Source organism: Pseudoalteromonas sp. SG41-1 (genome assembly GCF_014164575.1).
In the GTDB taxonomy this organism is placed as follows: Bacteria; Pseudomonadota; Gammaproteobacteria; order Enterobacterales; family Alteromonadaceae; genus Pseudoalteromonas; species Pseudoalteromonas rhizosphaerae.
In genome coordinates, this window is record NZ_JACJFL010000003.1 from 230,686 (window position 1) to 288,356 (window position 57,671).

Sequence of the window (57,671 nt, forward strand, 5' to 3'; positions counted from 1 at the left end):
CGATGAGCCACAGTATTCATATTTGGGCTGATGCAAATTTGAAGTTTGACATTACTAAGCAAGATAATGTCTTACCCTTGTCCTACCCAACGACAGCAAAAAGTTTATTGGCAAAAAATGATTTACTTGATATTGAAAGTTACGAGCAAGCACATAACGTAAAGGTTAATACACAAAATGTAGATTACACGGCTCCAACACCAATTGCTCGCTGTGAAGACTTTACTGCTGCGACAGTCGATATTTTAGTGTTTAGCTCTGCACCTGCGTTAACTAATTTTGCTAAACAGCACAAAAATTTAAATAAAACAGAGCAGTTTTTACAACCCGTTCACCATCAAGATGTACTATTTAGCTTGATTTACGGTTTACCTGCATACTACAAGCCAGCCTTAATGACAGAGCAAACATTGCCGGTGTGGCAAAGTAATCGTCGTAGTATTAGTGTCAGTGGCTTTGATGATTTTAACTATATCAATAATACAACAGCGGGTGATGCAGCAATTCGTATCATTAAAGCCGATGAAAACACTGCGCTTCGAGAGGGAGTCAATCAAGTATTAGCATTTAGTTTAGCCGATGTTGATCACGGTATTGTGAGTGCTTCATCTTTATACAGCACGGATAGAAAAGTAACCCGCACTGAAGGCTTGATCCAGCCAAGCGATTTAATTGCCACAAGCGTTGGCCAATATTTAAATTGTGCTGATATCGCAAAGCAAAGCATGCTAGGCGTTAATCTGTATAACAAAAAAGGCGATATGGGCGTTAATTATTCGCAAGGCGTATTTATTGCCTATAAGAAAGACCGTATTACATTAATTGATTCTGATGGTAATTATAAAAATATCTCTGCTGCTCAAGGCTTTTCAATAGAGCAAGGTTTAGATATTCCGTTTTTAGCACAAAGCATTAAAAAGCTAAAAACCTTTACCGAATAACTGCCACTGGCAATTTACCCAAGTTAGGTTATAGTTTTTGTATATGATTATGCCCTAACTAGGGAAGGCTAGCGTAATGAAACTGTGTACTCTTTTCGTTATTTTTATTAGTTTGCTATTTGTTGCTGATCAGGCGGCTTCCGCAGATCAATATTACAAGTGCGTAACCGACAGAGGTACTACTTTTAGCCAATTTCCCTGTGGCGGGCAGGCAACGCAACATAAAATAGCAGTGTCGCCCAACGTCACTCCGGCTACTGTAAATCATGTCAAAGCGCTTAATTCCCTTGAGCGTGAACAAATTATTCGTAATCTCAACGCTGAGATACGCAGCGTTAAATATAAACTCGCCATTTTGAGTCGCGACCGTGACCGCGCTGAATACGAGCAACTGCAACGGCTAAATCGTTTAATGAGTGATGATGATAAAAAAAAGCTTAGCAAAGAGATAAAAAAGCAGCTAAAAGTGATCAATAAAACGTTTGCCAAAAACACCAAAACGACCAACAAACAGCTCTCCGCACTCGAAAAAAAACTGAAACGTTATGAATAAACTATTGGGTTTTACCAATATTTAGCATACTCTTAACATGTGTAGAGCATATACTCTACAGGTCATTTTGGAGTACCCGTTCATGCAACCACAAAACATTGCCGAGCTAATTTTAAATGGCTTTAAAAAGCATTATAAATTATTTCAGCAGATCACCGCACAAGCACCTCTGGCATTTGCAAATAAAAACTGGACAAAAATGCACGACATTAGTCGCTTGCGGATCACTTATTACGATGATCGGGTTAACGAAACCACCCAGCAACTACAAAATCAGCAATTAGCCAATCAACTGGATGAATCACTCTGGCTGCAAACAAAACAAATCTACCAGCACTTTTTAACGTTTCATCCACAAGCAGAATTAGCCGAAACATTTTATAACTCTGTGTTTTGCCGCTTATTTCATCGACGTTATTTTAATAATGATTTTATTTTTGTAAAAGCCACCTTAGCAGATGCCCCTGCGCTTCCTGTAGAAGCAGAATACCGCAGCTACTTTCCTGTTGTAGACGGCTTAAAGCCCACTATCCGTAAAATAATTAATCAATTTGATTTTAAAGCCGATTTTGTTAATTTAGAGCGCGATATACGACTTTTAGTAAAGGCGTTTTATAAACAAGCACCCGACACCCATCACCGTGCGTGGCAAATGCGCTTTGACATATTACAAACGCCGTTTTATCGCAACAAAGCAGCCTATATTGTCGGCCGTGTGGTATCACAAAGTGGTGTGCAGCCATTTATTATTGCGGTGTTACATCATCAAGAGCAAGGTCTGTATCTCGATGCTTTACTGACTAACTCATCGCAAATGCGGGTTATTTTTGGCTTTGCTCGCGCTTATTTTATGGTTGAAACCCACGCTCCTTCCGCATTAGTTCGGTTTTTAAACCAACTAATGCCCAACAAAACCTTAGCAGAGCTTTACAATGCCATTGGCTTTCATAAACAAGGTAAAACCGAGTTCTATCGCGAGTTTTTAACCCATTTACAACGCTCCAGTGATGATTTTGTGATTGCCCCTGGCACACCGGGCATGGTGATGATGGTATTTACCCTACCTTCATTTGATTATGTATTTAAAATAATTAAAGACAAATTTGGTGAAAGTAAACCATTTGGCCGCGATACCGTTCTCAAACGCTACCAATTAGTTAAAAGCCATGATCGGGTTGGTCGTATGGCAGATACCATAGAGTATTCTAACGTCGTATTCCCTGTTGCGCGTTTTAACGCTACATTGCTTGCACAGCTTAAACAAACTATTGGTTCATCAATGATCATCGAAGGCGACTTACTGATCATCAAACATATGTATATTGAGCGACGCATGACGCCACTGAATTTATATTTAGAAAAAGCTAATACTGAAGATGCCGCTGTTGCCATTGCAGAATATGGCCAAGCACTCAAGGAAATGATCGCCGTTAATATTTTCCCAGGCGATATGTTACTTAAAAACTTTGGTGTCAGTAAACACAAACGCATTATTTTTTATGATTATGATGAAGTGCAATATTTAACAGACATGAACTTTAGGGCATTGCCTAAAGCAAAAAGTTATGATGACTACTTAACCAATGAGCAAAGTTACTCTGTGGCACCACAAGATGTATTTCCAGAGCAGTTATGCACTTTTGTAATGCCAAACCCGCAATACAAAGCAGTTTTCAGCCAAACACATCCAGAACTATTAGACGTCGCATTTTGGCAGCAAGCGCAACGAAATATAAAAGCAGGGGTCGTTAGCCATATCTACCCTTATCCAGCAGCGCAGCGTTTTATCCATCAATGGTAGACGAAAGGACACACAATGAATATCAGTAAAATAGATTTAAACTTACTCGTTTATCTCGACACCTTATTACGCGAATGTAATGTTACTCGCGCCGCAAACCAGCTTAGCATTACACAGCCGGCAATGAGTAATGGTTTAAAACGTTTACGTAACCTGTTTAACGATCCGATCTTAGTACGCACCAGTGATGGTATGGTGCCCACTGAACGAGCTATTGAATTGCAGCCGGTGATCCGTGGCATCTTAATGACATTAGAAGAAACGCTTGCACCAAACCGTGAATTTGAGGCCAGCCAAAGCAAACGGGTATTTAGGATTATGGCCAGTGACTATGCTGCCAGCACCTTAGCACCTAAGCTACTGAGTAAATTACACGATGAAGCGCCGGATACCACACTCGATATTCTCACTCCAAGTGATGTTACTTTTCATGATGTAGAAAACGGTAAAGTTGATATGGCAATAAATCGTTTCGAAAACCTACCGCAGTCGTTTCATCACAAACGTATTTGGAAAGATAGCTTTTGTTGTTTAGTAAAAGCTGACAACCCGATCATTGAAAATTTTAGCCTCGATAGTTATTTAAAAGCTCGGCATATTTGGGTAAGTAAAACAGGTTTTGGTGTCGGGGTTGGTATGGATCCTAAAGACGTACAAAAACTTGGCTGGGTTGATGAAGCGCTCGCCCACTTTGGTAAACACCGAAATATTGCCACATTCACCCGTAATTACCACGTTGCAATACATCTAGCGAAAGAGAAGAACCTGATTGCGACACTCCCTTCAAAAGCCGCTAATATTTATTTAGATGATCCCGGTTTGCAAATTCTGGAGCCTCCCTTCCCTATACCACCATTTGAGTTAGATATGATTTGGAGCCCATTACTTCACAGAGATGCCAGTCATATTTGGTTACGCCAAAAAGTAGCCGAAGTTGCAGATGAATTAAAGTAACGCTCTTACAAAAGCCCTGTAAAATTTACTTACTGGTATTTTCAAGTAAGCAAACATCAATTTAAAAGTCTTAATAATCATGATATTAAAATAATTTAAAAATGGAATGGCAATTGCTTTAAGTTACTTGAACTTTAATATTCATTTAACTTAAAGAGGTCAATATTATGAATGCCCAGCAAGGAAACGAAGTAAATCATATCACTGACATTATCCAAGTAATGAACAGCGGCATCGACTTTTATGAAAAGGCGCAGGAAAAAGTACAAGATCCAGCCATTGGTGCGCTATTTCAGCGTATGATAGACGCACGTAAAGTCAGCGTTGAAAACTTACAGCCTTACGCTATTAATCAGCAAGGTGAACGAGAAGATGGTTCGTCTTTTGCTGTTGAAGCTCGCCGAGCATATACCGCACTGATCACAAAATTTAGTGCCAACAACGACCAAATTTATGTCAAAGAGCTTGAAGAAGTGGAAGATAAAACACTTGAAGAAATTAAAGCTGCCATGAAAAAACCACAACCGCACGATTGTGAAGCCGCCCTCGCTAAAGTATTACTGACCATGCAAAGCTGTCATACGGAGATGAGCCGTATGCAGAAGCATTAACCACAATGCTTAAATGAGAGCCCAGCCACGCGCTGGGCTTTTTTATGCTCATAATTATAGTTAAATGATTTTTATAACAAAACAATGCAAATAATTAATAAAAATAGCATATTTATTTAACCACAGCATGATTTTAATCGTCTAGGCTTATTAATAGGTACCTACTATCCCGCTGTGGCGCCGCAGCATTTTATCAAAAATAACAAGGTTCCATTATGAGAAATAAACAACATGTAAACCCACAAAACGCTGACGTTGATATGACGCCGATGCTTGATATTGTATTTATACTTTTAATATTTTTTATTGTTACAACTTCATTTGTAAAACCTGTGGCAATAGAGCTGCAACGTCCTGTAGATAAACCCAGTATTGATAAACAAACTAAAAGTGCTCATTTTAGTATTGACCAAAGCAATGCGGTGTATTTTGCGGGGCGATTAATTGACTTAAACCAAGTTGCCACTAACCTTGCGATGTTTGCTGCGAAGTATAATATCGCCACAGTACAAATAGCTGCAGACGAAAACAGTACGCATCAAACTTTAATGACAGTAATGAATAATATCAAAGAGTATGATAACTACCCCATCGCACTCACATCACACTAAAAGCAAAAAAAGGGCCAGACGGCCCTTCAAAACTAAATAACGTAGGAGAAGTTATTTTTAGAATCGGTATTCAGCACCTACATAGTAGTAAGCACCGTTAAAACCAAATGGTGCTGAACGGCGTGAGTACTCAAATACACCGGTTGAACTGATAATAGTATTACCAGAAGCATCAACAATTGTGCCTGAGCGAGAATTACCTATGGTATTTTTATCAGGGTAAACGTCAAATAAATTGTTTGCACCAATATTTAGTGACAAGTTATCTGTGACAAAATAATTTACTTTTATATCGGTAAGAATTTCAGCGCCGTAAGTCTGGCGACCGCCATCTTCAACCGTGTATTCGCCATAACGATTGAGCGATAAGTTTACCGTCCAATCTTCAAGGCGATATAATGCACTTAAGTTTACTCTGTCTTGTGGTTGCCATTCTTCGATGATTGAGGTTTCTTGCGAAGAAAATACATCTTCGACAGGGATCGTTTCCAAACCACTGCCCGCAGGAGTAAATAAATCAACCACATCGGTTTCAGTAAAGTTAGCCGCTAGTGTAAAATCTAGGGTACCGCCTAAGCCTTCCGTGTTCCATGTCGCAACAAAATCCACACCTTGCGTTTCGGTATCTGCACCATTTAAGAAAAACTGCCCTGCACCTGCGCCAGAACTAACCAATGCAGCATCTAGCGTTGATGACAACCCTTTACCTAAACGGTTACTGATCACAATACGGTCGTCAATATCAATTGAATAATAATCAACGGTAACATTAATATTATCCGTCACGTTATACACAATACCTAAGCTCATGTTTTGTGACTTTTCTTCTTTAAGTTTTGGAATACCAATACTCTGTGCAAGCGTGCTGTCGTTTCTAAAAGTACCAACTTCTTCTGCAATTAGATCGCCATTAGGACCAACTACAAACTGGGTACTGATATTATTGAAATACAATTGCTGCATTGATGGCGCTCTAAAACCAGTACTCACCGCACCGCGCAGTGAAACGTCATCAGTCACCGACCAGTTACCCGCTAACTTAAAGTTAACCGTATCACCAAAGCCTTTGTAGTTATCGTAACGCAGTGCGCCAGAGATAATTACATCATCAATAATGTAAGTTTCAGCATCAAGGTAAAACGAAATCACATCACGTGATTCATCCACAGAAGATTCCGGCGATGAACCACCAAAACCTTGTGTACCACCTGCTGCATTTTCGCTGCCAATACCACCGCTCATACCATCGTAAATATTAACACCATTATTAGTATCATAATCACGGTAAGCGTATTCACTGCCTTCTAAAATACGATATTCATCGGTGCGAAGCTCGGCACCCATTGCCAGTGAAAAATTATCATAGTCTTGTGTAAAATCAAGATTGATTGTTTGCAGTGATAACTCCATGCCATACGCATACGCTTGGCGAGGAATAGTGGCACGAATATCATCAGCACTTAAACCTTGATCATAACGCAATAAATTAGCGTATGAACCATTGATAGTGTCACTAGTGGTGTAATCAATGCTGTTTTCACCATAGGTGTATGACAGGTCAAGACTAGAGCTATTATCAAACTCTTTTTTAAAGCCAAAGTTATACGAGATATCATCAATGGTGGTGTTAATCATTGGCAAAAAGCCCATCGGGATCACCGCATCACCATCTTGTAAAACTGGGTTGCCATCAGCATTGGCATTATGACGGAAGAACGCGGCTGATTCGTTATCTCGGGTTGAATAAGTAATAAAGCCATAGAGCTCACCACCAGCAAGTTCATAACCGGTATTCACCGTTAAAGCAAATTGTTGCGAGTCTGCATCACCAATTCTAAACGTATCACGTGGTGCAGTCAGCTCACGAGGGTCGCCCGCTAACAGCGTGCCATCATCAAGCTCTGTGCAACCATAAAACTGGCAAGAGCCATGTAAACCAGCACGATTTGTAGGTGCACGGTCGCGGTAGTTGATAGTGGTATTTAAATAACCATCCTCACCTAGCGCAAAGCCTTTATTAAAATCAACCGTAACGGTTTCGCCATCACCTTCAGAATACTGGCCATAGTTAACTGCGGCTTTACCGCCTTCATCAGCATCTTTTAATACGATGTTGATAACACCCGCAATCGCATCTGAACCATATTGTGCAGCCGCACCATCACGTAGCACTTCGATACGTTTAATTGCAGCAGCTGGGATCGCATTCATATCTGTACCTGCGGTACCACGACCTACAGATGTATTAATATGGATAATGCTGGCTTGGTGACGACGTTTACCATTGATAAGTACTAATGTTTGATCTGGCCCTAAGCCACGTAAAGTAGCAGGTCGTAGTGCATCAGTACCGTCACTGATCGATGAACTTGAAAAGTTAAAAGACGGTGCGATAGCTTGTAACATACGGCCGACTTCTGTTTGTCCGGTATTTTCTAGCGCTTCAGCACTTAAAATATCAACAGGTACGGGTAAGTCTTCGACCGAACGCCCTGCTACACGGCTACCAACGATGGCGATTTTTTCAATATTTTCTTGAGCGGCTTGTTCTTGTGCATTAGCAACTTGGCTATTGGTTGCCATTAAAAGTGGTATTACAGCAGCACTGACCCCTGAAAGCTTTCTCATGTTGTTATCATTCCTATTGATTTGTTTGAGTTTTATACTCAGTAAACCATTTTGATCAACAACCGCATCGAGTTCAGTATTTTTCAGCATTGTACTAAGCGCTTCTAACTGAGTGTAATAACCATACACTGATTGAGCTTGGTATTGTTTTGCTAAATCAAACGAAAAAACCACGGTTTGTTCTGTTTGTTTTGCAAACTCTATCAATGCTTGATCTGCTCGCTGCGCTTTTATATCAAATTGTACCATCTGTGGATTTGCAGCCTCAGCCTGAACTTTTAGGCTAAATACTAAAGGTGCTAATACAATTAACCCACAAATTGGATACGTTTGGTTACTGCGCAACTTATACAAACAGTTGAGAAAGAATAATCCGCTATGTAATCCTATTTTTTTATTAATTATTTTTTTACTTTTTATATTTACCATTGTAACTTCTGACACTTTAAATCAAAGAGCAAGCATAAAGCTTAGCTGTGATCACCGTGTTTTAGGCTTACGATATGTTCACCTAAACGTTCATGCTCAATGGCTAAATTGATGCGCAGGCTATCAAGTAAACCGATAATATCACCGGCTTTAAACACCCCAGCCACTTTTAAAGAAGCTAATGCAGGATCAGCAAGTTCAAAACGCGTTGCGGTATAGCGACTGACTTCTTGCAGTGCTTCGCTTAACGACTCGCCATTAAAAATTAGCATACCTTGTTGCCATGCCAGATCCCGTTGTACATCATCTTGTGTTAACCGTTTGATTGGCTTGGTAATACTTTCTTTAATTAATGCTTTTTCGCCAGAGATAACAATACTAGCATTAATTTTTTTCACACTGTCTGTATCATTACTAGCACTTTGTAATTGTACAAAATCATCAGCATTTACGGCAACCGAAGGATCCGTGATCATCACTTTACCCTCAGTAACAACCAGCTCAAGATCCGATGCTGCATTACGTTGCACATTAAAAACAGTCCCCAGTGCGGTAAATGACTTATCGCCTGCCATCACCGTAAATGGACGTGCGGCATCTTTAGCAACATTAAAACGTCCTTCGCCTCGACTTAAAATCAATTGTCGGCGGTTTTTTGTATACGCAACTTCTAATAAGCTATTGGTATTTAATTGCACAATCGTACTATCTGGTAGCACAAACGTTGCTTGCTCACCGACTTTAGTACGGTAAATTTTACTGTACTTGGCTTGTTCTTGTGGTGTTGTTGGCCACTGCTCAATACCAAGAAATATAAAGCTGGCAACTAGCAATGCGGCAAAGACACTTGCCGCAATCGAAAAATTAATTTCTCTGCGGGCAGGCTTATTGATGCTGTTTTTATTGGGAAATAAGCTACTCAACTCATTTAATACGCTCAGTTCATCCCATAACTGGGCTAACTCAAATACCGCATCTTGATGGGCTTTATTTTGTTGCACCCAGTGCTGAAATTGCATACGTTCTTGCTTTGATAAGCCCCTATCCATAGCACTTATCCAACGACTAGCATCTGCTTGAATAGCATCTTTAGACGAAAATTGATGAATATTACTCATTTTCCCACCCTCCTGGCAGGTTCAATAGTGGCACTGCTGTGCTCACCTAACTGCTCATGTTGCTGCATGTAGCGCATAGATTGTAACAAACCTTTGGCAATATGTTTTTCAACCGTACTTTCACTTAACTTCATTTGCGCTGCGATTTCTTTTTGGCTCATGCCATATACTTTCTTTAAAATAAAACATTTTCGTACTGGCTGGCTTAGTTGCTCAGTAGCACGGCAAAACAGTAAAAAGCGCTCTTTTGAGGTCACTTCATCCTCAAGCTGCATAGATCGCAACGACTGCTGATAATCATCAGAGGTATCTAATGAATCGCAATGCTGATTATCCCATTTAGCAATATGGTTAAGCGCCAAATGCTTGGCAGTCTTTAGCATATAACTGCGTGTATATTTAATATCTTGCTTTAAATCAGCTTGATAGCTCTTAACAAAGGTTTCTTGTACTATATCTTCCACATCATCTGGTTGTACAATGCGCGAAACAAAACGTCGCAACTGTGAAGACAGATCAATAAATGTTGTAGATAATGTCGGCTTGCGCGTCATTATTAACTTTACCCTTGCTATTATTATTACGCCTAGGGTACGAGTTTTAGCGCCAATTACAAGGCAATTTGTTAATTTTGTGGTTATTAAAGCTGTTTCGCTAACAAAGCACTTACAGCACTTCATAATTAAGCTATTGTCATACAAAATAATGACTTCATTACTTTATAAACAGCTTTACAGAATATCTAAATTCTAAGGTATCAAACTACTTTGTGCTTTAAAAAATACTGAAAAATAAACACGAGCCTGTACCTGTAAAAATTTAAGGTATACACTCGTATGTAACTAAGCTATACGGATTAAGCACCACGTAAGCCATGCTTTTAGCTTATAAAACATTATAAATTATTCATACTTAACAATTGGAACTGTGGAGTAACCATGCGTCTGTCTTTCGCACTATCAAAATTATCTTTATTCTTATTTACTTCGGCTTCGCTGTTTCTACAAGGTTGTAGTGAAGCACCTAAAACTGAGCAAGCAGCAATGCATCCAGCAGCTGTTGCAACAACTATAGCAACCTATGAAGATGCCCCATTCACTATTGAACTACCGGCAACCTTATCAGGTTCTAAAGAAGTTCAAGTACGTGCCAGAGTAACGGGGATCCTAGAATCTCGTAACTTTGATGAAGGCCAGACAGTTAAGCAAAGTCAGTCACTTTTCACTATAGATTTAGTCCCTTACCAATTGGCGGTTGAAAGCGCGCAAGCTGCTCTTAATGGTGCAAAAGCATCTTTAGTGCAAGCCGAACGTGAAGTGAAACGATTAGCCAAACTACGTGCTGAGAAATCAGTCTCACAACGAGATTACGATAACGCCAGCTCCACCCAAGATATTGCTAACACGACGTTAGAGGCCGCGAAAGTTGCATTAAAAGAAGCCCAACTGAATTTACAATATGCGCAAGTAAAAGCGCCTGTCGCTGGAGTAATGGGCCGTGAATTTGTGTCGGTAGGCACTTTTGTATCAGGTCCCGATCTATTATTAACGCAAATTACCCAGTTTGACCCTATTCGTTTACGATTTGGTATTTCTGAGCGTGAACAATTACAAATGCGTCAAGATGTTGCAAATGGCTCTTTAACGCTGCCAGAAAAAGGTCAGTGGCACACGAGCATTAAATTGCAAGACGGTTCACTCTCCAATAAAAGTGGCAAAGTTAACTTCTCTGATGTACGTATTAATCCAAATACCGGCACCAGCGAACTACAAGCAATTATCCCCAACACTGATTTTGAACTTCGCCCAGGTCAATTTGTGCGAGTGATGTTAAGTGGTGCGGTACGCAAAAATGCATTTGTAATACCGCAACGTGCGGTACTTGATAATGGCACTGGTAAATTTGTTTATGTAGTTGCTAAAAATGAACAAGGCAGCACGATTGCGCGCCCAGCTCCCGTTGAAGTAGGTGAGTGGATCCAAAAGCCAGATAATCAAGGTGATAAAAACTTTTGGTTGATTAAATCAGGCATACAGCAAGGCGATGAAGTGATCATCGATGGTATGGCAAAGATTTTCTTCCCGGGCATGCCAGTGGCCGTTAACAATGCAACAAACAACGTAAGCGCAGAATAGGCGCAGGGAGTTTTATGTTTTCTCGTTATTTTATCGACAGACCTATTTTTGCGTTTGTGATCTCAATTGTTATTGTGCTGGCGGGCCTGGCTGCCATGCGCAGCTTGCCGATCGCACAATACCCTGAAATTGCCCCACCCGTTGTGCAAGTGACAGCAGCCTATCCGGGTGCGTCGGCTGAAGTACTCGAACAAACCGTAGCCGCGCCGATTGAAAATGCGATTACCGGTGTTGAAGGCATGATGTATATGTCTTCAACCTCGACAAGCTCTGGTGCAACAACCATTGAAATAACGTTTGAAATTGGCACCGATATTGACCAAGCAGCAGTTAACGTCAATAACCGTGTAAAGCAAGTTGAAGCTCGTTTACCTGAAGAAACACGGCGCCAAGGCGTGGTGGTGCAAAAAGGTTCATCGAGTTTTTTGCAAGTTCATGCGTTTTATTCACCGGACGGCACTCGTGATAGTCTATGGACTTCAAACTATGTCACCCTGAATATTTTAGACCGTATTAAACGTGTTCCTGGTACAACGAGCGTACAAATTTTTGGCGCGAAAGATTACGCCATGCGTATTTGGCTGCGCCCTGATGTAATGAGTCAGCTCGGTGTTACTGTTGAAGAAGTCGCAGGGGCAGTTCGCAGCCAAAACTCTCAATATGCAGCAGGTTCGATTGGTGCAACCCCCACTTCACAATCAGCGCAAGAGCTGGTTTACAGTGTTACCGCTCAAGGGCGTTTATCAGAGCCTGAACAATTTGAAGAAATCATTATTCGTTCAAACCTTGATGGCAGTAGCTTACGTTTAAAAGACATTGCCCGTGTTGAACTTGGTGCAAAAGATTATAACTTCAGAGGCACTATCAACGGCAAAGAAGCAGTACTATTAGGTATTTTCCTACAACCTGGTGCCAATGCACTTGATGTAGCAGCAGAAGTTAATGGCGTATTAGCAGAGTTAACTCAGCAATTTCCCACTGGACTTGCTCACTTAAATTCGTACGATACCACCCGTTTTGTTGAAGTCTCGATCCGCGAAGTAGTGAAAACACTACTTGAAGCAATGGTGCTGGTTTTCTTAGTGGTGTTCTTATTTTTACAAAATTGGCGCGCCACACTGATCCCAACTCTTGCCGTACCGGTGTCATTACTTGGTACGTTTGCTGGCATGTATATGCTTGGTTATTCTATTAACTCATTGACTTTATTTGGTATGGTACTGTCTATTGGTATCGTAGTGGATGACGCCATAGTGGTACTTGAAAACGTAGAGCGTATCATGCACGAAGAGCATGTGAGCGCCCATGAAGCCGCAATAAAAGCAATGAAAGAAGTATCAGGACCTGTTGTTGCTATTGTTCTAGTACTTTGCTCAGTGTTTGTGCCAATTGCATTTCTAGGTGGCTTAACTGGCGAACTATTCCGTCAGTTTGCGATCACCATTTCAATTGCTGTGAGCTTATCTGGCATAGTTGCACTAACAATGACCCCTGCTTTATGTGTGCTTATTTTAAAACAAGAGCATAAACAAACCGCAAGCTTCTTTTTATGGTTCAACCGTGTATTTACTAAAATAACCAGTAAGTATGTGGGTGCTGTTGGTTTTATGGTGCGCCGTGGCGCATTAGGTTTATTGCTGATGATTGGTATGGTGTCAATTACCATTGGCCTTTGGAAAAGCACTCCAGGTTCATTAGTGCCTGATGAGGACCAAGGCTACTATATTTCAGCTATTTTCTTACCTGATGGCTCATCCCTTGAGCGTACAGAAAAAGTAGTGGCTGAAGTTATTAGCGCCGTACAATCTAATCCTGCCAATGAAAATGTGGTGGCATTTACAGGCTTTGATTTTATTGGCGGCGGTTATAAAAACAGTGCAGCCACCTTATTCGTCACCCAAAAACATTGGGATGAACGAGAGATTGATACTAAAAGTTTGGTTAATGAGCTGTTTATGAAAACTGCGCATATCAACGAAGCACTTGTTTTAGCGTTTAACCCCCCTGCTATTTTTGGTTTAGGGAGCACTGGCGGATTTGAATTTTATATTCAAAACAAAGGCGCAGGTGGCCCAGAAAAACTGCAACAAGCCATGGGCTCAATGATGGCTGAAGCACAAAAAAGCCCTATTTTAAGTGGCCTACAAACGTTGTGGCGACCAAATGCACCGCAACTTAAAGTTGATGTAGATCGTGAACAAGCCCGCGCGATGGGCATTGAAATTGACGATGCCTTTACAGCCCTTGCCGGCACACTGGGTACATATTATGTGAACGACTTCAATAAGTTTGGCCGAGCTTGGCAAGTACTTATGTCAGCAGAAGCTGAATTTAGAATGAAGCCTGATGACATTGGACGAATTTATGTAAAAAATAGTCAAGGTGCTATGGTTCCTATGTCTGCGTTTACTAATATTGAATATAGTCGCGGACCAGAAAGTCTAAATCGTTATAATAACTTGCCTGCGGTAAAACTGCTCGGTAATGCTGCACCCGGTTACAGCTCTGGCCAAGCAATTGCTGAAGTTGAACGTATTGCAAAAGCAGTATTACCACCTGATATGACCTACGACTGGACCGGCTCTGCGTATCAAGAAAAACGCAGCTCAGGTACCACAGGAATTGCTTTAGGCCTTGCGGTGATCATGGTTTTCTTAATCCTTGCAGCACTGTATGAGCGTTGGTCATTGCCACTCTCGGTGATGCTAGCATTGCCATTTGGAACCTTTGGCGCATTGGTATCAATCTGGTTAGTAGGCATGACTAACGATGTGTACTTCCAAATCGGCTTAGTGACCTTACTTGGTTTAGCCAGTAAAAATGCCATTTTGATTGTTGAATATGCATTGATGAAACATCAACAAGGTTGGAGCGCAAGCGCTGCAGCACTTGAAGCTGCCCGTCTTCGATTTAGACCCATCATCATGACTTCGATGGCCTTTATTTTAGGTGTAGTGCCATTAGTATTGAGCTCAGGCGCCGGTGCAGGTGCACGTCATAGCGTTGGTACTGGCGTTATGGGCGGCATGATGGCAGCAACCTTCCTTGCCGTGTTCTTTGTACCACTGTTCTTTTATTGGTTAACTGAGCGCAAACTTACTGAAAAACGCTCGCGAGCAGATTTATCCGATGAAATTGCAAGCCACCACAAGCGTGAACATGTCGACACCCAAGAGGGTAATTTATGATTTAAGCTCAGCTACAAAAATATAAGGGCAAACAGTGGTTTGCCCTTTTTTATGGTAATTTGATAACTAGCAATTTTATACTGTCGGCGCTACTATTAAACTATTGCGTCGAGGAGCCTTATGATGAATAGTGAAAAATTAACTGAGTTTGAGCAGTACTTTCAGATTGATGAAAGTAATCGAGTAAATTTATTTGCTGTTGACGATAGCAAAGTGCCTACTACCTTAGCGCAACTAGAAGCAGATATCCCACCGTTATTTAAATTGGCCAATGAGGTTAGTGAATTAGAGCAAAGCTCGTTAAGACCATTGCGTAGCCTTGGTGATTTGGCACAAGAGCTTGCCGTATTTTTACAAGCACAATCGCGTAAAATCGACTTGATCATGAGCCATATATTGGCCTCAGAGCAGCCCGAAGATAACGCCATTTATTGTGATAGCTACGGCGGTGGCGGTGTCAAACTAACCGATACAAAAGTCTACTCTATTGGCCAAGCATTTCGCACTAAATTATTTTTACAGCATGAAGCCTCTGCTATTTATTGTTACACCGAGGTAGTTGCAGTTAATAAGATTGACGATGAATACTACCAATACACCCTACTTTTTAAAGCCATCCGCGATACTGATCAAGAACTTGTGGTACGTGCTAGTTTACATGCACAAACCAGACAACTGAAAAAGCGTCAGCTGCTGCAACATGAAAGCGACAACTTTGATACCCAAGACACAACAGAGCCAACAAAACCAGAATAATATAGCTACTAGCAACCCTCATTTTGAAGTGGCTTGGCTATAGTTGAAATGCTAAACTAATAGCACCTTTGTTTGTTTATTAAATTCATGAACTTTAGACTTTTACCCGAATGGGCTGAGCAAGACGCCGTTATGCTCACTTGGCCACACCAAGCCACTGATTGGTGCGACAATTTAACCGCTGTAGAGCCTGTATACGTGCAATTATGTCAGCATATTTGTAATGCAGAGCAATTAGTGATCATCGCTCATGATGAAGCCTTAAAAACACACATTAGCCAATTATTGCGCAACAACGCTGTTGATTTGAGCCGCGTGCATTTTGTTGTTACTCCCTGTAACGATACGTGGGCACGTGATCATGGCCCATTAACCTGCGCCGCAGTTGCTGATAATAGCCAACTAAAAATTGTTGATTTTATCTTTAATGGCTGGGGTAATAAATTTACCAGTGAATTAGATAATAAAATTAATGCGGTACTAGTTAAACAACTTGCCGATACGCGCAATCAATACCAAGCGCTTGATTTGGTTCTTGAAGGTGGCGGTGTAGAGATTGATCAACACGGTGTACTATTGACCACCAGTGAATGTTTGCTTAATCCAAATCGTAATCCAGATCTAACCCAACAAGACATTGAACAGTGCTTGCGTGAACAACTTGGCGCCACCGACTTTTTATGGGTTGATCATGGCTATTTAGCTGGTGACGATACCGACAGTCATATCGACACTTTAGTGCGTTTTGCGCCTAATGATACCTTAGTGTATGTAAAGTGTGATGATAAAAATGACCAACACTTCAGCGCTCTTGATGCCATGGAAAAGCAGTTACAAGGTTTTAAAGCAACAACAGGTAAACCTTATACCTTAATTGATTTACCATGGCCAAAAGCCGTATTTAATGATGATGGCGACAGGTTACCTGCCACCTACGCAAATTATTTAATCATTAATGGAGCTGTACTTGTGCCTATTTATGCTGATGCCAATGACGAATTAGCCTTAGCACAAATTCAAACGGCCTACCCTGAGCATCAAATAATAGGCGTAAACTGCTTACCAATTATTCATCAATTTGGTAGTTTACACTGCATTACTATGCAATTACCCCGTGGATTTTTAGCTGGAGCATCATTATGAGCAGCCCTGCAAATTTAACCGTTGCCTTAGTGCAGCAAAGTAACAGTGATAATGCCGCACAAAACATGGCAAAATCAATTGCCGGTATTCGCGATGCCGCAAGCCAAGGTGCACAACTGGTGGTGTTACAAGAATTACATCGCAGTCTGTACTTTTGTCAAACCGAAGATGTTGATGTATTTGATTTGGCAGAGACTATTCCGGGCCCAAGTAGCGACACTTTAGCTGAGCTTGCAAAAGAATTAAGCATTGTTATTGTTGCCTCTTTATTTGAAAAACGTGCCACAGGGCTTTATCACAATACTGCGGTAGTGCTTGAAAAAGACGGCACAATTGCGGGTAAATACCGTAAAATGCATATCCCTGACGATCCAGGCTTTTACGAAAAGTTTTATTTCACTCCGGGTGATTTAGGTTTCGAACCAATTCAAACTTCTGTCGGCAAACTTGGTGTCTTAGTGTGTTGGGATCAATGGTTTCCAGAGGCTGCGCGTTTAATGGCAATGGCCGGTGCTGAACTATTAATTTACCCAACCGCAATTGGCTGGGATCCACGTGATGACGAAGGCGAGAAAACACGTCAAAAAGATGCGTGGGTAATATCGCAACGCGCACATGCGGTTGCCAATGGCGTACCCGTGATTAGTTGTAATCGTGTCGGTCATGAAAGTGATCCAAGTGGTCAAAGTGAAGGTATTCAATTTTGGGGTAACTCGTTTATAGCGGGTCCTCAAGGTGAACTGCTAGCAGAAGCCAACAACACTGATGAGCAACTGTTACTTGTTGAACTTGATCAAAAGCGTTCTGAAAATGTAAGACGCATTTGGCCGTACCTACGCGACCGTCGTATAGATCATTACCACGATTTAACCAAAATATATCGCGATTAAGAATAAATTAGCGCCTCACTAGAGGCGCATTAAAGGAGTAGTAAATGGCGTTTGCGCAATGGGCAGCCTTGCCTTGGGTAAAATCTCAAAAAGATAAAATTCAATGGGGGCAACTCACTGGCAGTGGTTTAAGTATTGCCATTGCACAAGGGGTTAAACAACAAGATGGCTTAGTGCTTATTGTTACCCCTGATACACCCAGTGCACTGCGCCTTGAAACAGAGTTGGAGTGCTTGCTACCCGAGCATCCAGTAATGATATTCCCTGATTGGGAAACGTTGCCTTACGATCATTTCTCACCCCATCAAGATATAATTTCATCGCGCTTAGCCACCTTAAATACTTTAAAAAAAGAACAACAAAGTGTATTAATTGTGCCTGTGTCTACCTTGATGCTACGTACCGCCCCTGCTTCGTTTATTTATGGTTCAACCATTAATTTTAAAGTCGGTGATATTCTCGATACCCACAAACTTCGCAGTAACTTAGAGCAAGCAGGCTATTTGCATGTGCAACAAGTCATGGAGCATGGTGAATACGCCATTCGTGGCTCGATTGTTGATTTATATCCAATGGGCAGTCCGCATCCATTTAGACTCGATTTTCTTGATGACGAACTTGATACCATTCGTTTATTTGATGTTGAAAGCCAACGCTCGGATGAAAAAGTCGATAAAATTGAATTACTACCTGCTCATGAGTTCCCTACCAACGAAGCCGATATCGAACGATTTAGAATAAACTACCGTGAAAAATTTGGTGCCAGCTCATCGCAAGATTCCGTGTATATGCAAGTGACCAAAGGCAATTGGCCTGCTGGTATCGAATATTATATGCCGCTGTTTTTTGAGCAATTAGCCACTATCTTTGATTACCTGCCAGATACTGCAACAGTGATGCAACTAGGAGATTTAGAAGATGCTGCGGAGCATTTTTGGCATGATATTAATGTGCGTTATGAAAACCGTCGAGTCGATCCACTGCGCCCGTTACTTGAGCCAGTTGCACTTTATCAACCCATTAATGAACTGTTTGAAAATTTAGGCAACTTTGCTCGCATTCGGTTATCGCAAGCAAAACTCGCGACAAAAGCAGGCAATAAAAATCTAGTCACCAGCGAGTTACCCGCAATACGCATTGATCATAAACTACATGAACCCTATCAAGCATTTATAAATTATGTAGCAGCGCAAAAGAAACAAAAAGGCCGTATCTTACTGTCAGTAGAATCCGATGGTCGCCGTGAATCTCTGCTCGCTATACTTAAACCCAGCGGCTTAAAGTTTAAAGAGTTTTCATCATTCGATGAATTTGTAAATAGCAGTAGCGATGTTGGCTTAATTGTCAGCCCACTAGAACAAAGTGTAGTACTTGGTACAAAGCCCGCATTATCCATAGTTACTGAACAAGAATTACTTGGCATTAAAGTATCCCAGCGTCGCCGTCGTAAACATAAATACGAAGCTAGCCAAGATGCACTCATCCGTAACTTAGCTGAACTTAAAGTTGGCCAACCGATTGTACACTTGGACCACGGTGTAGGCCGCTACCAAGGTCTGCAAACGATTGATGCGGCGGGACTGATCACTGAGTTTGTAACCATTACCTATGCCAATGAAGCAAAGTTGTATGTCCCAGTGTCAGCCCTGCATATGCTCAGTCGTTATTCTGGTGGCGAAGAAGCCAGTGCACCGCTGCATAAACTGGGATCTGATGCTTGGGAGAAAGCGAAAAAACGCGCGGCTGAAAAGGTACGTGATGTGGCCGCTGAATTACTCGATATTTACGCCCAGCGTCAAGCTAAAGCTGGTAATGCATTTGCCCTTGATGGTGCTGCTTATCGCGTATTTAGTGATGGGTTTCCATTTGAAGAAACTGACGATCAGCGTAACGCTATCGAAGCTGTGCTAGGTGATATGCAAAGTAAACAAGCAATGGATAGGTTAGTCTGTGGTGATGTAGGTTTTGGCAAAACTGAAGTTGCGATGCGCGCCGCCTTTGTTGCTGTAAACGACAATAAACAAGTAGCGGTTTTAGTACCAACTACCTTGCTTGCACAACAACACTTTGAAAACTTTAAAGATCGATTTGCCGACTTACCCATTGAAGTCGGTGTGCTGTCTCGCTTTAATTCGCCTAAAGAACAAAAAGACACCCTAGAAAAAATGGCTAAAGGTACCTTGGACATCGTCATTGGTACTCACAAATTGATCCAAGCCGATATTATCTTTAAAGATCTTGGCTTGCTCATTGTCGATGAAGAACACCGGTTTGGGGTACGTCAAAAAGAGAAGATAAAATCACTGCGTGCCGATGTTGACATTTTAACACTCACTGCAACACCAATCCCACGTACATTAAATATGGCCATGAGTGGTATGCGTGATCTTTCAATCATCGCGACCCCTCCTGCAAAACGCTTAGCGGTTAAAACATTTGTTCGTCAACGCGATGCAGATTTGATCAGAGAGGCGGTATTGCGGGAAATAAAGCGCGGTGGCCAAGTATACTTTTTACATAATAACGTTGAAACTATTGACCGCGTGGCAGAAGAAATTAGTGAGTGGGTACCTGAGGCAAGCGTCGCTTCTGCCCATGGCCAAATGCGCGAACGTGATTTAGAACAACTGATGAGCGAATTTTACCACCAGAAATACAACGTACTTGTATGTACTACCATCATTGAAACGGGAATTGATATCCCCACAGCCAATACAATTATTATGGATAGAGCCGATAAACTAGGCTTAGCGCAGTTACATCAGTTACGGGGTCGAGTTGGTCGCAGCCATCATCAAGCTTATGCTTACTTATTAACGGGTAATCCTAAAGGGCTGTCGAAAGATGCTGTAAAACGCCTTGAAGCCATCGAGTCACTGGAAGATTTAGGTGCCGGTTTTGCACTCGCAACCCACGATTTAGAGATCCGTGGTGCTGGTGAGTTGCTTGGTGATGATCAATCAGGACAAATGCAAACCATCGGCTTTAGCTTATATATGGAAATGCTTGAGCAAGCTGTGAAATCTCTTCGTGAAGGCAAAGAGCCTACCCTTGATAACTTGCTACAACAACAAAGTGAAGTGGACTTAAAATTAGCCGCTTTACTCCCTGAAGATTATATTCACGATGTAAATGCGCGACTAGGTATTTACAAACGGGTTGCCAGCTGCGCTAACCTAGATGATATGGACGAATTACAAGTTGAGCTGATTGATCGCTTCGGTCTGCTGCCTGATGCAACTAAAAACCTATTTAGTTTGCAGCAACTGAAACTCAAAGCCAGCGAATTAGGCATCAAAAAAATTGAAGCAAATCCAAAAGGTGGCTATTTTGAGTTTAGTCAACATACTAAGGTTAACCCTAGCTTCATTATAGGTTTGATACAAAGTGCACCTAAGGTGTATAAAATGGATGGTGCAAATAAGTTGCGCTTTGCGATCAATGAAGCGAATGCCCGCGAACGCTTAAAAATGGTCACTGCAATGATTGCGGATTTCGAAAAAAAGGTTAGCCATTAATGTTGCTTAAAAAATCTCTTATCCTACTATGCTGTGTATTTAGTAGCACAGCATTTGCAGAACGTTGGTTTGAAGTAGAAATACTGATATTCAAACAGCGCCCAGCCCCTTATTTGCAAGAAGACTTTAGCTTAGCTAAAGAACCAATTAACGCTAAACGTAGCATTGATTTACTGACACCACTTTATATTGAACAAGCTAAGCAGGAATGTATCAACGGCGACACTCGCTTTAATTCACAGTCGTTAACCGATTCTGTGATTGGTGTAAACCGCTCTAATTTGTGCGATAACAACATCGATTACCTGCGCAGTTATTCAGTGTTACCACTGAGCCCATTAGCGCCTGTTAAAGATGATATGGAGCAAACCTACTTACTTGCTCCCGAACAGCTACAATTTACATCACAGCAACAAGAACTACTGCGTAAAGGCCTCAAACCTATACTTCACACCGGGTGGCGTTTTGAAGGGGCGAGCCAATCTCGTTCTGAAAGTATTAAACTGTTTGGTGGTAAATTATTGCACGCACCTGTGATTGCGCAAACGCCACAGTATACAAATAATGACTTTATTAGTTTAGTCAGTCCTAATCAGTTCATAGCCCCTGCAATTGAGCAAAATGCAGATAAGTGGGAATTAGATGGCACTTTTAATATTTATTTGCGCCATTATTTATTTATTAATGCCAGCTTTGACGTAAATGAAATCCAAGTAACTGGTGAAATCCAACACGCTCGGTTCTCACAATTCAAACGTGTGATAAGTGGCGACATTCATTATTTTGATCATCCAAAAATGGGCATGATTGTACAAATTAGAAAATTTAACCACTAAATAAAGGAAGATGACCGAATGAAAAAACTTTTAATTATTGCTGCAACATTAAGCCTAGCAGCTTGCTCAAAAGTAAACTTAGATAATTACGAGAAAATCGAAATTGGCATGGACAAAACTGCAGTAGAAGCAATTTTAGGAAGCGCTGATAATTGTGTAGAAAAAACCCTACACACAAATTGCACATGGGGCGATGACAGTAAAAACATTGAAATAACCTTGGTATCAAACAAAGTATCTTTGTATAGTAAAACTGGTTTAGAAAAATAAACCATTGCAGTAGGTAGTAACGATGTTGCCACCTACTGACAGTTATTACCACCAATAGACAGGATAATGACGCTTAGGGTTACGTGATAAATTATTAACTAGCAACCCAACTAACAGCATAATTGTCGTACCAAACAATACAGGGCTTACGACATAGTAATAACCTAGCTGTTGTATACCGCTACCACCAATAACCGCAATCAAAGCAGTAGCGCCACCCGGTGGATGCAAAGTACGCGTTAAGTGCATAACCGCAACTGATAGTGAAACAGCCAAAGCACTTGCCAACATTAAATCGGCAGTTAGCAGTTTTGCCACAGTAACACCCACCAACGCACTGAGAACATGACCGCCAATAAGATTACGCGGTTGAGAAAACTCTGCCAATGGCGCACCGTAAACAAGCACAGCAGTTGCACCTAAAGAACCAATTAAAAATAAATTAGTTAACGGATCAAACTGTAAGCTTTTGCCAATTATTGCAACTAAATAAATGCCTAAAAATGACCCAATTAAAGACCAGATGATTTTACTCATCGGTTTACGTGGTGGACATTGACTGGTTGCGGCCATCCTGGAAATCAGAAAGCGCATATCACTCCCCCTCAAGCTGTGTAAAAAGAGGGAGATAATACCTGATAGATAAGAAAATCGACGACAACATTTATTCCATTTCGCTATAAATCAGTTCAATGCTAACTATTTTACTTCTATTTAAGGTGATTTTATAACGCTGGTAATTTATCTCTTCGTCATTTTGATATGAAAGCACTACATTTAGTTGATAGCGCCGCTCCACACTTTGTTTAGATATTTTATTATTATCAAGATGATACAGTTTACCTTCGCCTTTTTTTAAGTTCCGCGCAAACGCCGCTAAACTAAACTGCAAGGTCTGTTGCAAGCTATCATAACCAGGTAAGAACTCTTTTGCATTAACCCGTATTTCACTGGCAAAGTGCAGCCATTGCGCTGCTTGTTTATTTTGTTGACGTCGTTTTGAAAATATTTTTCGTACATCCTCTGGAATATGTTTAAAGCGTGTATATTCAAGCCAGATGTATTGTGTAGCTATTTTATCTTTGGTAACACTATTTCGAAATTGAAATCGCCATTTTGGGCGCCCTTTCACAATAGCTCGCCAAATAACTCGTGTTATGTCTTCTTTAAAAATTTCTCGCATCCCGTAAATAGCGCCCAAAATGATCACTAATGTTGCAGTCACTTCGGTAAATGAGATCCGCGCATTCAGAACCACAACCATAACAAGCGCCATTATAATCGCTGTAACGGTTCCTTTAACCAATCGTTTTAAATAACTATTAAGGTAACGAGTATTACGATTTAACACCACACCATGCTCAATCAAACGCTGTAGAAGACGCATCTTATTGGTGATCCGGTTTGCATCCTGAAGGGTTGATTCCGAGTTATATTGCAGCTCATGTCGATAATCTTGCTCGGCTTTACAAAAATTCATCAGATCATTACGCTCTTTCGCGTAATCACTGCTACGTGGCCCTTCGTCAAGTAATTTTAAAAACGACTGCTCAATATGCCAACTCAGATAGTTATCTGCATTGGTATAAAACGAGATCAGTTTTTCATCATCAGGTGTGTAACGCCTTAGCTTTTTAAGTAAGCTTTGACTTTGTTCACATAATTCAATAGCGCGCTGATAAAACTCATCAACTTCTTCAATCTTTAATGTATCTTTGATATCAGTATCAATCGCTAGGCGGACTTGATAACAATACAAATTGAGGTTTTGCCGATAGTCTTGTTGTTCACCTTTATTTTTACTAACAAAGCGACTGCGCACTAAAGGTAAATGGATATTATTGGCGTTATACGCTAAATACGATTTGAAGTGGTTATTAAAATACGATTCTTCTGTTAACGTTTGCGGATTGATGCCCATTTCATTCGGAATAGAAAAGTACATATCAATGCGCTGTTCAGAGCGCGGGCTCAATTCAGGTTCAATTATAAAGGATAAGTTTTCATCCTGTTTTAGCAATCAGCTCTCCTAATAAGTAAAAAGATGCATCTAGTTTACTGCCACACTTTCATTTGTTCAATAAAAAAGGCCTAGTAAACTAGGCCTTCATAAGAATCCAATATTCTTACTAATTAGAATTTAACATTCACACCAGCGAAGAAACGACGACCCAGTACATCGTATGTGTACGGGTCAGTGTTTGAATCATTATTACCTGTGTAGTAAGGAGGTTGCTTATCAAATAAGTTGTTTACACCTGCAGATAATGCAACAGTTTCATTGATCATGTATGAACCACTGATGTCATGGTAGATAACAGTTGGTGTAGACGGCGCATAACACGTGTCTTTACCGATACATGAGTAACTATCCATACCAGAGATGTAACGAGCTTGATACTGTGCATCCCAGTTATCGCCAGCTGCATTTAGTGTAAAGTTAGACTTAAGATCTGCATAGCCACCAATGTTTGAAGTTATCAAACCAGCGTAATCAACAGTATCATCAAGAACAGTTACAACATACTCGTCTAGGTAAGTAGTGTCTAAACCTGCTTTCCAGTTAAGGCCTGCAGCTTCAAAGCTATATGATAAGTTTAAATCTACGCCAGACGTTTCCTCAGCACCAACATTTTGCAGCTGATTGTTGAAACTAATTCGACCTGTGCTATCCATGCCGATATTAGCTGACTGACATAATACAGAATCAGCATTTGCAGTTGTTGCTAAACATTGATCGACAATATATTGCTCGTTAACTGATGCAATCGCATTATCAATCTCAATTTTGTAATAATCAATTGTCATGCTGAAGCCGTCAAACCACTCTGGCTCGTATACGATACCTGCTGTGAAAGTATCAGCTTCTTCAGGAGTAAGTAATGAGTTACCACCTACTGTTACTTCAGCTTGATCTTGTGCACCAGGGAAAGTTACACGTTCAAAAGAAGGTGAATTACCTGAATAAAGCTCAGAAACGGTTGGTGCTCGGAATGCTGTAGATACTACACTACGGAACATTAGTTCGTCATTTGCTTTCCATGTTAAACCTAGCTTCCATGTTTCGTCAGAACCAAATGTGCTGTAATCAAACGCACGGATTGCAGCGCTAAGCTCTACGTTTTGAGCAAATGGTGCATCAGCAAGTAATGGGATTGCAAATTCAACATACGCTTCATTTACGTCAAAGCCGCCAGCGGTTGGTTCAACCATAGGGTCATTTGCAAGGCCTTGCGCTGTTAGTGAATCTGGTGTGTACCATGCTTTCTCTTGACGGTGCTCAACGCCCGCAGCAAAAGCAGCATAACCTGCTGGTAATTCAAACATTTCACCTGATACAGATGCTGAAACTATAAATAACTGACTACCACCATTGTTTACTTCAGTGTAAACATTTTTACGGAAATCTTCAGATGTCCATGCAGCTTGATCAAGCGGGTTAAATGTACCTTCAGTGATTTGTTCTTGGATAGCACCCATATTGTGAAGGTTGGCTGTCTTATCAACAGAATCGTTACGACCGAAGTTAGCTGACACATCCCATGAGTAATCACCTACAAAACCTTCTGCACCAATTACCGCACGAACAGTGTCTACTGACTGTTCGAAATAACGAGGGCCAGTGTCTGACATACGACGCCCATAAGAGATATCATCACCATATGCGTAGTTTAATGTGTCAGTAATATATTTACCGTCTGCATCACGATCTGCAAGACCATCGCCATTGCGGTCAACTTTACCTACATAAGTTTGACCAAGTAATGAATCGCCCATATTTTCATTGTACTTGAAATCAAACCATACTGGCTGTGCAGCCATTTGCTGTTGCGACCAACGTTTTGTGTAGGTAAATTCCGTAAATACACGTGTATCGTTTGAAATTTCATAACTTGCAAGGCCAGTTAAGTTCAAACGCTCCATTGGCGTGTATAAGTAGCTATCTGGCGCAAAGTTATAAAGGTCTGAATCTGTATACGGATGGAGTCCACCAAGGCCGCCTAAACCATCATCGGTTGGGGCAAGACCTGAAGTAACAGGGTTACCATCAGCATCAACTGTTGAACCATCTTCATTTACATCACCAATTACACCACCTTGCCAAATATGGCCACCTGGGCTGTATGGAGAACCACCGTTACAATTTAGACCGTTAGCACCTTCTGCAATAGGACAACTTGAGAAATCACGATCTGATTGCTTTGCTTTACCACGGTCAGTGTACTGCATACCGATAACAATGTTACCTTTATCGAATGAAGAACCAACTGTAAAATCGAATGAACTTTCAGTTGCATCGCCTTCGCCTGTGATTGCCGAGTTGACGTTCATATCAAGGCCTTCGAAATCATCTTTTAGGATGATATTCACAACACCTGCAACCGCATCCGTACCATATACAGCAGATGCACCATCTTTAAGTACTTCTACAGATTTGATCATTGAAACAGGGATCGTGTTTAGGTCAACAGTTGATGCAGCGCCAGTACCTGAGGCAATCATACGACGACCGTTTACAAGTACTAATGTTCTACTAGAACCTAGTCCACGTAAATCAATACGTGCATTACCACCAGAACCATTGTTAACGCCAGGGTTTGTCATTGCACCGCCTGTGGCGGTCATTTTTTGTAATACGCTATCGATGCTTGTGGCACCCATTGCTTTAATATCATCTGCGCCAATTAATGTAACTGGGCTAGCGTTTTCCATATCTGAACGCTTAATGCGAGAGCCCGTAACTTGGATTTTTTCAATTGATTGGGCGCCATCTTCCGCAGCCACTGCTTGCATTGTTGAAAACATAGGGATAGCTGTAACTACAGCTAAACCGATAATAGATTTTTTCATGTGAAACCCTACTTGTTGGAGAAATACCTTGCTCAGGTAGCGCTCGTTTTATTTGAGAATATCGAGTCAGCGAGGGCAACTTAGGCGGACTTAACTGAATGAAATCTGAATGAGCGGTTAATAATTACCTTCGCAATTATTGATAAACCCGCAATAGGTACATTGGTTAATGAATGTTTCATTGTTAACTAGTTAATACACCTTATATTCAAATACTTAAGTGCGAAGAAAAACATTTTAAACATGTATGAAATCAAACTAATGGACTTTGTAATTATATGTAATTAACGTATAAAAATACCTAAATCAGAAAACTTCACAAGTTAATCACATCATTTTATTAAAACTGCAAAACTGACCAACAACTGCTAACCATAGTTATGCAATAATTTTGCGTATTTAAGCTCTATGCAACTTTTTTGATAGCAATATAGTGGGGTTTAGCTTTGTTCATTGCAGCTTAATGTCAAAATAAGGTGGTTTTATGCGCACTCTATAAATTTAACTGAAAATATAAAAATTCAAGGCGAGACTTAAACTAGAAACCCTGATTTACAAATAGATACTCAACTTAATATGCAGCGTATTATTTCAGTAAATATTGCTTTGAAGTGTTTTGAACCGTTAAAGGATCAATTAAGAAATGGGTCCAGTGCATTGTTAATGCATTAAGTCAGCTAATACTTAGCAAATGAAGGTAACAAAAATAGCGTGTTTGGATAGGCAGAATAAGTGATAACGGACATTTGCAACTCTATGCCCTAAGCTTCGGATAGCAACTTTTTTAACCAACACTCCGATTTAATATGGATTAAACTGATATCAATAAGTCGCATCAAAGTAATAAAATACATGCTTAAGTTGACCCTGTGGATTTTTAACTTCGAGTGTCAATTTCCAGGTCATATTGCGCTCGGAACAAATACCAACCATACTTTGTGCGACTAAAATATCGTCAAGCGGCTCAAACAACACCGGAATATATCCCATATACATAGTGATGCCTTCAAGTTTTGCACTGTGAACTAACAATGAGCTTGGTAACGATAAATTTATCTCAAAAGGCGTTTCTGGCGTTATTTGTTGCTCACTCAACCAAATTTTTACCTGATTATCATACTCGCATAACTGATTTGGCTGACAGATTGCACCTTGGCGTTGCTCTTCTATACTTAGCGATTGTGGGCCACATGCAATTAACAGGTTCAATACGCTTAAAAACACAACTAAAAGCTTAATTGGCATAATATTCCCTAGATAAAGTAAAGGCTGATACTAATCAGCGCAGTGTTAAAATACAACCACAGAACTAAATTCTTACACAAATGTACAAAAGTGCATCAAAAAATAACCAACTGCATGTGAAAAATTGATTGATGTCATAATTTTATGCAATTGACCTATCTTTTTTAGGCCAAAAATTTTATCATTTCCCCGCAAAAATAAGGGTTTCTCGAGTTTGTTTTCTGAAGCAGTCAAAGCTTTGAGGGTTTTTGATAACATACTTAAGAATAATAGTAGGCCCCACTTTATATAGTGGGTAATTCATTTCTAAACGCATTTATTGCAGCGGAAGCCAGAAAATGAGCCAAACAGTAGCATCACAAACTGAGTACAACTATAAGGTTGTACGCCAATTCGCTATTATGACAGTGATTTGGGGCATCGTTGGCATGAGTATTGGGGTTCTGATTGCTGCCCAATTAGCTTGGCCAGCACTTAACTTTGATACACCATGGTTAACATACTCTCGACTACGTCCGTTACACACGAACGCAGTTATTTTCGCATTTGGTACAAGTGCACTATTCGCGACATCATATTATGTCGTGCAACGTACTTGCCAGACGCGCCTTCTCTCAGACAAATTAGCCGCCTTTACCTTCTGGGGTTGGCAGTTAGTTATCGTACTTGCGGTTATCACTCTACCTCTAGGTATAACAAGTTCAAAAGAATATGCTGAGCTTGAGTGGCCAATCGATATCTTAATTGCTGTAGTGTGGGTTACCTATGCGGTTGTGTTTATGGGCACCATAGCTAAGCGTAAAGTATCGCACATTTATGTCGCTAACTGGTTTTATGCTGGCTTTATCATTACTGTTGCAGTGCTTCACATTGTAAATAGTATGGCTGTGCCTGTATCGTTAACTAAATCATACTCAATCTACGCAGGTGCAGTAGATGCGATGGTTCAGTGGTGGTACGGTCATAACGCTGTAGGTTTCTTATTAACGGCTGGTTTCTTAGGTATGATGTATTACTTTGTACCAAAACAAGCAGGTCGTCCAGTTTATTCTTACCGTTTATCTGTTGTTCACTTTTGGGCTTTAGTATCACTTTATATTTGGGCAGGCCCTCACCACTTACACTACACTGCACTTCCTGATTGGACACAGAGTTTAGGTATGGTTATGTCAATCATCTTATTCGTTCCTTCTTGGGGTGGTATGATCAACGGTATCATGACGCTATCTGGCGCATGGCATAAACTACGTACTGATCCAGTACTACGCTTCTTAGTTGTTTCATTGTCTTTCTATGGTATGTCTACCTTTGAAGGCCCGATGATGGCGATTAAGTCTGTAAATGCCCTTTCTCATTACACTGATTGGACTGTTGGTCATGTTCATTCTGGTGCACTTGGTTGGGTTGCGATGATTTCTATCGGTGCTATTTACCACCTTATCCCAGCGTTATTTTCTCAAGGTCGTATGTATAGTATTAAATTGGTTAACACACACTTTTGGTTACATACCGTAGGTGTTGTTTTATACATTGTAGCAATGTGGATTTCAGGGGTTATGCAAGGTCTAATGTGGCGCGCAGTAAATGCTGACGGTACATTAATGTACAGCTTTGTGCAGTCACTTCAAGCATCACATCCATTCTATGTTATGCGCTTCCTAGGCGGTGTGTTCATCGTGGTAGGCATGCTGGTTATGGCTTATAACGTTTACCGTACTATTTCTGCGAAGAATGATTCGTTGAAATTAGATGCGCAAGCACAGTTAGCATAACGGAGTGAGATGATGAGCAATAATAATTCACAAAACAAACATGAAATAGTCGAAAAAAATATCGGCCTTATGGCTATCTTGACTGTTTTTGCTATCAGCTTCGGCGCACTAGTAGAGATAACTCCACTGATGTTCCAAGATGATACAACAAAGCCAGTCGATGGTTTACGCCCACTAAACGCGCTTGAAATGGAAGGCCGTGATATCTATGTACGTGAAGGTTGTTACAACTGTCACTCACAAATGATCCGCCCTTTCCGTGACGAAGTTGAACGTTATGGTCACTACTCGGTTGCTGGTGAGTCGGTTTGGGATCACCCATTTCAATGGGGTTCTAAACGAACTGGTCCAGACCTAGCACGTGTGGGCAAACGTTACTCGGATGACTGGCATTATGCTCACTTAGTGAATCCACGTGCTGTGGTTCCTGAGTCAAACATGCCAGGTTTTCCTTGGTTAGCAGAGGATCGCGTTGATACTAGCCTTACTCTGAAAAAGCTTAAAATTTTCCGTGATACATTTGCTATTAATCCACAAAATCCAGCTCACCCTGGTTTAGGATATGGTAGTGATGAAGAACTAATCGCTGACGTTGCTAAAGTTGATGCTATGAATGACGGTAAGGGTGCAACAGAAATGCAAGCCCTCATTGCTTACTTGCAACAACTTGGCACGCACTTGAAGTAATTAATTATGGATTACGGAACATACAGAGGCATTTTAACTCTGGTAATTTTAGTACTATTTATTGTCATTGTTGTGTGGGCATATAGTAAGCGTAGTAAAACACGTTTTAAAGACGCCGCTAATGTCATCTTTGAAGATGAGAAAAAACATAATGATACAATCTCTAACGAGGAAAAGGGGTCTGAGAAATGACTAGCTTTTGGAGTATATGGGTTATTGTATTAACCCTTGCATGCTTATTTATCATTTTTGGATTACTAGTGTGGAATTTAACAAACTACACTGGTGTTAAAGAAGGTGAAAGCTGCGGGCACGAATTTGATGGTATTGAAGAACTAAATAATCCACTACCTAAGTGGTGGACTTACATGTTCTTTGCAACATTTGTATGGTCAGTTTATTACTTAGCAGCATATCCTGGCCTAGGTAACTGGGAAGGTATTGCTAAGTGGAGCAGTTCTAACCAGGGTATAACCTCTTTAGCTGAATCTAAAAAAGCAGTTGAAGAAGCTAAAGCGAATGGCGAATTTGTAAAGCTTGATGCGGAATATCGCGCTGCAGATGAGCGTTTTGGTCCTATTTTTGCGGCTTATGCTCAGCAAGATATTGAAACACTTGTTACTGATGAAAAAGCACTGGAAATTGGTCAGCGTTTATTTGCTCAAAACTGTTCACAGTGTCATGGTTCTGATGCTCGTGGTGGTCAAGGCTTCCCTAACCTAACTGATAAAGATTGGTTATATGGCGGCACGCCAGATAAAATCAAAGAAACACTTTTATATGGTCGTATTGCTGCAATGCCACCTTGGGGTGCTGCATTGGGTGAGCAAGGCGTTAAAGAAATGACTGCTCATGTACTAAGCTTATCAGGTCGTACCGTTAACCAGAAAGATGCAGCAGCAGGCGCAGCTAAGTTTGCAATGTGTGCTGCGTGTCATGGTGCTGATGGTAAAGGTTCAGTTGCACATAACTTACCGTTTGGTGCACCTAACTTAACTGATAACATCTGGCTGTATGGTGGTTCTCAACGTGCTGTTGAAGAAACACTTAATAACGGCCGTGCCGGTGTTATGCCTGCATGGAAAGATATTTTAGGTGAAGAAAAAATCCACCTATTAACTGCATACGTTTATAGTTTATCGCAAGATAAATAATTAAAATGTTAATGGGTTGTTTATATTTTAATGTTTTAATTCAATAGATTAATTAAGATCAAAAAAGCCTCCATCTGGAGGCTTTTTTTTAGTCTTTTCAATTTAAATCCTATAAAATGCCCTTATCGCAAAACAAATTAAGTGTATTTATGACCTCTACTCCTTGGTATAAAAATTTCTGGCCGTGGTTTTTAATCTTTTTTCCGCTAGTTGCCATCATTGGCTGTATTTCCCTCTTTATAACTGCGATCGGCAATGGCCCTGATATGGTGGTTGATGATTACTATAAAAAAGGCAAAGCAATTAATTTAGAATTGAGCAAATTTGATAAAGCCAAAGCGTTATATTTACATGGGGAATTAAACGTCGAAACAGACAAAGTAAGCTTTAAATTCAATAAAGGGGATACCAGTAATATCCATTCTTTAAAGCTATCGTTTTACCACCGTACAATCCAGGCCCATGATTTTAGTACTCATTTAACCCCTAATGCAAATGGTGAATTTACAGCAATTATTGATCCATATAGTGATGGTACTTATACTGTATTTATTGAGCCAATAGACGGTAGTTGGAAGTTAAAAGAAAACATCACTTTGCCAAGTAAGCAAAGTATTACCATAAGTCCTGAATATAAGTAGTAAAGCTATCATGTCTAATAACTGCTTTCATTGCCTTGAAAGTGTACCATCTGGTTTTAGCGCGACTGTTGTTATAGACGCAAGCGCACAACCGATGTGTTGCATTGGCTGTCAAACCGTTGCCGAGACAATTGTTGCTCAAGGTATGACAGATTATTATAAATTCAGAACCGTACGCGCTGGTAAAGTCGAACAGCTAGTACCAGAGCAATTAGCATTTATTAGCAGTTACGATAATCCAGATATTCAAGACGAGTTTATTTCTCAAACCAACGACATCAGTGAAGTGTTATTGACCGTTGAAGGGATCACTTGTGCCGCCTGTGCATGGTTGATTGAAAGGCAGCTGTTAAATATACCCGCAATCAAACGCGTTGACGTAAATACATCAACAAACCGTGCGATGATCCAATGGCATAAAGATCAGACACCACTAAGCGACATTATCAAATCGTTATTAGAAATTGGCTACAAGGCCTACCCGTTTCAAGTCGATATTGAAGCAAGTCAAAAGCAGCTAGTTGCCAAATCGTACATTCGCAGGCTCGGCGTAGCAGGCTTAATGACAATGCAAGTGATGATGTTTGCTTTCGCCATGTACTTTGGCATGTTTTCTGGCATGGAAGAAAGCTTTGAACAGTATTTTCGATGGATCAGCTTAATACTCGCTTCACCGGTTATTTTATACAGTGCTATGCCCTTTTTAACCAATGCAATTAATGGCTTAAAAGCCAAGCAGTTAAACATGGATCTTCCTGTATCCCTGGCTATTTTTGGCGCATATGGCGCAAGTAGTTACGCCACAGTGATGGCCGTGGGCGAAGTGTATTTTGAATCAATTTGTATGTTCACCTTCTTATTATTGCTAGGTAAATATTTAGAGTTTAGGGCTCGACTGAAAGCCAGTGAGTTTACTGCTAACTTACAAAAGTTATTACCACTTACAGCCCGTACTTTGGATGAAAACGGCCACGAACATATTATTGCAGCTAAAAAATTAAAACTCGGTGACCGAGTCTTAATTAAAGCCGGAGAAACAATTCCTGCAGATGGTGTTATTTGCTCTGGTAGCACCACCGTTGATGAAGCAATGATGACAGGTGAGCATTTACCAGTTAGTAAGTACATTGATCATCAAGTTTTTGCCGGTACCGTGAATCATGATGGTGTAATTGAAATCCTTATCAATAAAATTGGTCAAAATACTCTTTTAAACCAAATAATTAAATTGCAGCACAGTGCGCTTGCCACCCGTCCTAAACTGGTGGAAATCACCGACAAAGTGGCACAGTGGTTTGTTGCCTGCTTGCTGGTATTTGCCTCACTTACCGCCATCGGCTGGTATCAAGTTGACCCTGAACATGCCTTTTGGATCACCATTGCGGTCCTTGTTGCAACTTGCCCATGTGCGCTAAGTTTAGCAATTCCAACCGCCTTAACCTGCGCGGTGGCTACCTTAACCCGCAAAGGAATACTCATTAAGCAGTCTCATGTGCTAGAAACACTACCACAATTAACGCGCGTTGCTTTTGATAAAACAGGCACGTTAACACAGGGGCGTTTTAGCCTAGATGCTGTGGACTTATTAGCAAATTCTTTATCTAAAAAACAGATTTTGGCTCTTGTAGCACAACTTGAAAGTTACTCCGAACACCCTATTGCGACTGCATTTAATGAGTTCACACCCACACAGCGCGACTTAACGAATATTAAAATTCATCCTGGCTGTGGCATCACCGGTGAAGATGACAATCATAACTATGCAATTGGTAAAAGTGGTTGGTTCAACAGTAAAAAAAGTAATGCTCAAGCAACGTTCTACATTGATCAACAACCGGTTGCTAATTTTTACTTTGTAGATGAAGTAAAAAGTAATGCTGCAAACTTAATTACCTCTTTACAACAGCAAGGCTTAACCTGCCACATGCTAACTGGGGACGCCTCAAATGCAGGGCAACAAATTGCTAAGAAGCTCAAACTTGATAGCTTTAAAGTAGGCTGTCTACCAGAGGATAAACAAAGCGAAGTGAAGCTGTGGTCAAGCCAAGGTGAAATTGTTGCCATGGTAGGAGATGGTGTCAACGACAGTCCAGTGTTTAATAGCGCGCATTTATCTATCGCAATGGAAACCGGCGCTGATATTTCCAAAAACACCGCCGATGTGGTATTACTCAATAGTGATTTAGCCGCTATAGAGCATTTATTGACGGTATCGAAAAAAACACGCCGAATAATAAAGCAAAATTTAGCGCTTTCATTGCTCTATAATGGTTCAATCTTACCGCTTGCGGCATTAGGCCTAGTTGCACCTTGGATGGCTGTGATTGGGATGTCTGCCAGTTCCATCATTGTGATCAGTAACTCACTAAGGTTATTAAAATTATGAGTATAATTTATATTCTAGTTCCAATTGCTATTTTATTTGTACTGATCGCGATTGGAGTGTTTTTTTGGGCCGTTCGCGGTGAACAATTTTCAGATTTAAACAAACAAGGTCATAGCATTTTGTTTGAAGATGATAAAGAGCAGCACAAAAAAAGTAATGATTGACCCCTTATTTGTCAGCGCTTTTATCATGGGCCTTATTGGCAGCGGACATTGCATAGCAATGTGTGGTGGTATTGCCAGCTCCTTACAATTAGCCACAGATAAAACCCGACCATTGCAGTACTCCATTGCGTATAACATCGGTCGTGCCGGCAGTTATATGCTCGCAGGGGCGCTCGTTGCTGGGATCAGCAGCCATTTTGCCACCCAAAGTCATTGGTTCGCGTTAATTTTAGCGTTTTTAAGTGGCCTGTTTATGATTTTGGTTGGCTTGTATATCATGCGGTTAGGCGCAAGCTTACAATGGCTGGAATCGCTAGGGAAAACCTTGGTGTGGCAGCACTTGGTAAAACTAAATCGTTTTATAATGCCAATCAACTCATTACCTAAAGCAATGGCTTATGGCGCATTATGGGGTTGGTTACCCTGTGGTTTAGTTTATTCAGCGCTAACCTGGGCGATGACCAGCAACACAGCCCTTGATGGCGCTCTAGTCATGCTATTTTTCGCGCTTGGTACGTTTCCCGCGATGTTAAGTATCGGCATGGGCGCACAAGTATTACATAAAGTATTAAATCACCCATGGGCACGAATAGCACTGGGCAGTGTACTTATTTGGTACGGGATTTATTTACTTATCATTGCAACTGACAAGCTGCTGCATTAATCTTAACAAATTAATGTGACAACATTTAATGGACTGAACTAATGGATTTATATCAAAACAAAGCCAAAAATAATTGCACAATCAGCTGCAATGACTGCAGCATAAGTCAACTGTGCTTGCCTTTTACCCTCAATGGGCAAGAAATGGATAAACTTGATGAAATCATTGAGCGTAAAAAACCATTACACAAAGGGGATTTTCTTTTTGAATCAGGAGCGCCACTGAACGCTATTTTTGCTGTTCGTTCTGGTTCATTTAAGTCCTACACCCTTTCAGAGCAAGGTGACGAACAAATTACTGGCTTTCACCTCGCAGGAGATTTAATCGGCTTTGATGCAATAAATAAAATGGCACACCAAAGCTTTTCTCAAGCGCTCGAAACCTCAATGGTATGCGAAATTCCATTTGAAACACTCGATGATCTAGCGGGTAAATTACCAAAACTACGCCAGCAGATTATGCGCCTGATGAGCAGTGAAATTAACTACGACCAAGAAATGTTTTTGTCACTGAATAAAAAATCAGCCGAAGAGCGCTTAGCTAGTTTTATCTACAACTTGTCAAATCGCTTTGGCGAACGCGGGTTTTCTCGTAAAGAGTTTCGCTTTACCATGACCCGGGGTGAAATTGGTAATTACCTTGGTTTAACCGTTGAAACGATTAGTCGTTTACTGAGTCGTTTTCAAAAAGCTGCTTTAATAAAAGTGGAAGGTAAATTTATCACTATTCTAGATAGTGATGGGTTATCCGCAGCTGCAGCAATCCACCCAAAATAAACTTGATCTAGCGCAACAAGTTGTTAGCTGTTACTTTAACTACTCACGTTATACGTTACACTCTAGCTATAAAGTAGTTAAAGGAGCAGCTTATGAACACCATCAAACAAATACTCGCCATTATTGATCCAACCGCTGAGTCTCAGCATGGTTTATCTCGCTCTATCGAATTAGCCAAAAAGTCCGGTGCCAGTATCACCGCTTTTATGAGCATTTATGATTTTTCCTATGAGATGACGACCATGCTCTCTGGCGATGAGCGCGAGGCAATGCGCAATGCCGTCGTTAAAGACCGTCAGTTATGGCTGGATGAAATTTTGCAACACTACCCAGACGTCGATATTAAAAGCCAAGTGGTTTGGCATAATCGCACTTATGAAGCGATCATCGATACGGTTATAGACCAACAGTTTGATTTGGTTGTAAAAGGAACTCACCAGCACGATACACTTAAGTCAGTAATTTTTACTCCAACCGATTGGCATTTAATTCGTAAATGCCCAGCTCCGGTATTATTGGTAAAAGAGCACGCTTGGCCTTCGCAGGGTAATATTTTAGCTGCTGTTAACGCTGTAAGTGAAAACCAACAGCACCTTGATTTAAACCATCGTATTATTCAAGATGCGCAGTTTTTATGTGAACTGGCTAACGCAAGCCTTAGTATCGTTAACGCCTATCCTGCGACACCGGTAAACATTGCAATTGAAATCCCTGAGTTTAACCCCAGTATTTATAACGAGTCGGTTAAAAAACACCATATAGAATCGACCCATGAGTTAGCAGCTAGTCATCAAATCGCCCAGCAAAACTGTGTCATAGAAGAAGGTTTACCAGAGGACGTGATCCCTGATGTAGCAAAGCGCCTTAATAGTGAATTAGTGGTGATTGGTACGGTTGGCCGCACTGGATTAAGTGCAGCCTTAGTAGGTAACACCGCAGAGCATGTCATTGACAGCCTTGATTGTGACGTATTAGCCTTAAAACCCGACGGCTATGTGAGCCCGCTGGCAAAAGATTAAATAAATTTTGTTGATTGAAACTTTAGGCATATAATACGCCCCTTTATTTTACCCATAGTTCTAAAGGGGGCGTAATGTCGCATTCTGTTCAAGCCAAAGCTCAACATAGCTTATCTAAGTTACAAAAACGCTTACGTCGTCAAACCGGTCAAGCGGTGATGGACTTCAATATGATTGAAGAAGGCGACCGTATCATGGTGTGCCTCTCTGGTGGAAAAGACAGTTATACTCTACTTGACATGCTGCAGCATTTACAGCGTGTTGCACCTATTAAATTTGATTTGTTTGTTGTTAACCTTGATCAAAAGCAACCAGGCTTTCCTGAACATGTATTGCCAGCATATTTAGACACTCAGAATATTGAATACAAAATTGTTGAAGAAGACACCTACAGTATAGTGACTGATATTATTCCTGAAGGTAAAACAACCTGTTCGCTATGCTCACGCTTACGTCGCGGCATTTTATACCGTACCGCAAATGAAATGGGAGCCACTAAAATCGCCTTAGGTCATCATCGCGACGATATGATCGAAACCCTATTCTTAAATATGTTTTATGGTGGCAAACTGAAAAGCATGCCAGCTAAATTAATGAGCGATAACGGCGAGCACATGGTAATTCGTCCATTAGCCTACTGTAAAGAAACAGATATTGAACAATATGCTATCAGCCAAGCATACCCTATCATTCCATGTAATCTGTGTGGCTCACAAGAAAATCTGCAACGCAAACATACAAAAGCGATGCTTGCACAGTGGGATATTGAGCACCCTGGTCGTATTGAGAGTATTTTTACTGCAATGCAAAATGTTGTGCCTTCGCATCTAGCAGATAATGAGTTATTTGATTTCACCAACTTAAAAACCGGTGAAGTAATTGATGGCGGCGATATTGCGCTTGATAAACCAGACATACCAAAACAACCTGTACTTAACGATGATGAAACAGCTGATGTTGTGACAATTAATTTAAGTTAACAAATTAACTTAAAGAATAACAATGCCGCGTATATCGCGGCATTTTTGTTTTCCGTTGATAAAGTCAGTTACGGCATATCCATCAACGCTTGGCTTTGCTCATCGACCTTAACTTGATAGTTTTCATGCCTTAAACCAAGTAACTGTGGTAACGTTGCAGCAATACAAATTGACGATAATGTTCCCACAACAATTCCTACAAATAGTGCGATAGAAAACCCCTGTAACGGCGCACCAGCCAATAACCACACACTCGCCACTGTTGCAAGAGTAGTCCCTGAGGTGATTAAAGTACGGGTCAAAGTGCTCTTAATTGATTCATTGATCACCGTATTCACGCTAGCTTGTTGTGTTGTGGAATCTAAGCGCAGTAGCTCGCGTACCCTGTCCCCGACAATAATTGAATCATTTAATGAATAACCAATGATTGCCAGTAAACTCGCTAACACGGTTAAGTTAAAATCAAGCTGTAACCATGCAAATAAACCAACTACCACCACCACGTCATGCATTAAAGCCACAACCGATCCCAACGCTAAACGCCACTCAAAGCGTAGCGCTAAATAAACCATCACGGCAACCATTGCCGCAAATAATGCCAAACAGCCTTGTTCAAATAATTCATCGCCAACTTGAGAGCCTAAGTAAGAAGATGACAACACTTCAGCACCCAATGTCTCATCTTGCGTAAGCGTTGCTAACCAAGGCGATGTACTGGCTTGCTCTGCCTCTCTTAACTGGAAGTGCTGGCTAGATTGAGCGCTTAAGGTAAAGTCATCATGGTGATAATAACTAATTTTTTTCGCCAGCTCAGCCTCACTAATTGGCACTGCAGTGGTAAACTCAGTTAAATAGCCACCAGTAAAATCAAGGCCGAAATTCAATCCTTTTGTAGCAACCCCTATTACAGAGAGCAGCACTAGTAGGATAGATAAAACCAACCCCGATAAACGTAAGCGGGTTGTGGTGCTCATTTTTTCATTTGAATTGCTCATGCGCGAGCTCCTCGCTTATTTGCCAATTTTAAATACAAAGTCTGACTCAACGCCTTAGAAACATACACCCCGGTAAATACGCTAGTTATTAGCCCTAACGCCAGCGTAATTGCAAAGCCTTTGATTGGCCCATAGCCAATACCATATAAAATAATTGCCGTGATCATAGTGGTAATATTAGCATCAAAAATTGTCGCAAATGCTTGTTGGTAGCCCTGCTCTATCGCTTGATATGGTGCTCGGCCTTTACGGCGCTCTTCTTTGATCCGCTCAAAAATAATAACATTAGTATCAACAGCCATACCGATTGTCAGTACCAGCCCGGCTATGCCCGGTAAAGTTAGCACCACGCCAGGCAGCAGTGACATTAATCCTACTAAAGCTGTTAAATTCAATAATAAGGCAATATTTGCCACCAGCCCTAAACGGCGATACCACAGCGCCATAAAGGCTAATGTAATACCCATTCCCAACATTAAGGCCGCGAGCCCATTATGTATGTTATCTGCACCCAAGCTTGGCCCAATGGTTTGTTCTTGTACGATTGTCACCGGCGCAGTTAATGAACCTGCACGTAATAGCAATGCTAAATCCTGCGCCGCTTGTGGGCTTTGCATATTAGTAATACTAAATTGGCTACTCAAATGTTGAGCTATATTGGCAACATTAATCACTTCACTTTTTTTAACTACTTCACCTTTGACATTTTTATAATATTCAGAATACACCGTTGCCATTGGTTTACCGATATTACGTTTGGAAAATGCCGACATCGCCTCGCCACCTTGGCTATCAAGGCTAAGTTGCACTAGCGGCTTGCCCCATTCATCGCGCCCTGCATGGGCATTATTGATGTGTTGTCCCGAAAAAATAGCAATTGGGTCTAAATTCATCGAGCCACCATTTTGCAGGTTAAAGGTTTTTCCGCCGATTTCTTTAAGCTGATAAAAATCAAGCGACGCTGTTGCACCTATAATACGTTTTGCTTCACTTGGATCTTGTACACCGGGTAACTCAATACGAATACGTTGTTTACCTTGGCGCTGGGTAACTGCTTCAGTAATGCCTAATTCTTCGATACGGCCTCTTAAAGTGGTTAAGGTTTGACTCATTACTTCTTTATCAAACGCATTACTACCTTGTTCACTAAAACTAAATGCCACCGTTGTTAAATTACCCTGTGAATGCGCAGTTGCCATTAAACGCTCAAAACGCTTTAGTACATTCGCCTGTACTGCGGCTAAGTCACTTTTAGCAGCAGGCAACGCATGTAATTCAAAACCATGGGCATTTTTTTGTACACGAACACCTCTGGCTTTTTCATCACGAATAATTGTTTTAGTTTGTTCATACGCACTATCAAGTTGCTCTTGTTGCGCTTTCACTAAATCAACATCTAATACAAATAACACACCACCATTAAGATCAAGACCTAATTTTATAGGTGCTAATCCTAAGCTTTGTAACCAATCGGGACTTGTTTGATGCGTGACTATTTTTGCATTCAACGGCTTAAATTCACTTTTTAACGCTTGTTGCGCTGCGGCACTTTTGGTTGGCTCTTGTAGTAACACATTTAATGAAAGGCTGTTTTGCGCCACTTGAATTGATTGCTCAACCAGAAACCCATGTTGATTTAAAAAATCAATAACAGACTTTTGCGAAGGAGTATTCGCTAGTAACTGCTGTGGATGTTGCTGGCTCTGCGTTGTACTCAGATGCAGCCACGATTTTGCTGGATATAAATTTGGTAAGGCACTGATCGCTAATAATACCAGCGCCAAAAACATCGCCATATAGCTTATTTTAAAACGCTGTAGCAGCGGTTTTTTTGATGAATTTTTTAACATATTGCTTCCTTTAAACCAATGCAAGCATCGGTTTCTCGCCTCATAGGCGCAGTAATTTATTTGCTTTAGTTGAATGACTAAAACATCGAAAAAATTAGTAGGAAGAGTTAAATGTAGTAAGTAAGTACTGCACGGTATTGTAAGTTGGCGTCTTTCCAACCACTAATTCGTGATTTTTTACCTTCGTAGGCTACAAACCAAGGTAATGTTATTGGCGGTTCAAGGGGTTGTAAGTAAAGTTGGCGCGCAAGGCTAGGTACAAAAAACTCAAATATTGCCACATAACTTGGCTCAACTTGGCTTTGATACAGAAATAGCGATGAATTACTCGCTGAAAAGCGTGGCTGTAAAGACTCAAACCCCGCGCCTTCTGTTTGTTGATCAGCCGCCGCAATTGGTACCTTCTTGGTAAAAGGGGTGATATCTGATACTGAAGTATCAAATACCTTAACCTCTACAGCACTCAAATCAGATAACATCGCCGACTGAAAAAAAGCGGTAGGCTGGCTCACATTAGCCTCAGCGTTGCTCACAGCATTAGCCTGCACACTAAAAAGTGCAGTAAACAGCAGTAATACAGTAAGGACTAAGCGAAAACGGATCATTTTATTATCTAAATAGTAAGCTGGTATTATAAATGGGGAGTAATTGCCCTATTTCAATAGCTAATTTGCAATTGAACAAAAAAAACCGCAAGTAAAACTACTTACGGCCAAAAATCACAGTCGATAATTAAGCGACTTCAAGTGAGGACATGTCAATGACATAACGATGAGACAAGTCACCTTCTTTTAAGCGTTCAAAAGCCTGATTAATGTCTGCCATATTGATCATCTCTACTTCCGGTAAAATATTATGCAGCGCACAGAAATTAAGAATTTCTTGAGTTTGTGCAATACCACCAATCAAAGAGCCAGCCACGCGGCGACGCCCCAATAATAATGGCACCGAGTTTGATTCAGCCATCTCACCCACTTGTCCGACTAATACTTGAGTACCATCAATATCTAATAGGGGCATATAAGGGGTAAAGTCATGCTTAACTGGAATAGTATTAATGATCACATCAAACTGATTAGCGTATGCTTTCATGGCTTGTTCGTCTTTAGATACCAGTAAACCTTCAGCGCCATATTCCAACGCTTGCTGTTTTTTATCATCTGATCGACTAATAGCTGTCACATGGGCACCCATTGCTGCTGCAATTTTTATCGCCATATGGCCTAACCCACCTAAGCCAATAACGCCAACTCGGCTACCAGGACCGACATTAAAAGTACGTAGCGGCGAATACGTGGTAATACCCGCGCATAAAATTGGCGCACACTTAGCAAGATCAAGTGATTCTGGAACGTTTAAAACAAACTCTTCGCGCACTACAATGTGTTTGGCGTAGCCACCTTTGGTTGATTCACCAGTGATACGATCTTTTCCTGAATAAGTTCCGACCATGCCTTCGCGACAAAATTGCTCTTCGCCTTTGTGGCATTGGTCACACTCAAGGCAGCTATCAACCATACAACCAACTGCTACATTATCGCCAACTTTGTATTTAGTCACTTTGCTGCCAACCTCAGTGACACGACCTACAATCTCATGTCCTGGTAAAATTGGGTAACTGGTGCCACCCCAATCATTATTTACGGTATGAAGATCTGAATGGCACACCCCGCAATATAAGATTTCAATCGCAACATCTTCATCGCGCAAATCGCGTCTTTCAAAATGAAATGGCTCTAATGGCGTATTAGCTTGATGTGCTGCGTATCCGATAGTTTTCATCTGCTTTCCCTTCTATGTTAAAAACTGAGTTTAATTAACCACTCTAAAACATTGTCTTAAGCTGCCTAAACTGTACTATGTGCTGTTAGTAGTATAGCCCTAGATACAAACTGTTAAAGTTTATACTCTAGGTTACTAGAAAAAGTTTAATGCAGACTTAATAGAGTTAGAGAAAATATGCGCGGAATGGGTAAACAAGAAGCAATAAAACATCATGATGCGATGAATTTAAAGCAAAGCATTGTCACCTTGTGGCCTTACTTGGTTGCTTTTAAAGGCCGTGTAACACTTGCAACACTGGCATTGATCGCCGCAAAAGGTGCCACTTTATTGATGCCATGGGCGCTGAAAGAAATAATCGACAGTGTTGATCCAAGTTTACAAAATATAGTCATCGTACCCATAGCTTTACTGTTACTGTATGGCGGACTACGTTTTGCGAGTGTGTTTTTTGGTGAAGTACGTGATGCGTTGTTTGGTCGTGTAACTGAACATGCTATGCGCCATATTGGCCTAAAAGTATTTAATCACCTACACAGCCTTGAGTTGTCGTTTCATCTTGATAGGCAAACTGGCGGCATTAGCCGTGATATAGAGCGTGGCACCAGTGGCTTAAGCTTCTTAATGCGCTTTTTAATGTTCAATATTGTGCCAACTTTATTTGAAATAGCCGTAGTTGCGATTATTTTTGCAACTTTATTTTCGCCGTGGTTTGCCGTAGTTACCCTGCTTGCAGTGGCTTTATATATTACCTTCACGGTTGTTGTAACACAGTGGCGCAACCGCTTTATTCGCGAAGCAAACCAAGCCGATAATAATAGTAACAGCCGTGCTATTGACAGCTTACTTAATTATGAAACCGTTAAATATTTTAATAATGAAAAGCATGAAGCACAAACATATGATGGCTTTTTAGCTAGTTGGGAGCAAGCCCGGCTTAAAAACCGCTTATCGTTGCTTGCCCTTAATTCAGGTCAAGCCTTGATCATAGCAGCAGCGATCACCGCTTTAATGTGGCTTGCTAGTATTGAAGTGGTTAAAGGCACACTCTCTATTGGTGAGTTGGTAATGATCAACGCCTATATGATCCAATTATTTTTACCGCTCAATTTTTTAGGCTTTGTTTATCGAGAAATTCGCCGCGCCTTAACCGACCTTGAAAATATGCTCGGACTATTAACCCGTAAACCACTCATTTCAGATAAAGCAAATGCACAACAGCTCAATATACAACACCCTGATATAGAATTTAAAAACGTTAACTTTGGCTACCATCCATCAAGACCTATCATTAAGCAGCTTAGTTTTTCTATTAAAGCAGGCAGCAAAGTCGCGGTGGTGGGCGCCAGCGGTGCAGGAAAAAGCACCCTAGCCCGTTTACTGTATCGCTTTTATGATATTGACAGCGGTGAAATACATATTGATGGTCAACAACTTACTAGCGTCACACTCAACAGCTTGCGACAAGCGATTGCCATTGTGCCACAAGATACTGTGTTATTTAATACCAGCATTCGCGACAACATTGCTTATGGCCGTCCAGATGCTACAGCACAAGACATTGATAATGCTATTAATATGGCGCATTTACGCAGCTTTATTGATAGTTTAGATAAAGGTGATCAAACCCTCGTTGGTGAACGAGGTTTAAAAGTTTCAGGCGGTGAAAAACAACGCATTGCCATAGCCCGAGCCATTTTAAAACGCTCCCCTATTATCATTTTTGACGAAGCAACATCAGCGCTAGACTCTCATTCCGAGCAAGCAATATTAAAAGCCATGTCTGCACTAGCCTCTAATCATACCAGTTTAGTTATTGCCCATCGCTTATCAACAATAACAGATGCAGATACGATTATTGTGCTCAAAGAGGGCCAGTTGATCGAGCAAGGCAAACATGATGAGTTACTTAAATTCAATGGTGAATATGCGCGCATGTGGGAACTTCAACAAAAAACAGCATAAACATGGAGATTCATCTTCGGCGCGGGATACACACTGTATGCCGCGTAGTTTGTTGTTTCACCTAACTGAGAAGTAATTCACCTCAAAAGTTTGTCTGTTTTTAGGTTATCAATAACAATCTGAGTTAGAAAACGTGCAATAAAAATAATTAAATTACATTCAGGGGAAGTCCAATGAAAAAAACACTTATTGCAGCAACACTTGCTGCCACATTTCTGACCGGCTGTTCAGAGCCTAAAACAACACAAGCGCAACAGCCTAGTACCGAAACCCAGACAGCAAAAGCTGAATTAGGTAGCTTTGGGGTAGATTTAACAGCCCGCAATGAAGCCATAAAACCAGGTGATGACTTTTTCATGTACGCCAGTGGCACATGGTATGACAACTACGTTATGCCTGCCGATAAAACTCGCTACGGTGCATTTGCAGGATTGGCAGAACGTAGCGAAGAGCGTGTTAAGGCAATTATTGAAGAGATCGCAGCCCGTAAAGATTTAAATACTGAAGAAAAGTTAGTTGCCGATTTCTATAACGCGTATATGGATACCGATACCCTTAATAAGCTTGGTGTGTCGCCAATTAAACCACTACTAACGGAAATTAGTAACGTTTCATCAACCGATGATCTAACCAAATTATTTGGCCAATCGTGGTTAACGGGCGTTAACTCGCCTATTGGTGGTGGCATGTGGTTTAACCGCTTAGACCCAAATAAATATGAAATGTCATTAGGCGCTGGCGGCTTAGGTTTACCAGATCGTTCTTACTACCTTGAAGATTCTGAACGTTTTGTTAAAACTCGTACTGCTTATGTAGCCCATATCGCCGACATGCTTAAATTTGCAGGTGTTGACAATACAACTGAACGTGCTGAGGCAATTTTAGCCCTTGAAACCAAAATAGCACAAGGCCACTGGCCACGAGAAAAACGTCGTAACCGCGACCTTACCCTAAATCAAATCGAACGCAGCGAGCTGAGCTCTAGCTACCCTGATTTTAATTGGGATCTGTATTTTGAACAAACAGGATACCAAGTACCACAGTTAAATGTATCGCAACCAGAGCCGATCAAAGCCATGATTGCATTGATCAATCAAGAAGATGTTACTGTATGGAAAGATTACTTAACCTATCACGCACTAAGCTCTAATGCAGAGCTACTGTCTGAAGATGTATTCAATACTAACTTCGCATTTTACGGAAAAGAGCTAAATGGCCAGCAAGAGCCTCGCCCACGCTGGAAACGCGCTATCAGCCAAATGTCGAGCACTGATTCATTAGGTTTTGCCATTGGTAAAGTGTATGTAGCACGCTACTTCCCTGAATCATCAAAACAACAAATGTCAGCATTGGTAGAAAACCTGCGAACAGCTCTGGGCGAACGTATTGACAACCTAGACTGGATGGGAGCAGAAACGAAAGTAAATGCCCGCGCTAAACTCGCTGCGTTTGTGCCTAAAATTGGCTATCCCGATGTATGGCAATCATTTGATGGTTTAAGCATAACTAGCAATGATTTGATGGGCAACATCAAAAATACCCGCGAGTTTTTCCGAGCTGAAAGCGCTGCAAAAGAATTGCAAAAAACCGACCGTAACCGCTGGGGCATGACACCACAACGTGTTAACGCTTACTACAACAGTTCGTTTAACGAAATTGTATTCCCTGCAGCAATTCTACAACCACCATTTTTCGATCCTAATGCCGATCCGGCAGTAAACTATGGTGGCATTGGTGCCGTGATTGGTCATGAAATGGGCCATGGTTTTGACGATCAAGGCTCTAAATCAGATGCTAACGGCGTACAACGTAACTGGTGGACAGATGCCGATCGTGCTGCATTTGATGCCAAAGCCGACCAACTTGCTGCACAATACAGTCAATACGAGCCAATCCCTGGTAACTTCGTTAATGGTCGTAATAGCTTAGGTGAAAACATCGGTGACGTGGGTGGGTTAGCAATGGCTTATCACGCTTACAAACTCAGCCTAAACGGTAAAGAAGCGCCTATTATTGACGGCCTTACGGGCGATCAACGGTTCTTCCTAGCCTGGGCACAAGTATGGAAAGAAAAACGCACTGAGCAAAGCATGTTAAACCAGCTTCGTGGTGGCACACATGCACCCGGTCGCTTTAGAGCACAAGCACCACGTAACCACGATGCTTGGTACAAAGCATTCAATGTACAACCGGGTGATGCCTTGTATTTACCAGAAGATCAACGCGTACGTATTTGGTAATAACCCGATACATTTCGATTGAAAATATAACCCGCAACTGCGGGTTATATTTTTTGTGCTGCTTGCTCACTCAAAGCAACTTTAATTCCCACTGAATTCTGTATTTCCAAGCGAGTTGGGTATAGAATACGGCACTACAAAATTTATACTTTTAAAAACATATTTAAGGCGAAACGCAGATGGGAAGAGCTTACCAAAACAAAAAAGATTCAATGGCTAAGACTGCGGGTGCTAAAACTAAAGTTTACTCAAAGTACGGTAAAGAAATTTATATTTGCGCAAAAAATGGTGGTATTGATCCCGATGGTAACCTATCGCTACGTCGTTTAATTGAACGCGCTAAAAAAGATCAAGTACCAGCACACGTAATTGACCGCGCAATTGATAAAGCCAAAGGCGGCGGCGGTGAAGACTACTCAGCAACTCGTTACGAAGGCTATGGCCCTGGTAACTGCATGATCATTGTTGATTGCTTAACTGACAACAACAAACGTACCTTTGCTGATGTACGTGTATGTTTTACTAAAGCAAACGCTAAAATTGGTGCACAAAACTCGGTATCTCACCTATTTGATCATTTGGCTATTTTTGTATTTGATGGCGATGATGACGAAGCCGTGCTTGAAGCACTAATGATGGCTGACGTTGATGTTACTGACGTAGAAGTTGAAGCCGGCAAAGTCACTGTTTTTGCTCCGCATACTGAGTACAACAACACCCGTACCGCACTTGAAGAAATGGGCGTTACTGAGTTTGATGAAGATTTGATCTCTTTTGTGCCGCAAGTTGAAGCACCAATTGCAGGCGAAGACGTAGAAGTAATGGAACGCTTTTTAGCGATGCTTGAAGATTGTGACGACGTACAAAACGTGTATCACAACGCACAATTTTAATTTTATTGACTAAAATTATGACTAAGGCCAACTTGATTGGCCTTTTTATTTTCTTATTGTTAAACCCCTAAATAAATGGATTTGTATTTTGAATACCGTTGAACAGCTTCGTAGTGGTAAATTAGCTGGCACTAAACGTTTACAGCTAGTTGAAGAGCTAACCACATTCCCAGACGAAATTTTTACCCTTGCAGATACCCTCGAAGTACTCGATTTATCAAATAATAACTTATCTGATTTGCCCGACGAATTTGCTAGTTTAACTAAATTAAAGCGGGTGTTTTTATCATTCAATCAGTTCCAGCATATTCCTGCTGTATTGGCAAAATGCCCTTCCCTTATTATGATTGCATTTAAAGGCAATAAAATCAGTGAATTTGCCGAGCATAGTTTGCCGCTTTCGACACAATGGTTAATTTTAACTGACAACCATATTGAACAATTGCCAGACTCTTTTGGTGAACTTACGCAACTGCGTAAACTTGCCCTTGCTGGTAATCGACTAACGACTTTGCCACACAGCATGCAGCAGTGCCAAGCGCTTGAACTCGTGCGTTTATCTGCGAATAACTTAACTGATGTTAATGACTGGCTGTTTGAATTACCAAAACTCAGTTGGCTGGCTTTTGCAGGCAATGACTTTAATAAAGCACAAAGTTTACAACAAGTTCAATTAGCAGCCATACAACTAAACGAGTTTTCACTTGTTGAAAAAATTGGTGAAGGTGCGTCTGGGATTATTCACTTAGCACAGTGGCAGCACAATAATGTGGCGTTAAAACTGTTTAAAGGCGCGATCACCAGTGATGGCTATCCACTTGATGAAGTAAACTGTTGCTTGCAAGCGGGCGAACATAAAAACCTAATAAACGTTCTCGCCTATATCGATAACCCAGAGCAACTTGGTCTGGTTATGGAGCTTATCAGCAAGGACTATCAAAACCTCGGCTTACCGCCGTCACTTGATACTTGCACCCGCGATACCTTTTTTGAGCATACACAGTTTACTGCTCACGCCATTAAACACATAGCTAAGCAAATGGTCAGCACCCTTGCCCACTTACATATCAACAACGTAAGTCATGGCGATGTATATGCGCACAACACCATGATAAACGATGAATACACAGTATTGTTTGGTGACTTTGGCGCAGCAACTAACTTAGACTCTCTGACCGACTATCAGCGCCAACAAATGCAGCGTATTGAAGTCAGAGCGATTGGCTGCTTAATTGATGATTTACTGAGCGTGTGTTCTGAAGTTACGAGCGATGCAACACAGCTAAGAAAACTTGCTCAACAATGTATGAATGCAGATATGAGCCAACGACCAACTCTTAAAGCACTAATAGAAAAACTATAACTTTTATGCGCGACTCTACCTCTGAGTTGTGCTTTACCGCCTTGCTTTGCTACATAGCTATAAAATAAAACTGAATATAAATAAGCCTTGGTCTACTTATATGGCTTTCGTGTCTGGTATGCTTTTATAATATCAGTAACTTTACTGAGCTTTGGTCAAACTAATTCACCCAAAGCTCAGTTGGTTAATAAAATAGCGTTAATCAAGCGTTATTGTAATGACTTCGTTGGCAAATTCGCTATACACCACAAGGTGTTTTTCAGAAATAGTCTCAAAATGAAAGTCTTTCATTGAATAACTTTCCCATGACACATCAGCTTTGATCAAATACTCTTTATCCGCTGATAGGGCCCACAGTTGCCCCGTAGATTGATTAGATGACGCATCACCTACATAAACCAATAAATAGCCTTGTTCACTCACAATAGGAGTTATTTTTTTAGTATTACTTCGTGCATAACTCGCAATTGTGCGCCATGTTTCATTATAAACTCTGATCGGTTGAGTGGTATTTAACCGTGATTGCAACTGCAATTCTGACTGCTCTGTACCAGCCTTACGTAAATATTTAAGCACGGCATATTTTATCGATGCTGTCTCAACAAAATCACCCGCTAGTAAAGTATCTAAGTCGCCGCCAATCCAATCAGGAGTTATTTGTCTTAACGCGGTTAAATCGAATGCAGTACTTGTCTCTACTTGTTCTCGTGTGAATTTAAACTGTTCAATGCCACTGTCTTGGTTTGTAAATAAGAACTGGTTATTACCATTTTGCCAAATAGTAGCATTGCGTAAATTATTCAATGAAAACACAGCGTCATCGCGCGCACTTGGTATAACGTCCATTACATTTATAAGCAACTGCTCATCAGTACCAAAACCTAGACCAAATGTGATGTCATCATATTCAAAAAATGGTGTATGACTAAATGTACTGATCTGCTTACTCAATACAGTTCTCCCTCGGATCTGAGCATTTATGATCTGTATATACGATTTTGATGAAACTTCATTATTATCTTCAAGCGCTAGATAAAGGTCTTGATTATTTGCAATAAATTCACTTTTCAAAACCCCATCGTTGATTAGGTTAGATACTGCTTTCCATTTACCACTTTGCCAACTATAAACACCATCAGGAAAAGACGTTAACGCAAATAGTTTACCGCCTGAAATAGCTAGACTTGAAGCGTTAATATCATGGATTTTATAATTACCTAATTGGCCATTATCAAAAGAAGCAGAGTGTAATTTGTATTGCGTAGAGGCGCCTTCAGTAATAAACCAAACTTGCTCATCAAACCATAAATATTCAGATTCAATTAACCGCTCTTTGTCGGGGTTATCAAACAATAATTGCTTTTCTTGTTCACTAAACACCAAATACAATTTACGTTTTTCATACACCACAGTATAAGGACGGCAAGCTACTTTAAACTTAAGATTAGAGGAGTCATCAACTTCACAAATCTGTGGCCCGCCAAGCGCTGTAATTTCAGGCTCAATCATTGTAAGTGGTGGAACCGAGACTGGAGAGTCTTTTAACTGAATACTTTGCTCGCCATAACGAATAGTTACAGGGTATGAATAAGGGGTTGTTTGTGCAAAACTCGCCTGAGAAGATACACATTTAACAGCAAGGCTATAATTCAACGTTGTTGTATTGCTCAGCTGTGTGTCGCACGTGATACTTTCTGGTATAGCTAATAAGGTTGGTTGTACAAATGTTTTTGACGTTGCGCTCAGTTCAATAACCTTGTCTGCAGTAAGCTTCGCTTTGTTATCCATCCATGACACTTCAAGTCCTGCGGCAACACCATTGGCTGTTATTTTGAGCGTAAACGTTTGCTCTGAAATAGCAGGTGGCTTTGTGTCTTGACTGTCTCCAGAAGAGCCACCGCATCCACTTGCGGCTAAAATAGATAAGCTCACTAAAAATGATTTAAATTGCAAAATAGAATCCTTGTGTTTAATTAGTTTCAAAAAAGTCGCTAGTAATACATATTCCTTCAGTTATCAATTATTACTACTAGTACCTTTTTTAGCAATATATTTTTTGGTTATTATCTGTCCATACCAATACTCGATAAAATATGACTACTATCGAAAACACTAAATTGAAAGGATTCCCATATCGCGACTATTTTTGCTTTTTAAACGGAAACAGCTGCTGTTTTAACATCCCAGTTGGTACATAGTCCCCGACTACGCCATAAGCTTCTGGCCATTCTTGTTGGCCTTTTACAGCTGTGCCAAAAACATAATCTAACAATGAAAAGTGCGCAGCATAATTACGGTCAATGGCCGCTTTATCTGAAGAGTGATGCCAATGATGAAACTGTGGCGTAACCAATAAATATTTCAACCAACCAAATTTCACCCGTACATTGGCATGGTTAAATACCGCCTGAAAACCCACGATTATCACATATAAGCTGATCACTTGTTGCGAAAAACCCAGCACGAAAATAGGCGTAAGTACTAAACTGCGCGTCACTAAAATCTCTAAAATGTGCTGGCGAGAGCCTGCAAGCCAGTCCATTTCTTTTGCACTGTGATGAATACCATGAAAACGCCATAAATAAGGCACTTCATGATAAGCACGGTGTACAAAGTACTGCATCAAATCAGCGACTAAAATAATTAACAGCACTTGCAATATAAAAGGTAATTGACTGATGTAGCCCTGCACAGTGCTTGACACTGCCCAACCAAAACCATAGTGCACAAAGTGATTAGTCACTAATAACACAAACCCAATAATCAAATGGTTAACAAAAAAGTGGTTTAGATCACCGCGCCATTCACTGCGTAATATCTTTTGTTCTTTGCGGTGCGGTAACAGCTTTTCAATGAGAATAAATATTAAGGTTGAACCCAATAAATCTAATATAAACCAGTCTAGGCCTATATAGGGTGTGTTATCAGCAAAATCATTCACCTCGACATTAGGGCCGCCAAACGCAATGGCCAGCACAATAAAAAACCACGCAGTTGCACCTAAACGTTTATTTTTGTTACGTACAAAGTTAAGTAATCCCAAACTACCGGCCACGATAAGCGCACCAAACATCAGTTGACGTAAAAATTCTACACTGTAGCTCTTTCTCAGTTCCGGTGTGGTTAAATATTCTGGAAAATGAAAGGCGAGCACGCCTAAACAAGACAGCATCGCTAAAAAGCAGCCGATATAACCGCTAATATTACCTTCACCTATTTGTAGGTGGTTAGTACGGAACAGGTGAGTTTTTAGAGTATTTTTCATTAGTAATTCCTTTTATACCAATCGTGTTAAGTTACTGACCATTTATAGCGACAGATAAATACAGTGATAACAAGGCGTAAATTTTGACATGTAGTTGTTCTACATGAAAATCATAACGCAGTTAGCGCTTTATTTAGCTCGCTAGAATGGTTAAATATTTAAGTCGATTGGTATTAAAACAGCTCGCAGAATACCATATCTACAGCCCAGCGCTAGACACAAAAAAGCCGCGATAGTCGCGGCTTGGTTGGATAAAGCTAAATTTTTACGTAGTACTTATTACAAGTACTGACCTAACGCTTTAACTTGGTCTAACATACGGTTTGAGAAACCCCATTCGTTATCGTACCAAGCCATCACTTTAACTAGTTTGCCATCAGCTTTCGTTTGCGTAGAATCAAAGATTGACGACGCTGGGTTATGGTTAAAGTCAATAGAAACAAGCGGTAGCTCGTTGTATTGTAAAATATCTTTCATGGAACCAACAGATGCTGCTTTCATGATTTCATTGATTTCTGTAGCAGTTGTTTCACGCTTTGTAATAAACGTAAAATCAACCAATGATACGTTGATTGTAGGTACACGAACTGACATACCATCAAGTTTACCAGCAAGCTCAGGTAACACTAAACCAACCGCTTTAGCAGCACCAGTTTTAGTTGGGATCATTGACTGCGTTGCACTTCGCGCTCGATACAGATCAGGATGATAAACGTCTGACAAGTTTTGGTCATTAGTGTAAGCATGGATTGTCGTCATGCTACCTTGCTCAATACCGACTGTATCGTTAATTGCTTTGGCAATTGGTGCTAAACAGTTAGTTGTACATGAAGCATTAGAAATAATGTTGCTATCTGCAGTGATCACATCACTGTTTACACCGTGAACAACAGTTGCATCTAAATCAGTACCAGGGGCTGAAACGATTACTTTTTTCGCGCCCGCTGTAATATGTTTTGCAGCATCTTCACGCTTAGTGAAAAAACCCGTACATTCTAAAACGATATCAACGTTTAATGCTTTCCATGGTAGGTTAGCTGGATCGCGTTCTTGGGTAAGAGTAATAACGTCGTCGCCAATCAGCATGGTGTTATCAGCAAGCGTTACTTTATGAGAAAATTGCCCATGCACTGAATCATATTGTGTTAAATGTGCATTAACATTAGCGGGTGCTAAGTCGTTAATTGCGACAATTTTAATTTCATTATTTTGTGCAGACTCATAAAGCGCGCGTAGAACATTGCGACCGATACGGCCATAGCCATTAATTGCTACATTAATCATTTCAAAACTCCACTTAAATTATTTAACTTCACTTGCTTGGCGAGCAAGCGCTTCAATGCCTTGCCAGTCTTTATTTTCAATTAGTTGTTTATCTAGCATCCAGGTACCACCAACACAAATAACATTGCTAAGTGCTAAGTAACTTGGTGCTGTTGCTAGGCTAATGCCACCGGTTGGACAAAATGTTACTTGTGGTAATGGCCCACCAATCGATTTAAGCATTGCTGTTCCACCTGCAGCTTCTGCTGGAAAGAACTTTAAAAACTTAAATCCGTGACTGGCTAATTTCATCACTTCACTTGGCGTTGCGGCGCCCGGTAGAAATGGAATATCAGTGCCTTTTGCCAGTGCTAAAAGTTCATCATTTACGCCTGGGCTCACCATAAAATCAGCACCTGCGGCAACTGATGCATCAAAGCTTGCTTTATCTACCACAGTCCCGGTGCCAACATAGGCTTCTGGTACTTCGGCTTTCATTAGCTTTACAGCTTCTGCAGCAATCGGTGTACGCAGTGTAATTTCAAGTGCTTTTAGACCGCCGTTATATAGCGCTCTTGCTAGTGGCGCTGCATCTTCTAAATTATCAATTACCACCACTGGCACTACCGGTGCCGATGATAATATTTTTTCTATGCTCATAGTGTGTTCCTCATACCCAGTTTGGCGAATTATTATTCTATTCCAAAGGCGCTAGCGCCCATGTCTGCGCTACTTACGATATTTCTAAATCCGGTGAACAACTCTCGGCCCGTACCAAACGTTAAGCTAGGTACGCTAAGTTGTAATTCACGTTGTGCTAATTCTTCATCACTTACATGTACTCTTAAGATACCTGCTGGTGCATCAAGAGTAATTAAATCACCTTCCTGAATCTTAGCAATAATGCCGCCTTCAACAGCCTCTGGTGCTAAGTGGATTGCCGCTGGCACTTTACCTGATGCGCCTGACATACGACCATCAGTTACGATCGCTACTTTGTAACCTTCATCTTGCAAGGTTGCCATTACTGGCGTGAGCTTATGCAGCTCTGGCATGCCTTTGGCTTTTGGACCTTGCTCTTTCAGTACAGCAATAAAGTCTTGGTTTAGCTCACCGCGTGTATAGGCTTCTTGTAATGCACTTTGTGAAGCAAAAACTTTTGCTGGTGCTGTAACAACTTGATGTTCAACTGCAACCGCAGACACTTTGATCACGGCTTTACCTAAGTTACCAGTTAGTAACTGTAAGCCACCTTGTTTACTGAATGGGTTGTCAATTGGACGAAGCACATCTTCGTCTAATGAATTCTCTGGACACGGTACCCATTTAACTTTGCTTGGGCCTGTTGCGCTCGTCATGATCAGGTTACTGTCAGTATCTAAACGTGGTTCTTGGGTATACGCCTCGAGACCTTCGCCAACAATGGTTTTAACGTCATTGTGCAAGAACCCTGCACCAACGAGTTCTCTCATAAGGAAACCCATGCCGCCGGCTGCTTGGAAATGATTTACATCAGCAGAACCATTTGGATAAATACGTGTTAGCAGTGGCACCACTTCTGATAAATCCGACATATCTTTCCATGTCAGCTCAACGCCTGCCGCTTTGGCAATTGCCACTAAGTGAATTGCATGATTCGTAGAGCCACCCGTTGCTAACAAACCAACTAAACCATTAATAATGGTTTTTTCAGTTACAACATCCGCTAAGCAATTAGCATCTTTACTTTGAATCAATTGTTTAAGCATGGTTTCTACCGCATTACCGGTTAAACCATCACGCAATTCTGTATATGGATTGATGAACGAGCTACCAGGAAGGTGCAAGCCCATAATTTCCATCAACATTTGGTTACTGTTTGCAGTACCGTAAAACGTACAAGTACCCGCGCTGTGATAAGACGCACTCTCCGCTTCTAAAAGCTCATCACGGCTTACTAAGCCTTGAGCAAACTTTTGACGAATACGGGCTTTTTCTTTATTTGGAATGCCTGACTGCATCGGGCCTGCTGGCAAAAAGTACACCGGTAGATGACCAAATGATAAAGCACCAATTAATAGACCAGGGACAATTTTGTCACACACACCTAAGCAAAATACGCCATCAAACACATCGTGTGATAATGAAATAGCTGTCGACATCGCAATTACATCACGAGAAAAAAGTGATAACTCCATGCCATCACGGCCCTGTGTTACGCCATCACACATGGCTGGCACGCCGCCTGCAACTTGAGCTGTGGCATCGTACTTTGTAGCAATGTCTTTAATTAAATCTGGATAATCTTTGTATGGCACGTGCGCAGATAGCATATCGTTATATGAATTGATAATCGCTAAGTTTGGTTGCTCATCAGCTTTTAAACGTGCTTTATCATCACTGCTACACGCAGCCATAACATGGGCGATATTGCCACAACCTAAACCAGAACGAACTCTTGTTTGTTTTTTTGCATGATTGATGCGTTCTAAATAGGCTTGGCGAGTAGCTTTACTGCGTTCAATGACGCGTTCGGTGACTTCTTGAATACGAGGATGTAACATAAAATTCGACTCATCTCTAAGGTTAGAGGATAAAGGCTCAGTGGCAAGTGCATACTCCACGAATGAACTTGCACTGAGCATCTTTGATTTACCCGTTCAAAGGTATACGTTGGCAGGTTGTCTCTCACAATCAACCTGACACCGGTGTCACTGTATTAACGCATGACTGTGACACCGGTGTCAACCCTATCCTATAAATTTAGTTTAAATATTTTAAATGACCAAATAATGAACGAAAATAATTTTTCATAAGGGGATCTAGCTTGGTCGCTAAATTGTGTTGCTGGAGTGCTAGAAAATGTGAGGAGTTTTTACTTTAATTTATTGATTATAATATCTTTTTATAATCTAAATGATATCAATCGTAAGTACCTATGAGCGGATAAAAAAACCCAGATAGCAACAACATGCAGACTACTTTGTTAAGCAAAAAAATGCCCGAGTAAGCGTCACTCAAACTCGGGCAACTGTGAAAAGCCTTTATCTAACTTGTGCGGTAGACTCGCGTGTGATTAATCGCGCTTCAAGCGTAACCTGATACGGTTGCTCTTGCGGATCACCAATATGCTCAATCAATTTAGTAACCGCTTGTTTAGTCATTTCTTCAACCGGTTGCGCTATGGTAGTAAGACCAGGCCAAATATGACGAGCGATTGGCGCATTATCAAACCCCGCGATAGAAATATCATCGGGTACTTTAAATTGACGTTGTGTTGCCAATTTTAATACCGCCGCAGCCATGTAATCATTTGATGCAAATACCGCGGTTGGACGTGGGGTTAAGTCTAAAA

General features: G+C 40.9%; 46 protein-coding genes (2 of these 46 only partly in view). 29 read left to right on the forward strand and 17 right to left on the reverse strand.

Features of this window, described 5'->3' with window-relative positions:
• The 6 genes from H5203_RS04165 to H5203_RS04190 all read left to right on the forward strand — a co-directional run.
• A protein-coding gene (locus H5203_RS04165) for a DUF3413 domain-containing protein (protein WP_182819410.1) crosses the window boundary here: on the forward strand, window positions 1–941 show its 3' portion. Its footprint begins 556 nt before the window's first position; only the last 941 of its 1,497 coding nucleotides appear in the window; its start codon lies off the left edge, out of view; its stop codon occupies window positions 939–941.
• Between the two features lie 76 nt (window positions 942–1,017).
• A complete protein-coding gene (locus tag H5203_RS04170) occupies window positions 1,018–1,494 on the forward strand; it encodes a DUF4124 domain-containing protein (RefSeq protein ID WP_149982373.1) in 477 nt (158 codons plus the stop codon).
• Window positions 1,495–1,576: 82 nt separating this feature from the next.
• Complete coding sequence (aceK, locus tag H5203_RS04175; RefSeq protein ID WP_145233564.1) at window positions 1,577–3,295, forward strand: bifunctional isocitrate dehydrogenase kinase/phosphatase; 1,719 nt, start codon at window positions 1,577–1,579, stop codon at window positions 3,293–3,295.
• Window positions 3,296–3,310: 15 nt separating this feature from the next.
• The gene (locus H5203_RS04180) at window positions 3,311–4,249 is read left to right on the forward strand and encodes a LysR family transcriptional regulator (RefSeq protein ID WP_145233562.1); all 939 of its coding nucleotides are present in this window, start codon (window positions 3,311–3,313) and stop codon (window positions 4,247–4,249) included.
• Window positions 4,250–4,416: 167 nt separating this feature from the next.
• Complete coding sequence (locus H5203_RS04185) at window positions 4,417–4,860, forward strand: PA2169 family four-helix-bundle protein (protein WP_145233559.1); 444 nt, start codon at window positions 4,417–4,419, stop codon at window positions 4,858–4,860.
• Between the two features lie 215 nt (window positions 4,861–5,075).
• Window positions 5,076–5,471: a biopolymer transporter ExbD gene (locus H5203_RS04190; protein WP_145233557.1), complete on the forward strand. Its 396-nt coding sequence runs from the start codon at window positions 5,076–5,078 to the stop codon at window positions 5,469–5,471.
• Between the two features lie 57 nt (window positions 5,472–5,528).
• On the opposite strand, the gene H5203_RS04195 is transcribed toward H5203_RS04190, so the two are convergent.
• The 3 genes from H5203_RS04195 to H5203_RS04205 are packed head-to-tail and all read right to left on the reverse strand — an operon-like array spanning window position 5,529 to window position 10,200.
• Complete coding sequence (locus H5203_RS04195) at window positions 5,529–8,528, reverse strand: TonB-dependent receptor plug domain-containing protein (RefSeq protein WP_392352761.1); 3,000 nt, start codon at window positions 8,526–8,528, stop codon at window positions 5,529–5,531.
• Window positions 8,529–8,569: 41 nt separating this feature from the next.
• Window positions 8,570–9,646 carry a FecR family protein gene (locus H5203_RS04200; RefSeq protein WP_182819411.1) on the reverse strand — a complete coding sequence of 359 codons (1,077 nt, stop codon included), beginning with the start codon at window positions 9,644–9,646 and terminating at the stop codon, window positions 8,570–8,572.
• Window positions 9,643–10,200, reverse strand: a complete 558-nt coding sequence (locus tag H5203_RS04205; RefSeq protein ID WP_145233553.1) for an RNA polymerase sigma factor — start codon at window positions 10,198–10,200, stop codon at window positions 9,643–9,645. The genes H5203_RS04200 and H5203_RS04205 overlap by 4 nt, the downstream gene beginning before the upstream one ends.
• Before the next feature lie 384 nt (window positions 10,201–10,584).
• Here H5203_RS04205 and H5203_RS04210 point away from each other — a divergent pair, with 384 nt between their 5' ends.
• From H5203_RS04210 to H5203_RS04245, 8 genes are all read left to right on the forward strand, one after another.
• A complete protein-coding gene (locus tag H5203_RS04210) occupies window positions 10,585–11,781 on the forward strand; it encodes an efflux RND transporter periplasmic adaptor subunit (RefSeq protein ID WP_145233551.1) in 1,197 nt (398 codons plus the stop codon).
• Window positions 11,782–11,795: 14 nt separating this feature from the next.
• Entirely contained in the window at window positions 11,796–14,969 is a 3,174-nt protein-coding gene (locus H5203_RS04215; RefSeq protein WP_145233548.1) for an efflux RND transporter permease subunit, read from the forward strand.
• Between the two features lie 123 nt (window positions 14,970–15,092).
• Window positions 15,093–15,725 carry a PilZ domain-containing protein gene (locus tag H5203_RS04220; protein ID WP_145234077.1) on the forward strand — a complete coding sequence of 211 codons (633 nt, stop codon included), beginning with the start codon at window positions 15,093–15,095 and terminating at the stop codon, window positions 15,723–15,725.
• Window positions 15,726–15,812: 87 nt separating this feature from the next.
• Complete coding sequence (locus H5203_RS04225; RefSeq protein ID WP_145233546.1) at window positions 15,813–16,868, forward strand: agmatine/peptidylarginine deiminase; 1,056 nt, start codon at window positions 15,813–15,815, stop codon at window positions 16,866–16,868.
• Window positions 16,865–17,758, forward strand: coding sequence for a carbon-nitrogen hydrolase (locus tag H5203_RS04230; protein ID WP_145233544.1), 894 nt, complete (start codon window positions 16,865–16,867; stop codon window positions 17,756–17,758). Before H5203_RS04225 ends, H5203_RS04230 begins: the two co-directional genes overlap by 4 nt.
• 44 nt (window positions 17,759–17,802) lie before the next feature.
• Window positions 17,803–21,276, forward strand: coding sequence for a transcription-repair coupling factor (gene mfd, locus H5203_RS04235; RefSeq protein ID WP_145233542.1), 3,474 nt, complete (start codon window positions 17,803–17,805; stop codon window positions 21,274–21,276).
• Window positions 21,276–22,112, forward strand: a complete 837-nt coding sequence (locus tag H5203_RS04240) for a peptidoglycan binding protein CsiV (protein ID WP_145233539.1) — start codon at window positions 21,276–21,278, stop codon at window positions 22,110–22,112. Before mfd ends, H5203_RS04240 begins: the two co-directional genes overlap by 1 nt.
• 18 nt (window positions 22,113–22,130) lie before the next feature.
• Window positions 22,131–22,382 (forward strand): DUF3862 domain-containing protein, encoded by a 252-nt coding sequence (locus H5203_RS04245; RefSeq protein ID WP_145233537.1) that lies wholly within the window; start codon window positions 22,131–22,133, stop codon window positions 22,380–22,382.
• Window positions 22,383–22,427: 45 nt separating this feature from the next.
• On the opposite strand, the gene H5203_RS04250 is transcribed toward H5203_RS04245, so the two are convergent.
• The 4 genes from H5203_RS04250 to H5203_RS04265 all read right to left on the reverse strand — a co-directional run bounded on the left by H5203_RS04250 (window position 22,428) and on the right by H5203_RS04265 (window position 28,478).
• Window positions 22,428–22,976: an HPP family protein gene (locus H5203_RS04250; RefSeq protein WP_145233523.1), complete on the reverse strand. Its 549-nt coding sequence runs from the start codon at window positions 22,974–22,976 to the stop codon at window positions 22,428–22,430.
• A gap of 70 nt (window positions 22,977–23,046) precedes the next feature.
• Complete coding sequence (locus tag H5203_RS04255) at window positions 23,047–24,402, reverse strand: hypothetical protein (RefSeq protein ID WP_145233521.1); 1,356 nt, start codon at window positions 24,400–24,402, stop codon at window positions 23,047–23,049.
• Between the two features lie 113 nt (window positions 24,403–24,515).
• A complete protein-coding gene (locus H5203_RS04260; protein ID WP_145233519.1) occupies window positions 24,516–27,233 on the reverse strand; it encodes a TonB-dependent siderophore receptor in 2,718 nt (905 codons plus the stop codon).
• An 822-nt stretch (window positions 27,234–28,055) separates the two neighbouring features.
• Window positions 28,056–28,478: a hypothetical protein gene (locus H5203_RS04265; protein WP_182819412.1), complete on the reverse strand. Its 423-nt coding sequence runs from the start codon at window positions 28,476–28,478 to the stop codon at window positions 28,056–28,058.
• A 338-nt stretch (window positions 28,479–28,816) separates the two neighbouring features.
• Between H5203_RS04265 and ccoN the strand changes: the two genes are divergently transcribed.
• The 11 genes from ccoN (at window position 28,817) to ttcA (ending at window position 38,721) form a co-directional block, all read left to right on the forward strand.
• A complete protein-coding gene (ccoN, locus tag H5203_RS04270; protein WP_145233514.1) occupies window positions 28,817–30,250 on the forward strand; it encodes a cytochrome-c oxidase, cbb3-type subunit I in 1,434 nt (477 codons plus the stop codon).
• A gap of 12 nt (window positions 30,251–30,262) precedes the next feature.
• Window positions 30,263–30,937 (forward strand): cytochrome-c oxidase, cbb3-type subunit II, encoded by a 675-nt coding sequence (ccoO, locus tag H5203_RS04275; RefSeq protein ID WP_145234075.1) that lies wholly within the window; start codon window positions 30,263–30,265, stop codon window positions 30,935–30,937.
• Between the two features lie 6 nt (window positions 30,938–30,943).
• Window positions 30,944–31,129, forward strand: a complete 186-nt coding sequence (locus H5203_RS04280; protein ID WP_064667100.1) for a cbb3-type cytochrome c oxidase subunit 3 — start codon at window positions 30,944–30,946, stop codon at window positions 31,127–31,129.
• Window positions 31,126–32,091: a cytochrome-c oxidase, cbb3-type subunit III gene (gene ccoP, locus H5203_RS04285; RefSeq protein WP_145233511.1), complete on the forward strand. Its 966-nt coding sequence runs from the start codon at window positions 31,126–31,128 to the stop codon at window positions 32,089–32,091. The genes H5203_RS04280 and ccoP overlap by 4 nt, the downstream gene beginning before the upstream one ends.
• Before the next feature lie 149 nt (window positions 32,092–32,240).
• The gene (locus H5203_RS04290; protein ID WP_145233509.1) at window positions 32,241–32,732 is read left to right on the forward strand and encodes a FixH family protein; all 492 of its coding nucleotides are present in this window, start codon (window positions 32,241–32,243) and stop codon (window positions 32,730–32,732) included.
• A 10-nt stretch (window positions 32,733–32,742) separates the two neighbouring features.
• Window positions 32,743–35,118, forward strand: coding sequence for a heavy metal translocating P-type ATPase (locus tag H5203_RS04295; protein WP_145233506.1), 2,376 nt, complete (start codon window positions 32,743–32,745; stop codon window positions 35,116–35,118).
• On the forward strand, window positions 35,115–35,282 hold the full coding sequence (ccoS, locus tag H5203_RS04300) for a cbb3-type cytochrome oxidase assembly protein CcoS (protein WP_145233504.1): 168 nt from the start codon (window positions 35,115–35,117) through the stop codon (window positions 35,280–35,282). The genes H5203_RS04295 and ccoS overlap by 4 nt, the downstream gene beginning before the upstream one ends.
• Window positions 35,275–35,946, forward strand: coding sequence for a sulfite exporter TauE/SafE family protein (locus H5203_RS04305; protein ID WP_182731415.1), 672 nt, complete (start codon window positions 35,275–35,277; stop codon window positions 35,944–35,946). The genes ccoS and H5203_RS04305 overlap by 8 nt, the downstream gene beginning before the upstream one ends.
• Before the next feature lie 41 nt (window positions 35,947–35,987).
• On the forward strand, window positions 35,988–36,722 hold the full coding sequence (locus tag H5203_RS04310; RefSeq protein ID WP_145233499.1) for an FNR family transcription factor: 735 nt from the start codon (window positions 35,988–35,990) through the stop codon (window positions 36,720–36,722).
• A gap of 92 nt (window positions 36,723–36,814) precedes the next feature.
• Window positions 36,815–37,741, forward strand: coding sequence for a universal stress protein UspE (gene uspE / locus H5203_RS04315; RefSeq protein WP_145233497.1), 927 nt, complete (start codon window positions 36,815–36,817; stop codon window positions 37,739–37,741).
• A gap of 74 nt (window positions 37,742–37,815) precedes the next feature.
• Entirely contained in the window at window positions 37,816–38,721 is a 906-nt protein-coding gene (ttcA, locus tag H5203_RS04320) for a tRNA 2-thiocytidine(32) synthetase TtcA (protein WP_145233494.1), read from the forward strand.
• 68 nt (window positions 38,722–38,789) lie between these two features.
• On the opposite strand, the gene secF is transcribed toward ttcA, so the two are convergent.
• The 4 genes from secF to H5203_RS04340 all read right to left on the reverse strand — a co-directional run bounded on the left by secF (window position 38,790) and on the right by H5203_RS04340 (window position 43,348).
• Window positions 38,790–39,716, reverse strand: coding sequence for a protein translocase subunit SecF (gene secF / locus H5203_RS04325; RefSeq protein ID WP_145233492.1), 927 nt, complete (start codon window positions 39,714–39,716; stop codon window positions 38,790–38,792).
• Entirely contained in the window at window positions 39,713–41,566 is a 1,854-nt protein-coding gene (gene secD, locus H5203_RS04330; protein WP_145233490.1) for a protein translocase subunit SecD, read from the reverse strand. The genes secF and secD overlap by 4 nt, the downstream gene beginning before the upstream one ends.
• A gap of 107 nt (window positions 41,567–41,673) precedes the next feature.
• Window positions 41,674–42,171 (reverse strand): hypothetical protein, encoded by a 498-nt coding sequence (locus tag H5203_RS04335; RefSeq protein WP_145233488.1) that lies wholly within the window; start codon window positions 42,169–42,171, stop codon window positions 41,674–41,676.
• A gap of 127 nt (window positions 42,172–42,298) precedes the next feature.
• Window positions 42,299–43,348: an NAD(P)-dependent alcohol dehydrogenase gene (locus H5203_RS04340; protein ID WP_145233486.1), complete on the reverse strand. Its 1,050-nt coding sequence runs from the start codon at window positions 43,346–43,348 to the stop codon at window positions 42,299–42,301.
• Between the two features lie 222 nt (window positions 43,349–43,570).
• Here H5203_RS04340 and H5203_RS04345 point away from each other — a divergent pair, with 222 nt between their 5' ends.
• From H5203_RS04345 to H5203_RS04360, 4 genes are all read left to right on the forward strand, one after another.
• A complete protein-coding gene (locus H5203_RS04345; protein WP_182819421.1) occupies window positions 43,571–45,313 on the forward strand; it encodes an ABC transporter ATP-binding protein/permease in 1,743 nt (580 codons plus the stop codon).
• 173 nt (window positions 45,314–45,486) lie between these two features.
• Entirely contained in the window at window positions 45,487–47,553 is a 2,067-nt protein-coding gene (locus H5203_RS04350; protein ID WP_182819413.1) for a M13 family metallopeptidase, read from the forward strand.
• A gap of 179 nt (window positions 47,554–47,732) precedes the next feature.
• Window positions 47,733–48,446, forward strand: coding sequence for a YebC/PmpR family DNA-binding transcriptional regulator (locus tag H5203_RS04355; protein ID WP_145233481.1), 714 nt, complete (start codon window positions 47,733–47,735; stop codon window positions 48,444–48,446).
• 88 nt (window positions 48,447–48,534) lie between these two features.
• Entirely contained in the window at window positions 48,535–49,809 is a 1,275-nt protein-coding gene (locus tag H5203_RS04360; protein WP_182757656.1) for a leucine-rich repeat-containing protein kinase family protein, read from the forward strand.
• 198 nt (window positions 49,810–50,007) lie between these two features.
• Here H5203_RS04360 and H5203_RS04365 read toward each other — a convergent pair whose 3' ends face one another.
• From H5203_RS04365 to H5203_RS04390, 6 genes are all read right to left on the reverse strand, one after another.
• Window positions 50,008–51,762, reverse strand: coding sequence for a hypothetical protein (locus H5203_RS04365; RefSeq protein ID WP_182819414.1), 1,755 nt, complete (start codon window positions 51,760–51,762; stop codon window positions 50,008–50,010).
• 187 nt (window positions 51,763–51,949) lie between these two features.
• Window positions 51,950–53,074: a sterol desaturase family protein gene (locus H5203_RS04370; protein WP_182760035.1), complete on the reverse strand. Its 1,125-nt coding sequence runs from the start codon at window positions 53,072–53,074 to the stop codon at window positions 51,950–51,952.
• 279 nt (window positions 53,075–53,353) lie between these two features.
• Window positions 53,354–54,358 (reverse strand): type I glyceraldehyde-3-phosphate dehydrogenase, encoded by a 1,005-nt coding sequence (gene gap / locus H5203_RS04375; RefSeq protein ID WP_145233472.1) that lies wholly within the window; start codon window positions 54,356–54,358, stop codon window positions 53,354–53,356.
• Window positions 54,359–54,376: 18 nt separating this feature from the next.
• Complete coding sequence (gene eda, locus H5203_RS04380) at window positions 54,377–54,997, reverse strand: bifunctional 4-hydroxy-2-oxoglutarate aldolase/2-dehydro-3-deoxy-phosphogluconate aldolase (RefSeq protein WP_182819415.1); 621 nt, start codon at window positions 54,995–54,997, stop codon at window positions 54,377–54,379.
• A 32-nt stretch (window positions 54,998–55,029) separates the two neighbouring features.
• A complete protein-coding gene (edd, locus tag H5203_RS04385) occupies window positions 55,030–56,880 on the reverse strand; it encodes a phosphogluconate dehydratase (RefSeq protein ID WP_182757652.1) in 1,851 nt (616 codons plus the stop codon).
• Between the two features lie 480 nt (window positions 56,881–57,360).
• Window positions 57,361–57,671: the 3' portion of a LacI family DNA-binding transcriptional regulator gene (locus tag H5203_RS04390; protein ID WP_145233466.1), read on the reverse strand. The gene runs 703 nt beyond the window's last position; the window shows 311 of its 1,014 coding nt (coding positions 704–1,014); its start codon lies beyond the right edge, outside the window; its stop codon occupies window positions 57,361–57,363.

Excerpts from the sequence above, each read along its gene's own strand:
- H5203_RS04170 (WP_149982373.1), top strand. The coding sequence starts at position 1,018 with ATGAAACTGTGTACTCTTTTCGTTATTTTTATTAGTTTGCTATTTGTT.
- aceK (WP_145233564.1), top strand. The coding sequence starts at position 1,577 with ATGCAACCACAAAACATTGCCGAGCTAATTTTAAATGGCTTTAAAAAG.
- H5203_RS04180 (WP_145233562.1), top strand. The coding sequence starts at position 3,311 with ATGAATATCAGTAAAATAGATTTAAACTTACTCGTTTATCTCGACACC.
- H5203_RS04185 (WP_145233559.1), top strand. The coding sequence starts at position 4,417 with ATGAATGCCCAGCAAGGAAACGAAGTAAATCATATCACTGACATTATC.
- H5203_RS04190 (WP_145233557.1), top strand. The coding sequence starts at position 5,076 with ATGAGAAATAAACAACATGTAAACCCACAAAACGCTGACGTTGATATG.
- H5203_RS04195 (WP_392352761.1), bottom strand. The coding sequence starts at position 8,528 with ATGGTAAATATAAAAAGTAAAAAAATAATTAATAAAAAAATAGGATTA.
- H5203_RS04200 (WP_182819411.1), bottom strand. The coding sequence starts at position 9,646 with ATGAGTAATATTCATCAATTTTCGTCTAAAGATGCTATTCAAGCAGAT.
- H5203_RS04205 (WP_145233553.1), bottom strand. The coding sequence starts at position 10,200 with ATGACGCGCAAGCCGACATTATCTACAACATTTATTGATCTGTCTTCA.
- H5203_RS04210 (WP_145233551.1), top strand. The coding sequence starts at position 10,585 with ATGCGTCTGTCTTTCGCACTATCAAAATTATCTTTATTCTTATTTACT.
- H5203_RS04215 (WP_145233548.1), top strand. The coding sequence starts at position 11,796 with ATGTTTTCTCGTTATTTTATCGACAGACCTATTTTTGCGTTTGTGATC.
- H5203_RS04220 (WP_145234077.1), top strand. The coding sequence starts at position 15,093 with ATGAATAGTGAAAAATTAACTGAGTTTGAGCAGTACTTTCAGATTGAT.
- H5203_RS04225 (WP_145233546.1), top strand. The coding sequence starts at position 15,813 with ATGAACTTTAGACTTTTACCCGAATGGGCTGAGCAAGACGCCGTTATG.
- H5203_RS04230 (WP_145233544.1), top strand. The coding sequence starts at position 16,865 with ATGAGCAGCCCTGCAAATTTAACCGTTGCCTTAGTGCAGCAAAGTAAC.
- mfd (WP_145233542.1), top strand. The coding sequence starts at position 17,803 with ATGGCGTTTGCGCAATGGGCAGCCTTGCCTTGGGTAAAATCTCAAAAA.
- H5203_RS04240 (WP_145233539.1), top strand. The coding sequence starts at position 21,276 with ATGTTGCTTAAAAAATCTCTTATCCTACTATGCTGTGTATTTAGTAGC.
- H5203_RS04245 (WP_145233537.1), top strand. The coding sequence starts at position 22,131 with ATGAAAAAACTTTTAATTATTGCTGCAACATTAAGCCTAGCAGCTTGC.
- H5203_RS04250 (WP_145233523.1), bottom strand. The coding sequence starts at position 22,976 with ATGCGCTTTCTGATTTCCAGGATGGCCGCAACCAGTCAATGTCCACCA.
- H5203_RS04260 (WP_145233519.1), bottom strand. The coding sequence starts at position 27,233 with ATGAAAAAATCTATTATCGGTTTAGCTGTAGTTACAGCTATCCCTATG.
- H5203_RS04265 (WP_182819412.1), bottom strand. The coding sequence starts at position 28,478 with ATGCCAATTAAGCTTTTAGTTGTGTTTTTAAGCGTATTGAACCTGTTA.
- ccoN (WP_145233514.1), top strand. The coding sequence starts at position 28,817 with ATGAGCCAAACAGTAGCATCACAAACTGAGTACAACTATAAGGTTGTA.
- ccoO (WP_145234075.1), top strand. The coding sequence starts at position 30,263 with ATGAGCAATAATAATTCACAAAACAAACATGAAATAGTCGAAAAAAAT.
- H5203_RS04280 (WP_064667100.1), top strand. The coding sequence starts at position 30,944 with ATGGATTACGGAACATACAGAGGCATTTTAACTCTGGTAATTTTAGTA.
- ccoP (WP_145233511.1), top strand. The coding sequence starts at position 31,126 with ATGACTAGCTTTTGGAGTATATGGGTTATTGTATTAACCCTTGCATGC.
- H5203_RS04290 (WP_145233509.1), top strand. The coding sequence starts at position 32,241 with ATGACCTCTACTCCTTGGTATAAAAATTTCTGGCCGTGGTTTTTAATC.
- H5203_RS04295 (WP_145233506.1), top strand. The coding sequence starts at position 32,743 with ATGTCTAATAACTGCTTTCATTGCCTTGAAAGTGTACCATCTGGTTTT.
- ccoS (WP_145233504.1), top strand. The coding sequence starts at position 35,115 with ATGAGTATAATTTATATTCTAGTTCCAATTGCTATTTTATTTGTACTG.
- H5203_RS04305 (WP_182731415.1), top strand. The coding sequence starts at position 35,275 with ATGATTGACCCCTTATTTGTCAGCGCTTTTATCATGGGCCTTATTGGC.
- H5203_RS04310 (WP_145233499.1), top strand. The coding sequence starts at position 35,988 with ATGGATTTATATCAAAACAAAGCCAAAAATAATTGCACAATCAGCTGC.
- uspE (WP_145233497.1), top strand. The coding sequence starts at position 36,815 with ATGAACACCATCAAACAAATACTCGCCATTATTGATCCAACCGCTGAG.
- ttcA (WP_145233494.1), top strand. The coding sequence starts at position 37,816 with ATGTCGCATTCTGTTCAAGCCAAAGCTCAACATAGCTTATCTAAGTTA.
- secF (WP_145233492.1), bottom strand. The coding sequence starts at position 39,716 with ATGAGCAATTCAAATGAAAAAATGAGCACCACAACCCGCTTACGTTTA.
- secD (WP_145233490.1), bottom strand. The coding sequence starts at position 41,566 with ATGTTAAAAAATTCATCAAAAAAACCGCTGCTACAGCGTTTTAAAATA.
- H5203_RS04335 (WP_145233488.1), bottom strand. The coding sequence starts at position 42,171 with ATGATCCGTTTTCGCTTAGTCCTTACTGTATTACTGCTGTTTACTGCA.
- H5203_RS04340 (WP_145233486.1), bottom strand. The coding sequence starts at position 43,348 with ATGAAAACTATCGGATACGCAGCACATCAAGCTAATACGCCATTAGAG.
- H5203_RS04345 (WP_182819421.1), top strand. The coding sequence starts at position 43,571 with ATGAATTTAAAGCAAAGCATTGTCACCTTGTGGCCTTACTTGGTTGCT.
- H5203_RS04350 (WP_182819413.1), top strand. The coding sequence starts at position 45,487 with ATGAAAAAAACACTTATTGCAGCAACACTTGCTGCCACATTTCTGACC.
- H5203_RS04355 (WP_145233481.1), top strand. The coding sequence starts at position 47,733 with ATGGGAAGAGCTTACCAAAACAAAAAAGATTCAATGGCTAAGACTGCG.
- H5203_RS04370 (WP_182760035.1), bottom strand. The coding sequence starts at position 53,074 with ATGAAAAATACTCTAAAAACTCACCTGTTCCGTACTAACCACCTACAA.
- gap (WP_145233472.1), bottom strand. The coding sequence starts at position 54,358 with ATGATTAATGTAGCAATTAATGGCTATGGCCGTATCGGTCGCAATGTT.
- eda (WP_182819415.1), bottom strand. The coding sequence starts at position 54,997 with ATGAGCATAGAAAAAATATTATCATCGGCACCGGTAGTGCCAGTGGTG.
- edd (WP_182757652.1), bottom strand. The coding sequence starts at position 56,880 with ATGTTACATCCTCGTATTCAAGAAGTCACCGAACGCGTCATTGAACGC.